This is a genomic window from Shewanella sp. 5S214 (assembly GCF_041439795.1).
GTDB lineage: Bacteria > Pseudomonadota > Gammaproteobacteria > Enterobacterales > Shewanellaceae > Shewanella > Shewanella vesiculosa.
In genome coordinates, this window is sequence record NZ_JBGOOV010000028.1 from 1 (window position 1) to 57671 (window position 57671).

The window sequence follows — 57671 nt, forward strand, 5'->3', positions numbered from 1 at the left end:
TTAATGTGGCTACCGATGTATTGCTGATCAACATTTGTACAGCAAAGATCAACAGACCCTAATCACGATATATAATGGGCGATATGAAGAGTACCGCCACATAACATTACTCAAATTGCGGGTTAATTAATCAGATAGCTTCTATATTGCATAGTCATTGATATTTTTTAAATAACTCGTTTCTAAGTCATAATCTAATTGAGGGTATTTATTCTCATCGGTTCTGAATATTGCAAAGGCTAAATCACAATGAGCATAGGATGGATGTTGAGTCGATGGACTCATTCCTATAATAATCGTCTTATACATTTTGATTAAGCGTTGTTGAGTACCTTCAGAAAATGTCTCTAATTGTGACAGAATTCTAAGTAAATCACCAAAGAGTCTATTTTCTTTAGCAAATAGACAGAGAAAATGTTTTTCTTCATTATTATTGGGATTGGGCTGTAAATTATTGACTATTTCTTCTAAAAGAAAGAGAATTTTAGATTCGATTAATTCACCATAATTTATCAGTTTTTCACTGTATTCAAACACTTTATTGTCAGTGTAGTATCGATCATTAGGGATTGTGTTGAGATAAAAATCTTTTATATAAAGTAAAAGGTAAGTCACAATTTCATCGGTATTTGATACATTAAAATCGATATAATCTTGTCCACATTTATTGGCATTAGGGAAAATACTATTGAATTTTTCAGTTGGGATTGTTTCTTTTGCGTAGGTATAAAATTCTTCTTCAGAAAATTCATGAGAAGCAATAATTGCACAGAATGAATCGGATTGATTAAGTGGGCTAAAATCAACTACCTTTAGAATGTCTATACTAATATTTATAAATAATTTATTAGCAAGCTCCTGTAAATATAGTGCTTTTTCATACTCTAAAGTGCCAGTTTTGTAACTGCGAGCACTACCTTGATCTGTTAACTCATAAAGTTGGATAAAGAGTTCTGCTACTTTTTTTTCTGCCTGATCGTATTGCTCGGAGCGTTCGCATTCGATATCAAAACATGCGGGATTATATAATTCACTGTTGTAGCCATAAGTGGCAGCTTCTTTAAAACCGTTTTCACCTGACATAGAATGTAAGGAGGTAACTGTATTCATGGTCACTACTTGGTAGTAGTGCCCGGGAAATGATTGAATGGCAAAAACATAAACCTGTTTATTCCCCTCTTCTACATGCTGTACAATGGCACTATCACAGTCTTTTTTTAATTCTATTTTATACTTGTCAAAAAATTTTATCACCAAAGATTCATCGTAAAAAGGATCACAGAATTCATTAATGAATTGCTTCGCTTGTTTGGTATAATAAGCAATAAAAGGTTCATGTTTTTGTTTTATATTATCTTTATTTATTTTAGATACGATTTCACAACTTTGTATTAGGTGTTCAACTTCACTATTATTTAATTTAGTGTAGAAGTATCTACCTTTAGTTTCTGGGTAGGCTTGGTGATATTGATCAATTTTTTGGCATAACCCAGCGACTTCTTGAAGTGCTTTTTTTGTAAGTGCTAATTCTATTGGTAGCCGTTGATGTAAAGCTTCCATTTCGAGTAAAACACCAAAATAAGTATCTAGAGTAGTAATTAAAAAGTCACATTCCTCAATTGATTTTGCTTCTAACTCCATAAATATCCTTATAATTTGGGGGAGTGAAATGTTAGTATATACTTATTGAACACTATTTTGTATGGCTTTATTTGGGTCTAATTTTAAAGGTATGTCCCGTCCTGAAATATGTTTACACATATAGGACTGAATATGACAAAAGCTCCCACCACAAGGTATAAACGTACTCAACGCGATTATACATTAGGCTTTAAATTAGCCGTTGTAGACCAGATTGAAAAAGGCGACTTTACCTATAAACAGGCACAACAACATTACGGTATACAAGGTCGAAGTACGGTATTAATTTGGCTGCGAAAATAGGGTAAATTGGATTGGTCTAAACCAATATGTTTACCTAATATGCCAAAATCTAAAGAAACCCCTGCACAAATAATCAAGCGCCTGGAACGCCAACTAGAAGACGAAAGAATGAAAAATATCGTCCTCAATAAAATGGTTGATGTTATGGATAAGGAGTATGGCGCAGGCCTGAGAAAAAAGTATTTATCCGAACCCTCTGGCAAAGTAAACAAGCCAGAGAAATAAACCTAAGCAGTACTTGCCGTGCATTTAATCTCTCAAGGCAGGCGGTATACCAAGCTGTTAAACGTTTTCAAGCCAGAAGGACAGCGCTTGAACCGGTTCTAGCACAAGTGATGTATTGGCGTAACTATATGCCGAGAGTCGGTACACGAAAGTTATATCAGTTGATTAAACCTGAGCTTGTAAAACAAGGTATTAAACTGGGTAGAGATGGTTTGTTTACTTACCTTAAAGAGCAAGGAATGATGGTTGTTCCGAAGAAAAGCTATACTAAAACAACCAATAGCAAGCACTGGATGAAGAAGCATCCTAACTTGCTTGTAGACTATAAGCCAAGTGCACCAGAGCAGGTGTTTGTCAGTGATATTACTTATGTTGAATCCGATGAAGGTGTTCATTATTTGTCGTTGGTAACAGACGCTTATTCGCGAAGAATAATGGGTTACGAGTTAAGCCGAGAAATGAAAGCGACGGATGTGGTTAAGGCGCTGAATATGGCTGTAAAGCAACAGGTTTATCTCACAGAGACAATTCATCACTCAGATAGAGGCTTACAGTATTGCTCGAAGGTTTATCAAGATAAGTTAAAAGAGAGTGGCATGCTCCCCTCTATGACAGATGGTTATGATTGCAATCAAAATGCTTTAGCAGAGCGGATTAATGGGATTTTAAAGCAAGAGTTTTTACTTTATAAATGCCGTAATTTAGAAGGGCTAACACAACTCGTTGCAGAATCAATATTTATATATAATGAGATGAGACCGCACCTGAGTTTAGGGTTTAAAACACCGAACCAAGTGCATAAAAAAGACCAGAAGCAAAAGCAACTGGCCTTTCATTAAAAACGTCAACGTATTTTAGGACGAGACAGGCCTTATTATTTTATCTATCAATAATATTAGGACTAAACAGCCTTTTATTGGCCTGATGAGCGGCATTAATAGTCGAATAAATCTCACTTCAGCATGCTCAATCACATCACGCTTAGCGCTTGTTTTAACAAGCGTATTGCTCAATTGTACTTGTCTATGCCAACTAAAACTCAACCATTAGATTAATCAGGTTACAGTCAAGCTTAAAACTGGGATAATAGCGACAATAAAAGCTGTAACTGATTGATTATTCGACTACGTTATCCGCTTTATGCTTAATTTACTTTCAAATAGGATATACCGATGCGCGCTTTTGTAGTTAGAGCCAGAGCTGCTCCAGTTGATAGTCAGCAGTTTTTGGCGGGTATTGGCGAATCGGCTCATACTGAAATTTTAGCCCACACCTTAATGAACACCATTTTTGTCGCTCAATCCCATCGCGACGATGTCGTGGTATATTTGGTGTTAGAGAGCACCCTTGATTTTTCACGTACCATCTGTTTTCGCTCAAGCGAATTAGGCTATATCGGTGGGTTTCATGAACAAAACCTAACCAATAAAATTGCTAAAGCCTTAAGCGCATCAAAAGGGATGACCAAAGAACAGTTACGTGAAGTAGAGCCTGGAATTACGGTGCGCACAGTGAGTTTTGAAAAGTTAATACAAGAATTAGCTGAAGATTATCAACTGTATATGTTGGAGAAAAAAGGCACCCCAGTACGTGATGTAGAGTTTGCTGCTAATCCATGCTTTTTACTAACAGATCATATTCCTATGCCTAAAAAAAGCTTTAACAGCTTGAAGCGTCTTGGTACCCAACATATCAATTTAGGGCCAAAAATGTTGTTCGCATCTCAGTGTGTGGTGTTAATCCACAATGAATTAGATATGAGATTGTAATCGATATGGCCTGCAGTGATTAATTGAATTGTGGGTCAGTCAATTTTGCCATCATTCTGCTTATGCTTGTAGAGTGGAGTTTGATTTTATCTTTGTCGTCTCATCGCTTCTTGCAAATCATCACAAAAATAGCCACTACCACTCTACAGAGCTAAAAAATTCTCTAACACCTTAACCAATATTGTATTTCTCGCTAAACTGAACAGACAAAGCGGCCTAAACTGTTCAATATTTAGTGGTCTCAACTCACTTAGCTGCGACAATCGATGGACGCGTTCCTGCTACAATCATAGCGGCAAGCTTGATAACGATGCCCTATAAACCGTCGATATAGAGGGGGTTAAACAGTTTGGAGAATAACTTAAGCGGCTGATTTTATAATATAAGTCATTTATAAGCCGATATAAATTAATATAATTTAGGAGGTTACAAATTTGAACCAATTAACAGAGCAGCTTATAGATTGCCCCTATTGTGGTGAAACAATTGAAGTTCTTATTGATTCATCAGATGCAGGACAACAGTATATTGAAGATTGCCAAGTATGTTGCAAACCGATAAATTTCTTGGTTACTGAAAGTGTTAATGGTGAGATTAAGGTGAATGTTTATAGTGAAGATGAAGCATTTTAATCAATGATTAAAATGCTTGGGCTTTTACTGTATAGATTCTTATATTTAAAAAGTTCGCTAAAGATTTGTGTTATCAATTGCCTGGCCCAGACTGTAGAACATATGCAGCTAAAACACACAGTGCCCCCATCCATTGGGGGTCGGTGAAAGTACAGGTTTATCCCCTTTCAAATACATGCGTACCAAATAGTATTTTCTTCGATGTAGTCTCAATTGAACCGAGGAGTCAATCTAGGGTTATTAAACTTCATATTTTTGGCGTTTTTCAGCAATGTAAGCCTGTATTCAATAATAACCCGTATCGGCTAAAGTTTATCTGGCGCTATAGTTACTCTAGTAAGAGTTATCAAATTAGCACTACATCCCTGCTGGCATGATATCAAGCCACTGTTCCTGCTTTAAATCAGCTTTATTGCACACTATTTTAATTTAATGCCGAGCGTATTGATCATTACCGCTCAACCTTTAACCTTGTATTAAAATACCAGCCCAAAGCTGAAACAGCACAGTCCTTTGAGGATTCCATACGCGGCTTTATCACTTTGAGTTATCAGCGCCATAGACCAAGTGGTAGTGCATTAACGCTTTTTATCCGAAAATGAGTTAGCTAATAAACGGTTATCTTTTGCGAGCGGACATCCTGAATACGTATGCAGATCTTTGCTGCAAAATCTAAAAACGTCATATATTGATTGCTGAATAAATAAAATAATAAACAAGGACTTCGTATGACGTACGCTAACTCATCAGACTCAACTGCCTCAACAACTCATATAAGCTTTACTCCCAACATAATTAGTTTTTCATGTGCTCTGGCACTGGCAGCAATGCCTAGCATGGTGCAAGCTAAAACGGTTAATGTGACCTCTCCAGATAAACACATTGCCATCAGTTTGACTGATGACAATGGTCGTCCTGAATACCAAGTTCAATTTAACGGTAAAACCGTAGTTAACCCGAGCAAACTAGGTCTGGTATTCCAGCAATTAGGTGAATTAGGGCTGGATTTCAACATAAAAAATGTAACCAACAACAGCGTTGACCAAACTTGGCAGCAACCTTGGGGTGAACGTGAAAACGTGCGTGATCATTACAATCGCATCGTAGCGACCCTCAGTAATGGCCAGGTAGATTTCGATATTGAATTTAAAGCCTTTAATGACGGGATTGGTTTTCGCTACTTAGTACCAAAACAAGCAGGGCTTGCTAACACGCCAAAGCTGGATATTACTGACGAATTAACCGAGTTTGCGATACCTGACCCGCAGCACACAACCGCATGGTGGATCCCTGGACGTGGTTGGAACCGATACGAATATTTATATCGTACTACCTCGCTTGATAAAATCGATAGAGCTCATACGCCCATGACGTTTCGAACGGCAGATGGCGTGCATTTAAGTATTCATGAAGCAGCCCTAACCGACTATGCTGCCATGGTGTTAAACCAAGGTAGAGATGGTATTTTACGTGCCGATTTAACCCCGTGGTCAGACGGAATACGAGTTAAAACCCAACCGGGATTTTCTACACCTTGGCGAACCATTCAAATTGCTAAAGATGCCCCTGGTTTATTAAATTCTGATTTAATTCTAAACCTTAACGAGCCTAACAAGCTTGGCGATGTGTCTTGGGTGCAACCGGGTAAATACGTCGGAATTTGGTGGGGAATGCATTTAAATGAAAACACCTGGGGAAGCGGCCCTAAGCATGGCGCCACCACCAGCGAAACCAAACGTTATATGGACTTTGCCGCCCAATATGGTTTTGATGGGGTATTGGTTGAAGGTTGGAATGAAGGCTGGGATGGCAGTTGGTTCGATAATGGCGACGTGTTTAGCTTTACTAAAGCCTACCCAGATTTTGATATGGATGCGATTACTGAATACGGTCAAAGTAAACATGTTCGCTTAATTGGTCATCATGAAACTTCTGGCTCGGTAACCAATTACCGTAAGCAAATGAGTGATGCTTATGATTTGTATCAAAAGCATGGCGTGACACAAGTAAAAACTGGTTATGTGGCCGATGGTGGCGATATTAAGCGGGTTGACGAAAACGGCATTGTGCGACACGAATGGCACGACGGCCAATTTATGGTTAATGAATATTTGCACAGTGTGACCGAAGCCGCTAAGCGTGGTATTAGCATCAACACCCATGAACCCATTAAAGATACTGGCCTGCGCCGTACTTATCCAAACTGGATTGCCCGCGAAGGTGCTCGTGGGCAAGAGTTTAATGCATGGGGTAATCCACCCAATACGCCTGAGCATACGGCAATATTACCTTATACTCGTATGCTAGCCGGTCCGATGGACTTCACCCCGGGGATTTTTAATTTAGCCCCTGAGGGTTTAGATGTAGTCAATCGAGTTAAAACCACATTAACAAAGCAATTGGCTTTGTACGTTGTGCTGTATAGCCCGATCCAAATGGCGGCAGATTTACCCCGTAACTATGTACAACGCTTGGATGCATTTCAATTTATTCAAGATGTGCCGACTGACTGGAGTAACAGTATCGCCCTTGCCGGAGACGTTGGCGATTACGTAGCTTTTGCACGCAAACAACGCGGCGCTGAAGATTGGTATTTAGGCGCGTTAACTGATGAACAACCCCGTAAATTAAGCTTAAAGCTGGACTTTTTAACTACAGGTAAACGTTATGAAGCGCAAATATATCGTGACGGTAGCAAAGCTGATTGGTTAACCAACCCTTATGATTATGTGATTGAAACTAAAACCGTCACTGCAAAAGATACTCTCGATTTATCATTAGCAGCCAGCGGCGGTACTGCCATTCGTTTTAAGGCACTGTGATGTGTTAAAACGAATGTTGCATCTGTGTTTGTATCAGGTTACTTGAATGACATGAATACGTATGTATTCAGTTGTACCATTCTCTCGCTCAGGGATACTATAAACCAAGCTATTTCGTCTGTGATTGCAGGATGAAATGGGTTAGGTCGTTTCTGATGTATCTTGGTCCATAGAGAGCATCAGCTTTAAAGTACCTTCATTATCTTTATTAATTGCTGATTTAATAGAAGTCGACAGAGAATAAAGCGTAGGTCTTGGCGAATACCCGTCTTAGGGAGATGCGTATTCGCTATTTTTTTAGCTATTAATAACGGGATCTTCATCCCGATTAGCAACAAACCAACGGGACCCCCTTGGGCTAAAAAGGTAGCCAAAAACCAGTAAGACTAACAACAAATAAGATTAAGATTAGAATTAAAAGAAGTAAGCACAACGACTTACCAAAAAGGATGTCACATGTCTGGCCATAATCATAAAAACGTCACCCAACAACCGCAGCTAAATTTTTGGCAAATTTTCAACATGTGTTTTGGCTTTTTGGGGATCCAATTTGGTTTTGCCCTACAAAATGCCAATGTCAGTCGTATTTTTCAAACCTTAGGCGCGTCTATCGACGACATTCCCATTCTATGGATTGCCGCCCCACTTACAGGCCTAATTGTCCAGCCCATCATTGGCTACTTAAGCGACAACACTTGGAATAGCCTTGGTCGTCGTCGCCCGTATTTTTTAATTGGTGCCGTTCTTACTACCTTGTCACTGTTTATAATGCCGCACTCGCCGACATTATGGATTGCTGCGGGCATGCTGTGGGTCATGGACGCCTCAATCAATATCGCCATGGAGCCCTTTCGCGCTTTTGTTGGTGATAATTTGCCTAAAAGCCAACGTACCCAAGGGTACGCCATGCAAAGTTTCTTTATCGGCATTGGCGCTGTGGTCGCTTCAGCCATGCCATACATGTTAACCAATGTGTTTGATGTGGCTAATACTGCCCCTGCTGGTGAAATTGCCGACTCGGTGCGTTATTCATTTTATTTTGGTGGGGCCATTTTATTTATCGCGGTTGGCTGGACCATTATTTCGACCAAGGAATATTCGCCGGAACAACTGGCAGCGTTTCACCAACATGACACCACAGACAATGAGGCAACCCGCGCGAATACTCGCACCAGCGGTCAATATCAAACTGGCGCTATTATTTGGATAGTCATTGGCGCATTGTTTACTGCTGCCATTATGCTCCAAGACCTTGATAAACAATTGTACATATTAAGTTTAGGTATATTTGTCTTTGGCCCATTACAACTATTTTGTGCGCGTAAATTAGCGAAAACGACAACAAACGCTCCCGTGTCAACCCAACAACGTGAAAGTTTTGGCATGTTATTTAATGTGGTCGATGACTTATTTCATATGCCCAAAGCCATGCGACAGCTTGCTGTGGTGCAGTTTTTCGCCTGGTTCGCCTTATTTGCCATGTGGATTTATACCACTGCTGCCGTAACGTCACATCATTACCATACCTCAGATGTGCTCAGCCAAGCTTATAACGACGGTGCGGATTGGGTCGGTATGTTGTTTGCTTCTTATAATGGCTTTGCCGCCATTGCCGCGATTATTATTCCATTTTTAGCCAAAGCGGTTGGCATTAGATTAACCCACACCATCAATATGTTTTTAGGTGGACTTGGGCTAATTAGCTTTATGTTTATTCAAGATCCCACTCAATTATGGATCCCCATGATTGGTGTTGGTTTTGCTTGGGCATCTATCCTATCAGTTCCTTACGCCATGTTATCAGCCGCACTTCCTCCTCAAAAAATGGGAGTGTATTTAGGCATATTTAACTTTTTCATTGTTATCCCACAGCTACTTGCAGCCAGTATTTTAGGTTTACTACTCAAGACGTTTTTTGATGGCGAACCAATTTATGCACTGATTTTAGGCGGCGTATCTATGATGATTTCGGGTATTGCAGTGTTATTCGTTAAACAAGAAAAATAACTCTCTTACGATTATCTGTCTTTGTCACAGGTAGCGACTCACGTTAATTTTGCTTAAGACTATTTTGGGGAATTCCATGATAAAGCCTTTTCTCACCCATCGCAGCACCATAGCGGCTGCGATAACTGCTAGCTTTCTCGGTTTATCGTTAAGCGCATGCTCTCCTGCTGAGGATCAAAGTGATGCATCAACCGAAACAACCACTGAAGTCGTTAAGCTTGCTCCTGGTGCACCAGGTGTCGAACCCACTTGGGCTTTTTCAGGTAAAACCGGTATAGGTACCTCCTATGAGCCCTATGTAAATGGTCAATACCAGGACCAAGCGACAAATCCTGTCAGTAAGGTGTGGTTTTCGATTGCACAAGGTGTGTTAACCGAAACCATGTTTGGCCTTATTCATAACGCTCAACTTAAAGAACTGCAATTTATTATTACCGGTAATGGCTTTGTTGATACTGAAAAAGACCACACCATTAGCACTATTGAATATTTAGACACAGATGAAACGGGCCGCCCTTTATCTTTGGCTTATAAAATTATCAATAAAGATATTCAAGGTAAATACCAAATCGAAAAGCATATTTTTACCGATCCCGATAGAAATAGCTTAATGATGAAAGTCACTTTTACCGCATTTGAAGCAGGCATAACCCCACATCTTTATGTTAATCCACATATCGATAACAGCGGCGCGAATGACATTGCCAGCGTTGAAGGGCAAACACTCGTTGCCCACACCAGCGATGCTAATTCAACCGTAATGACAATTAAAACCGATGTTGACTTTGTTGCTGCCAGTGCTGGCTTTGTCGGCACATCTGATGGCCTAGTTGATTTGCAAGATAATGGAACATTGGATTGGCACTACCGCACAACCAGTGATACTAATCAAGGCGGTAACGTCGCACTAACTGCGCAATACCCTACCCTGACGAAAGCAAACGACAGCCTAAGCTTTAATTTGGTCATCGGTTTTGGACAAGACAAAGCCAGCAGCTTAGCCACAGCTCAAGCAACATTAAATTCAGGTTACGATGCAGTTAAACAAGCTTATTTAGGTGACGAAACCCATCTTGGTTGGAAAGACTATTTAGCGTCACTTGCGCCATTAAATAATATGAGCGCAAACACTACAGATAACGGCAAACTTCTTTATGCCAGTGCATTAGTGTTAAAAGCACAAGAAGATAAAACCCATGCGGGTGCCCTGATTGCCTCGCTGTCTAACCCTTGGGGCGATACGGTTTCAGCAACGATTGGCAGTACAGGTTATAAAGCCGTATGGCCACGTGATTTTTACCAATGTGCGATGGCGTTTTTAGCCATGGGCGATACCCAAACCCCAAAAGTGGCATTTGAATATTTAAAACAGGTACAGGTTCAGCAACAAACACCTGGCTTTATTGGTACCCCTGGGTGGTTTTTACAAAAAACCCATGTTGATGGTGAAATTGAGTGGGTTGGCGTACAACTGGATCAAACCGCCATGCCTATCATGCTTGGTTGGAAATTATGGCAAGCTGGCATACTAAACGATGCTGAGATCAGCCAGTGGTATCAAGACATGCTCAAACCTGCGGCGGATTTTTTAGTAAACGGTGGCAAGGTAAGACTGGGCTGGAATGACACTGCAATCAACCCGCCAAGCACTCAACAAGAACGTTGGGAAGAACAAACAGGATTTTCACCATCAACAACTGCGGCTATCATTGCCGGTTTAGTTGCCGCCAGTGACATCGCTATGCTGGTAAAAGATGAACAAGCATCTGTGTATACCGATTTAGCACGTAAATTACAACGTCAGCTGGAAAGCACTATGGTGACGACAACAGGCTCGCTTGGTAAACAAACAAACGATACTTCATCTGCCCCTTACTATGTGCGTATTAGCCCAAATGGTGATCCGAACACTACAGATAAACTACTGGATAACAATGGAAAACCAGGGCTAGATCAGCGGATGATTTTAGACGGTGGTTTTTTAGAATTAGTTCGCTATGGCGTAGTCGATGCACAAGATCCAGTAATTAAAAACAGCGTGATGCTGATTGATGATCAAAGTCTTGCAGACAATCTGCGAGTTAAGTATGAATTTAGTGCTAAAGATGGCAGTACAATCCCTGGCTATCGTCGTTATGGTAACGATGGTTATGGTGAAGATACTGTCACGGGCCTTAGTTATGCCGAAAAAGGCAATACCGAAGATCAACGTGGCCGAGTTTGGCCATTCTTTACTGGCGAGCGTGGCCATTATGAATTAGCGCTAGCCAAGGCAAATGGCACATTATCGGCTGACACCAAGCAAGCACTAATTAATACGTATGTTCAAGGCATGGAAACTTTTGCCAACCAAGGGCTTATGTTGCCAGAACAAGCTTGGGATGGTGTTGGTAATGCTACTCGTTATGACTACAAAATGGGTCAAGGTACTAACTCTGCAACACCACTGGCATGGACTCATGCTGAGTACATTAAACTGGTTCGCTCAATGACCGACGAACAAGTATGGGACTTTTACCCAGTAGTTAAGCAGCAATTAGCTCGATAAACACAATTGCCATTTTACAATTAATAAAGCCGTTGTCGTTTACAACGGCTTTATTTTTTGTATAGATTTTGAAATAAAATCTTGTTAATTCAAGGCTATCTTGTTACAAATGCACTAGATTAAAAAACATTAACGTTAAGGAATAACGAATGGATTGGTATTTAAAGGTTTTAAAACAGTATTTCGATTTTAGCGGCCGAGCACGTCGTAAAGAATACTGGATGTTTGCACTGATCAGCATGATCATTAGTATTGTACTGACCTTATTGGATATGGGTGTAGGCTTATACAGTGAACTTTATGGTGCTGGATTATTGAGTTCTATTTATTCACTCGCCATAGTCATTCCAAGCATCGCAGTGAGTGTCCGTCGTCTTCACGATACTGACCATTCTGGTTGGTGGTTACTATTAATGTTTATCCCGCTGTTAGGTGCATTAATTCTCCTCGTCGTGATGTGCTTTAACAGTAAAGATGACAACGAATATGGCCCGAATCCAAAAGCGGAACCAAACCTTGGTGAGAGTGACAACTTAGCCGTGTAATCTCAAGTGATTCACTAACAGAGGTTAGTATCACTGATCAAAAAAGAGCATAGTCATTGACTATGCTCTTTTAGTATTTGCAGCCGGCTTTATCACTATTAAACTAGCTTTTAGCGGGCATTAACTTACTCACACCTTTGATGGCTAATAGTACAACGCCACCAGCAACCACGCCAAATAATGCATTGAGTATACTGGGTGTAAGCAATCCTAGAAAGCCACCCACAACATTGATTTGAGTCACCACGGCTTGTGCATGCTCAATCCATTCAAATACCAAATGAATACCATGGGTTAAGATACCGCCACCGACCATAAACATGGCAATAGTGCCGACAAAAGTGAGAGTTTTCATTAAATAAGGGGCGGCAGACACGAGAGTTAATCCCAATTTATGCCCCACTCCACTTGGCTTACGCCTAGCAAGATATAAACCGAGATCGTCTATTTTGACAATACCAGCCACTAAGCCGTACACCCCAAATGTCATCACAATAGCAATAACCGATAAGGTTAAAAATTGCGCCATTAAGTCCATATGAGCTGCGACGCCTAAGCTAATGGCGATAATTTCAGCAGATAAAACAAAATCGGTACGAATGGCACCTTTAATTTTTTGTTTTTCATAGGCGCCTAAATCATCGATGTCTGCTTGTGCTTTCGCGACGACAGTATCGTCATCGACCAAATGAGTCTGCTTATGGGTCATTGAATGGTAAACCTTTTCAAAGCCTTCGTAGCATAAAAATAAACCGCCACACATCAATAACGGCGTAATAGCCCAAGGAATAAAGGCACTGATCAGCATTGCTAAAGGCACTAAAATGACTTTGTTACGCAAAGAGCCCATAGCCACAGCGAACACCACCGGCAGTTCTCGCTCAGAGGCAACACCTGATACTTGCTGCGCATTTAACGCTAAATCATCCCCTAGAACCCCCGCGGTTTTACGTGCAGCAACTTTACTCATTGCCGCCACATCATCCAAAATGGTGGCAATATCATCTAATAGGGTTAATAGACTGGCTCCTGCCATAAATCGACTTATCCTTTTAACAGCAAAAAATTAATATCAATAGCAATCATCTAAAACCCCATTCGATTACATTTATAACTACTGGGTAATAGGTAAACTAGTTGTCTTCTACATTGGCACCGCAAGAACTACGCACCACTAAATTTGTTTTGATTAACCGCTGACTGACCTCTTGACCCCGGATTAATTTCAATACACTTTCAACAAGAATTTCACCCGCAAACTGAGTATCTTGCTTAATCGTGGTCAACGCCGGATTAGCAAAGCTCGCCACTGGGATATCGTCATATCCGACTACAGCAACTTGCTCAGGAACAGAAACTCCGCGCTTTTTCAGCGCCCGAATGGCACCTATAGCAATAAGATCGCTGGCAGTAAAAATGGCATCAAATACTATACCGCTGTCTAATAACTGGTTGGTGGCATCATAACCAGAACCTTCAGTATTAATCGCATCATGCTGGAGCTGTTTATCAATTGAAATTCCAGCTGCTTTTAAGGCATCAACGTGACCTAAATATCGATCGCGAAACTCAGGGCTGCGACTGGACGAATCACCTAAAAATGCGATGTGTTTACGGCCTAATCCGAGTAAGTGCTCAGTGGCAATGACTCCACCCTGATGGTTATCACAGCCAATCGACAACACAGATTTGTTGTTATGCTCTGCCCCCCAAATAACGAAATGGGTTTCTTTCTCTATCAATTTATCCAGCTTGTGTGCGTAGTCCATATAATCGCCATAGCCTAATAAAATGATGCCATCGGCTTTGTTACTATCCTCGTAATCTGCATGCCAATCACTTGAAAGCTGCTGAAATGAGACCAGTAAATCATAGCCTTGTCGTGCAGTAGCACGCGTAATGGAGCCTAGCATCGATAGAAAAAAAGGGTTAATCATTGAGTCGTCATTGGTAGGATCTTCACAGATCAGTAAAGCTAATGTATGACTGTTTTGTGTCCGTAAATTGCTGGCATTTTTATCAACTTTATAATTAAGCTCTTTGGCAATAGCTTGAATACGCTGACGCGTTTCTAGATTAACCAATGGACTGTTTCTCAACGCACGTGATACGGTCGATTGCGACACGCCTGCGCGGTAAGCTATATCAATAGAAGTCGCTTTAGATGTCATTTCTCTGCATCGCCTTTAGTTAATGGGTGAAGGTTTGAAACTGAAAGTACCCGCATATACCTTTAATAATGATAAAAAAATAGTTAGCATCCACTATTATGAAATTTATAAATATTGTAGTTTATTCGCTTAAAATATTTATTCATAACTCTATCATTTCATAGTAAAGAGCCTACTTAAGCTAGCTGAATACGTAAGTGGGGGTAGTTAACTACATCATTTACTTTAGTTTTAGGCATCTATTATCATATGGTAAGTTATGTTATCAGTAATTACTATGGGTAATTTTTTTAACTTTGAGAAGATGGTATTGTTAATTATTCATTTAAATGGACTTAATAACATGCTTATTCAATTTAATAAATTATGGGTTAACCATCCTTATCCAAGCAACCCTTGTGACAAAACGTTATTTGCTAATCAATGTGCTATCCGAATGGGTGTGTCATTAGAGGCGTCTGGAATCGACATTTCATCTTTTGATAAAATGTACCCTCAACGACGCTGTTATCCTGGTTTAAAACATACACCAAGGCATATCCTTGCAGCACAAGAACTTGCAAATTGGATTGACTCTGCAAACTGTACATTTGTTGGTAACAAACAAGTCCTTAAAAATGATGCTCTATCTGTTTTAAAAGATAAAAAAGGCATTATTTTTATAATGAATGGTTGGGGAAGTACTGATCATATTGATTTATGGGATGGTGAATATTTGAAGGCTGGAGATCCTGACTGGCTTAATTTAGGAGAGCAAATATGGTTTTGGGAAATGTCAGCATGATTCGATCGTTTAGTTTACTCGGATCACTATTGTTAATGTCATGTGCTAACGCTCATGTCAGTTTGAACGATGATTCAGGGCAATGCGTTTTCGATAAAGATACTCAACATATTGCGTTACAACTAAAAACACCATGTTCTCTCGTAAAAATTAATGACGATGGGCGTTATTTTTATCAATACAATAATGTGAAAGTTTATATTGTTGCTGGAGCGCCTGCAGCTTTAGATGAACTCAAAAGATGGCAAGTAAAAGCTACTGATAAGTGCTCATTACAATCACAAGCAGTGTTTATCACTGATGGGAAAATGACAATTTCAACTATAAGAGATAAAGGATTAACGTGTCCAACAATTGGCCTAGATGAAAAGGTCTACCGCCATTTCCTTAATAACAAACAATAATTTTGTTTTAATGATCAGATTCAAACGCTATAAGTTGAATTTTTATAAATATATTCAACAAAGAAATTAACAACAAAAATGGCCTAGATTGATAAAAATAACCAAGATGAATTACTTCTTTGGTTATTTTTATAATAAGCATTACTTATAGGCCAAGTTCACTTAGCAAGTCATCTGCGTCATCAACAACAATGCCTTTTACATTAGGATCAAGTACATATTTTGAGGCTTCTGATTGAGCTTGCTGTTTTTGTCCGTGAGTTTCAATTAATGAATCAAGATCAAACTCTTCGTCCATTTCAAAATCGGCAGAACGAATGAATTCTGTTTTATCCATAGCAAATTCAAGATAAAAAATATGATTATTTTCGGTTTTAAAAGTCACTCGTCTTGCGACAGCGTTATCAAGGTTAGTATCAATTGAAATCGTCAACTCTTTATTAATAACCAACATTTTTGGCTGGCTCTGGCTAATTGACGTTTGTAATTCTTTTGAAATTTTGCCAATAAAGTCGCCCAAAATTTGGTTCATTAATTCGCCCATCACATTACTGACATCATCAGAAGTATGTGAAAAAGCTAATTCAGTTTCTGGCATGCCCATGTTGAGCATATAACGACGATAAATTTCAATTGCTGCGGTGGCAGAAAAGTTGATCACAACTAAACCTGAAAAGCCGCCATCGAAAATAGAAAAACACGCCAAATCAGGTTTCAAGCGAGTACGAGAAATACTTTGAACCATCCCAGCATGGCTAATATGGCTAGCACTTGTACTAGAAAGAACATGAGAAACAGAATGACAAAGCTTTAGTAAAATATCGTCATTCTTTACTGTAGAAGATAAATTCATCGTATTAATACCTTTTCGTTAATTACCCTAATCTTGCGGGTAAATAGAAAAAAAATCAAAATTAAAACAATCAATTAGCATGTTAATTAATCGATCAAACTTATAAGCCAACTAATTAATTGATAATCAATACATTTTTATAAAAACAAACATTATTTTTATCAATAACTAAATTCCACTGTTTGCTCACAAAAATAATAATTTAGGCTTAAGTTTTTTGATAAAATCACTATAATTTCGCCACATTAAATGGATATATGATACTAGGATAGACAATGATTGGATTATTGCGACGCTTAACCATTTTAAAGCGCTTATTTATAATGCTAGCTTTGGCCGCTGTCGGCACAGTCGTTTTTGGCTCTTTTTCAATAAAGGAACAATACAATCATTTAATCGAGGAGCAATTTAAGCAGGTTACTGGCCAAGTGACCTTGTTAAATAGCACACTTGATGCATTCAAGCTCGCAGATCCTAATACCAGTGTCCAAGCAATCACTCAGTTTGCCAGCGACATTAAGGTATCTGAAGATCAAGCTTTTATCATTATCGATAATCAAAATAATATTATTGTTAACCCACTAAACCCTGACTCAATCAATAAGCCAATCAGTAACTTAGGGGCCATTGACGGTGCAAGATCTTACCAGCAACTTATTAGCACAGCTAAACAACAGCAAACTGCTCAGGCACAATTTGAGATAATTAACCAACAAAATCAATCTCAAACCGTATTAGCCGCAGCAAAGTATTATCCGGCAATGAATTGGATCATTATCACTCAAGTTAACGTCAACAGTGTTAATAACAGCATGACGGGAATTATCATTGATTATTTCATTATTATGATGATTATTTCGGTGCCTATTTTTGGGTTCTTTTTATTACTTAATCACTCTATTACCCAGCCACTGAACGTGACAATTGATGCCATGGAGCAAATTGCTAAAGGTGAAGGTGACTTGACACAGCGCTTGTCAACTGAAGGTAATGATGAAGTGGCCAAATTAGCACATGGGTTTAATCAATTTGTGATTAAAATTGCCAATATGGTTGCAACGTTACAACCGCTTGGGAATACCTTAAATAATGAAGCGGTGCATTTGTTAGACACGGTTAACATGTCCAATCAAAGTGCTAACCAAGTTCACAGTGAAACCCAAAGTGTTGCTGCAGCAATTAACCAGATGTTATCCACTAGCCAAGAAATGGCTCGTAACACTCAAGATGCGGCTGACGGTGCAACAAATGTGAAGCATCAAGCCAAACAAAACCAACAATTAATGCAGCAAACCGTTGCACAAACAGAAAGTTTGGTTAATGAATTACACCAAGCAGAAACGGTATCGTTAACCTTGAGCCAATCATCTGCTGAAATTGGCAGTATTCTAGATGTGATTGGCAGTATTGCTGATCAAACTAATCTGCTGGCACTTAATGCTGCCATTGAAGCGGCACGAGCAGGTGAACATGGTCGAGGTTTTGCTGTAGTAGCAGACGAAGTGCGAGCGCTCGCAAATAGAACGCAATCATCAACAAATGAAATTAATCACATTATTAGTGAAATTCAGACTGGTATTCAATCGGTTATTCAGAGTATTACCAGCACACAACAGCAGTCTGCCCAGTTACAATCAAAAGCGATGCAGTCTAGTGATGCCATTAGCGAAATTTTAGCGTTAATTGATAATATCAGCAGCATGACAGCACAACTGGCCAGTGCTACAGAAGAGCAAGCATTAGTCACCGAAGACATTAATGTCAACGTCAGTACTATCTCAGAACTCACCGAACAGTCATTAATGGCAAATGAAACCCACAGCCAGGCAGCCCAATCATTACAGACTATTAGTGTCGACATGAGCCAAACCTTAGGTCAGTTCAAAATCTAGTCCCCTTCACTCTTGCTGCCAGTCGAGTAAATCACTGGCAGCCTCAGAGCACATCTAATTGTCCAGCTTAATGGTGTAATATCGAAACAGCTAAAGACTTTGCGCCGAGCATCACTTTTAGCGCTGATCACTTTAGGGTATATTATGGCCATCAGATTAAATGCCTAAACACTTCAACTCAAATATGACCTAAACTAAATCGTATTTTTAGTCAGTCAATTTGAATGGTTTAGTTAAATGAGTATTTAGTTGTCATTCGTTACTGAGTATTTTATCTATGTATCAAAAAACGGTCACCATTGTTGCTCCTCATGGTATTCATACACGTCCAGCGGCTTTGTTAGTCAAAGAAGCTAAAGCATTTGCTTGTGACGTTATGGTAGAGTGCAATGGCAAACAAGCCAGTGCCAAAAGTTTGTTTAAGTTACAAACATTAGGCCTATACCAAGGTGTGTCTGTCACGGTATTTGCTTCTGGTGAGCATGAACAAGCTGCGGTTGATAAAATTGCCTCACTGCTCGTTACGCTTAGCTAATTAGGACAACTTAATGTCAATCAATGGAATCGTTGTTTCTGCTGGTATCGCTTTTGGTAAAGCACTGACTATCACCAATCAACTGCCGCCACTTGATTTTAAACTGCTTTCTATTGAACAAATTGACGATCAGCAGCAAAAATTAACGCAAGCTATTCATCAGCTTATTGCTCATTTACAACACTGCCAACATCATCTTTGTCCTGAGTGTGATCATTTTCAACTGATTGATAGTGATATTATCCTGCTTGAAGACGAGGAGCTGCAGCAACAACTGCATCAACATATTCACCAATTTAGAGTATGTGCTGCGGTGGCGGTTGATCGTATATTTAATCAACATGCTGCAGAAATGTCAGCATTAGACGACCCATATTTAGCAAATCGTAGCATTGATATTATTTGTTTAGCCAAACGCCTCACCAGTGCGTTACATGGACATTTACAGTGGGACTTATCCGCTCTCACCGAAGACACCATATTACTGGCTGATGATTTAACCCCTGCTGAATTTGCGATATTACCATTAACCCACATTACCGGACTGATCCTCGAATCAGGCGGGCTAACCAGCCATACCGCAATTTTAGCGCGTGCAGCAGGTATTCCTGCATTGCTTAATTACCAATTTTCGCAAACCAAAGATGTCATTGAAGATGGAGCACAACTGGTTTTAGATGGTATGTCAGGCGAGTTACATATTGCACCTTCAACGGAAGTTTTTGAGCAATTAAAACAAAAACAACAACAAGAAGTAGTCCGTCGCCAAGCCTTGATGATTTACAAAGATAGACCCAGTCAAACTCGTGATGGCCATCAAGTCACTTTACTCGCAAATGTGGGTAACTTAAGCGAAATATCTCACATCACCGATGTAGGGGCTCAAGGTATTGGTTTGTTTCGCACCGAATTTTTATTAATGAATGCCAAAGCACTGCCAGATGAGCAACAACAATATAAGCTTTATAGTGATGCCCTTCACAGCTTACAAGGTGAAGTACTGACTATTCGAACCTTTGATATTGGCGCCGATAAAGAAATTCCTTGCTTGCCGCAAACCAATGAAGATAACCCTGCCCTTGGCATTCGGGGTATTCGCTATAGTTTGGCGCACCCAGCAACCTTCATAACTCAAATAAAAGCGATACTGAGGGCTGCAAATCATGGCCAAGTTCGATTAATGTTCCCCATGGTCAGTCAAGTAGAAGAACTTGACGCCGCGTTCTTATTAATTGAACGTGCTAAACAAGAATTAAATCAGCAAGAAAAAGGCTTCGGAACACTGAGCTATGGTATTGTGGTTGAAACTCCTGCTGCTGTATTTAATTTACCCAGCATGTTGCCAATGCTTGATTTTGTCAGTATTGGTACAAATGATTTAACTCAATATACCTTAGCGGCCGATCGCACCAATCCGAATTTAGCCAAACAATACCCTCCATTATCGCCAGCTGTGATCCAGCTGATTTCTATGACAGTAAGTCACTGTAAACAGGCTCAGGTTAAGGTATCTTTATGTGGTGAACTTGGCAGCGACCCACAAGTCTTACCTTTATTAGTCGGACTCGGTCTTGATGAATTGAGTATCAATCCGGCCAATTTATTAGACGTGAAAGTGGCATTAATCGAGGGTAATTACAGTCATTTTGTTCACCATGCACAACACATCACACAGTTAACTCGCATTACTGATATTCGTAAAGCCATTAACGCTTTTGCACAAGATTGCGTTTAATCACACAAATAATGTTGGTAAAGTGAGTATAGCCGTTTACAATTAACCGCATAAAAATATTAATAAAAGGGGCTAGTTCTTATGGGATTTTTAAGCCGCATTCGACGACTTATTTCAGGCCAACCACCGCTAACCGGTGGTATTGCCATTTATGCACCTGTATCGGGTGATATTGTCGCAATCGAAAAAGTACCTGACGTGGTATTTGCTGAAAAAATTGTCGGCGATGGTATTGCTATCGACCCTAAGGGCGAATTTATTGTTGCCCCAATTGATGGCACTATTGGGAAAATTTTTGAGACTAATCATGCGTTTAGTATTGAATCACCACAAGGGCTTGAATTGTTTGTCCATTTTGGTGTTGGCACCGTTGAGCTCAGGGGCAATGGTTTTAAGCGTTTAGCCGAAGAAGGCCAGCAAGTTAAAGCCGGTGAAGCAATCTTATCTTTTGATTTAGCCTATTTACGTGGCAAGGTCGACAGCCTGCTGACCCCAGTGGTACTGGCTAATATGGAAGATGTTAAACAACTCGATAAAGCCCAAGGTAGTGTAGTTGCTGGTAAAGATATTATTTTTACCGTACAAATGTAACATCAAATTGGCTCGTTTTATTTAACAACCTGTTCAATAGTTGCCGTAAATTATCGCGCCACAATAATATGCAACCTTCACCTTAAGCGATCGTAGGTTGCATATTATGAAATCTTTTCAAAACAGCTTCTTCGGCTTGTTCAAGCCGCCCCACAATGCCACAATGTTGCTAATATCCAGTTTGCACTAGGCTGTCTTCAAAGCTCATTTTGAGAGCTAAAGCTTAACGTCACAACCCAATAGACATTAATGGAGTATTCTTTTGACTTTATATGGCATAAAAAATTGCGATACAGTTCGTAAGGCGCGCAAATGGCTTGAAGCCGAAAAGATTGATTACACGTTTCACGATTTTCGTGAAGATGGCCTGAGTGAAACAACCGTTGCACAGTGGGCTAATATTGCCGGTTGGGAAACGCTATTTAATAAGCGCAGCACCAGTTTTCGTGGGTTAACTGACGCTGAAAAAACGGATATTTGCCAAGACAAAGCCATCGCCTTAATGGTGCAATATCCAACGTTGGTAAAGCGCCCTGTGTTAGTTAATGATGATAAAATACTGATTGGCTTTAACGTCGCAGAATACCAAGCGTGGTTTGCATAATGAATAACGATGTAGTTGAATTAGCAAAAGATCTGATTTCACGTCCCTCGGTAACACCACTGGATGAAGGTTGCCAAACCCTGATGGCCAAGCGTCTTGCTGCCATTGGTTTTAATATTGAACCTATGGTCTTTGAAGACACCACTAACATGTGGGCAAGACGAGGAAACAGCGATCCTGTATTTTGCTTTGCCGGCCATACCGATGTCGTCCCCACTGGCGACCTGAACCGCTGGCATACTCCTCCGTTTGAGCCGACCATCATAGATAACTATTTACATGGTCGCGGCGCGGCAGACATGAAAGGCTCGTTAGCGGCAATGATTGTCGCAACTGAACGCTTTATTGCTAAGCATCCCGACCATCATGGTTCTATCGCGTATTTAATTACCAGTGACGAAGAAGGTCCGTTTATCAATGGTACCACCCGCGTGATTGATACCCTTGAAGCTCGTAATGAAAAAATGACTTGGGCGTTAGTTGGCGAACCCTCTTCTACCCATAAGTTAGGTGATGTGGTTAAAAATGGCCGCCGTGGAAGCTTAACCGGTAATTTGACCGTTAATGGTATTCAAGGTCATGTCGCTTACCCTCACCTTGCAGACAACCCAATTCATAAGGCGGTTCCTGCACTAACAGAACTGGCGCAAATGCATTGGGACAGTGGTAATGAATTTTTCCCCCCAACCAGTTTTCAGATTGCTAACATTAATGGGGGTACGGGTGCGTCAAATGTGATCCCAGGCGATTTACAAGTCATGTTTAACTTCCGTTACTCCACAGAAGTCACAGCAGAAGAGCTGATCCAACGAGTGGTGAGTATTCTTGATGCCCATGGCTTAGATTATGATATCAATTGGATTTTTAATGGACTACCGTTTCTAACCGGAGATGGCCCACTGCTTGACGCCACACGCGAAGCCATTCGAGAAGTGACTGGTTATGAAACCGATCCACAAACCTCTGGTGGTACTTCAGATGGACGCTTTATTGCACCAACTGGCGCCCAAGTGCTGGAGCTAGGCCCAGTAAACGCCACTATTCATAAAGTTAACGAGTGTGTCAACGTGGCTGACTTAGAGATATTAGCCAATTGCTATGAGCGTATTTTGGAAAAACTCTTGTGCAAATAAAGCCCCAATCGCCTTTAATCGATATCCCTAGCGAACACGCTAAGCTATACGGTTTAGGCGATCATCATTTGGTCTCTATTGGGCAGTATTTACTAGAGCAGCGAACTGCAACTGCATTTAAACAGCTGCAGGTCGCGGCATCAATAGCTGGATTTGATGTCCAGATATGCTCGGCATATCGGCCGTTTGATCGTCAATTGAACATTTGGAATGCTAAAGCCAATGGTCAACGGCCGTTGCTAGATAACACCTCAACCCCTGTGGTATTCAATAGTCTTTCACCACAACAACTGATTGATACTATTTTGATATGGTCTGCATTACCAGGGGCGTCAAGACACCACTGGGGCACAGACCTCGATGTATATGATGCCAATGGTATTAGCCAACAATCATTACAATTAGTCACCGCAGAATACACAAACGACGGCCCTTGCGCCCCGCTACATCGCTGGCTCAAGTTACACGCAGCCGAATTTGGATTTTACTTTCCATATCAAGCCAATTTAAGCGGTGTCAGTCCTGAACCTTGGCACATGAGTTATTATCCTGTGGCAAATGAATTATTAGTTGAATTTAGCGCGCTGGAATTAGCAAAAGTATTGTCTGCTGCACAAATATCATTAAAATTACCGCTACTTGAACGACTAACTGAGTTAGTTGATCATTATGTTTTCTTTGTTGCGCCTTCTCCGACGTAATGTCTGCGCGCACAGCCCTTTATAAGAGTCTGTTATGTCCACTTTAATGCCCCATAAAATGATTGATAATCAACCTCTGTATTACGTGGATCAAGGCCATGGGCCTGTGGTTATTTTTTGCCATGGTTTACTCGCCTCCAGTGCCATGTGGCAAGGACAAATTGATAAATTATCGTCACAATATCGTTGTATCGCCATCGACTTTTGGGGCCATGGTCAAACAACCACAGTCCCTGACAATACCCAAAATCTACAAGATGTGGCCCAGCAGGTATTAACTTTAATGGATATGCTTGATATTGGATCGGCAGCTATCATAGGTCATGGTAGTGGCGGCGCGATTGCTGCAGAAGTTATTTTACAAGCACCTGCACGTATCCATGGGTTAGTGATGTTGAACAGTTTTGTCGGATTCGAGCCACAAGTTAACTGCATCAAATACCAAGGACTCATGGCAAAAATTGCCAATGAACAAACGATCTCAGCTGAACTTGCACAAACTATTAGCGGGTTATTTTTCAGTAAAGAGATCCAGCAATTGAGTCAACAAGATGCTAACCTTAGTACTGTAGTGGCGCAATTCAATACACAACTAACCACTTATTCAAGCGCACAACTTGCGGTATTACTTAACATGGCCAACATGGCTATCTTTAAACGCGATACCTTAGAATATGTTGAGTTACTGACTTTACCCACATTAATCGCAGTTGGCTTAAGTGGCTATTTGCGTACCGCATTGGAAAGTTATTTAATGCATGATTCTATCGATGGCAGTCAATTATTGCACATTGAACAAGCGGGTCATTTTGCTAACATCGAAAAGCCAGCCATTTTCAATCAGCATCTTATTGATTTTTTGAGTAAAGTTAATTTTAATTAATCACATCAATGGATAGACCAGATCGATAGGCATTGCTGATATACTCGTAACAAAATGACATATAGCCTGTAATGACTTACAGGTTTAAAAACGACCTAATTCGAGCATCAATGAAACTTCTTAAACCATTATTTGATAATAATCGCCGTTGGGCAGAACGGATCAGTAGAGAAGATCCTACCTTTTTTGCTCAACTGGCAAAGCAGCAAAACCCAGAGTACTTGTGGATTGGATGCTCAGATAGCCGTGTGCCATCAAACCAAATTATCGACCTCCTGCCCGGTGAAGTATTTGTTCACCGTAACATTGCTAACATGGTTATTCACACTGATTTAAATTGCTTATCTGTATTGCAATATGCTGTTGATGTGCTGAAAGTAAAGCACATAATGGTTGTTGGTCATTACGGCTGCGGTGGTGTTAGGGCTGCAATGAATAAAGAACGATTAGGTTTAATTGACAATTGGCTTGGTCATTTACGCGACATATACCGTATTCATCAAGACGACCTTGAATCAATGACTGAGCAACAACGTTTTGATCGTCTGTGTGAGCTTAATGTCATCGAACAAGTGTCAAATGTGGTATCGACTAATATCGTTCAAGAAGCCTGGGATCGTGGTCAAGAAGTCGCAATACACGGTTGGATTTATGGGATTGATAACGGATTGCTTACTGATTTAGACGTGACCATTGACCGTACAAATGGCCGTGTTAATGGGCAAAATCTAGCATAACTGTTTAATCTATCTTCATCTGCTGTTTTAATTGGCCTGTTATTTAGCAGGCCTTTGTTTATTGTTATTAAAAATATGCAATAAAAGTCGCGAACCACTACTGAAGAACGTTATAATCAAGCCGTTTATTTAGCGCTACTATGCGCAGAATTTTTAGGAGATGATTTCCATGCCTGGTTTTGAATTATTTGGTCCTGAGGAAAAGCAGGAAGTTGCTGATGTAATGGAGAACGGTTTTACCTTCCGTTATAACTTCGACCATATGCGCAATGATCGCTGGAAAACCCGCGACATGGAGCAACTACTTTGCGAAAAGATGAACGTAAAACACGCTCATTTAGTATCAAGTGGTACTGCTGCATTACAAACTGCAATGGCAGCAGCAGGCGTTGGTGCTGGTGATGAAGTTATTGTGCCTCCATTTACCTTTGTCGCCTCTGTTGAAGCCGTGTTTATGGCCGGTGCTGTGCCTATTTTTGCTGAAATTGACGAAACATTATGTTTATCTCCAGAGGGCATTGAAGCCGTTATCACACCACGAACCAAGGCAATAAACCTTGTTCATATGTGCGGCTCTATGGCGAAAATGGACGAAATCAAAGCCGTGTGTAAGAAGCACAACTTAGTGATTTTAGAAGACGCATGTCAAGCTATCGGCGGCAGTTATAAAGGTCAAGCATTAGGTACAATTGGTGATGTGGGTTGTTACTCTTTTGACTCAGTCAAAACCATCACCTGTGGTGAAGGTGGCGCAATTGTCACTAACAACAGCGATATTTATAACCATTCGCACATGTTTTCTGACCATGGTCATGACCACGTCGGCAGTGATCGTGGTGCAGAATCACATCCTATTATGGGGTTGAATTTCCGTATTTCTGAAATGAATGCAGCCATGGGTTTAGCGCAATTACGTAAGCTTGATAAAATCATTGCCATTCAGCGTAAAAACAAAAAAACCATCAAAGATGCTATGGCTTCTATTGCCGAAATCACTTTCCGTGAAATTCCTGATCCTGAAGGCGATTCTGCTGGCTTCTTAACATTTATGATGCCAACAGAAGCGCGTACCCAAGAAATTAACCAAAAGCTGGCTGCCAACAAAGTTGATGGCTGTTTTTACTGGTATGTTAACAACTGGCATTACCTTAAAAACTGGAAGCACATCCAAGAACTCAAAGCACCGGCGGCGTTACCGATCATGCTAATTGCTGATCGCCCAGATTATACTAAGGTGCTGACACCTAAGTCTGACGCTATCATGAGCCGCACAATTTCTATGCTGATCAAGTTATCTTGGACAGATGAGCAAATTGCTGAGCGTATTGAAAACATCAAACGTGCTTTTGCCTAGTCTAAACACCTCTGAGCCTGTAATGGCTCAGAGCACTTTTTACAGTACTTATCTCAATGGAGACTGTTGTAATGAGTTTTAAAAATTTTAAATGCGTACCAAAAATGATTTTCGGCCGTGGCTCATTCGTGCAACTTGATGTTGTACTAGGTCAAGAACGCAAAGAAGCTAACGATTTTGTGGTCTTTTTAGTTGATGATGTTCACCAAGGTAAGCCACTGGCTGACCGCGTACCAACTAAAGCACACGACTTACTGATTTATGTCAACGTAGATGATGAGCCCACCACCGAACAAGTTGATGGATTAACGGCTCAAGTTAAAGCCTTTAACACGACATTGCCTGTAAGCGTAGTCGGTTTAGGTGGCGGTTCAACCATGGATTTAGCTAAAGCGGTATCGTTAATGCTAACTAACCCAGGCAGTTCTTCAGAATACCAAGGTTGGGATTTAATTAAAAATCCTGCTGTACACCATATTGGTATTCCAACCGTCTCTGGTACGGGTGCTGAAGCATCTCGTACAGCAGTATTGTGCGGTCCGGTGCGTAAACTCGGACTAAACTCTGACTACACTGTATTTGATCAAATCATTATGGACTCTGAACTTATTGTCGGAGTGCCGACTGATCAATGGTTCTATACTGGTATGGATTGCTTTATCCATTGTGTTGAATCATTACAGGGGACTTATTTAAATGAGTTCGCTAAAGCATTCGCTGAAAAATCGATGGATTTATGCCGTCAGGTGTTCTTAGACGACCACGCAGAAAAAGATGACAAGCTAATGATGGCATCTTATATGGGCGGTATGAGCATTGCTTATAGTCAAGTGGGGGCATGTCATGCGGTGTCTTACGGCTTAGGTTATGTGCTGGGCTATCATCACGGCATTGGTAACTGTTTAGCTTTTAATGTGTTAGAAGAATTCTACCCAGAAGGCGTAACTGAATTCCGTAAAATGATGAAAATTCATAACATCACTTTACCTAAAAACATCTGTAAAGACTTACCGGATGAGACTATCGCTAAGATGGTTGCTGTGACCAAGAGCATGGGCCCACTTTGGGACAACGTGTATGGTAAAGGCTGGGAAGAAAAAGTTACCGACGAAATGCTGACTAAGTTGTTCCGTCGTATATAATACACGATAGATTCAATCATAAAGGGCTCTTATGAGCCCTTTTATTTATTGTCTACACCATAATCACTACACAAATAGGTCATATTAATGAACGTTACTCTATTAATCCCGGCACGTTATGGTTCAAGCCGTTTCCCGGGCAAGCCGCTGGCCCCGATTAATGGTAAACCCATGATCCAACATGTTTACGAACGTGCTTCTTTAGCCAAAGGAGTCGATAATATTTATGTTGCCACTGATGATGACCGCATTAAACACGCGGTAGAATCTTTTGGCGGTAAAGTTGTTATGACTAGCCCTGAAGCAGCTTCTGGGACCGATCGTATTAATGATGCTATTGAGCAACTGGGTCTTAGCGATGACGATTTAGTGATTAATTTACAAGGTGATCAGCCACTGATTGATCCTATCTCAATTGAGCAAATCATTAGCCTATTTGAACGTCATCCTGGTGAGTTTGAAATGGCGACGTTAGGATTTGAAATTGTCGATAAAAGAGAACTAGATGACCCAATGCACGTTAAAATGGTCTTTGATAATGACTATAATGCATTGTATTTCTCACGGGCTCGGATTCCTTTTGGCCGTGATACCAACGACTACCCTGTCTATAAACACTTAGGTGTTTATGCTTACACAAAACGTTTTGTGAATGCCTTTGCTAAGTTACCTTTAGGTAGACTTGAAGATCTGGAAAAATTAGAGCAGCTTCGCGCTCTTGAATACGGCCATAAAATTAAAATTGCTATCAGCGCATTTGACTCACCAGAAGTTGATACCCCTGAAGATATTCGCAAATGCGAATTGCGCTTAGCTGTCGACTAACTAACATGTGTTAATCTAGTCTGAGTACTAAAGCAATAAGGCGATAAATACTAAGGTTAAACAGGAGTTTTCCATGAGTTTAGAAGGTTATGAAGTATGGCTAATTATTATTTTAGTCATCGGGATTATCGCGAGTAATATTGCAGTATTAAAATATTCAGCCAAATTTAAGATGCCTCAGTTTGGAGCACAAAAAGACAGCGCCGATAAAACTGCACCTAAAGACAGCTCACAACAAGCAACTGATAAACTTAATCAACAACCTTCTAGCGAAGACGATATAGACAGTAAAGATAAGCCCCTATAGTGCGAATACAATAACGTCATCTAAGCGCGGTTTTCCTGCACCGCATACTGCTATTTTCATCGTTCATCAGCACAGCGTACTTAGTCCATAAAAAAAGCTAACACCATAACGGGTTAGCTTTTTTTCTCACTAAATTGAGGATCTTCAGGGATTATTCACTGTCGAACGAGACTCGTTGTTGCTGTTGGTTATTGGGCCAGGCATTGATGACCGCTTTAACTAATGATGCCAGCGGTATTGCGAAGAACACGCCCCATACCCCCCATAAGCCACCGAAGACTAATACAGCCGCAATGATCATTACCGGATGTAAATCAACGGCATCAGAGAACAATAACGGTACCAAAACATTACCGTCCAACGCCTGAATAATGCCATAACCTAACATTAAATAACCAAATTCAGCACTAAAGCCCCATTGGAAAAATGCCACTAACGCAATCGGTAAGGTCACCAATGTTGCCCCGACATAAGGGATCAACACAGATAATCCGGTCAACACGCCAAGTAACGCAGAATAACTTAGCCCCATAATCGCAAAGAAAATATAACTGGCTACGCCAACAATAACAATTTCAATTACTTTGCCACGAATATAGTTAAAAATTTGCTGATCCATTTCAAACCACACTTTTCGCGCTAAACCGCGGTTAGTGGGAAAAAATCGTTTACTACCATTTATCAAATAATCTTTATCTTTCAAAAAGAAAAATACCAACAATGGTACTAAAATGGCGTACACCATTAACACCAGTAATGACGCTGAATAACCAAGAATTTGTTTACCTAAATCAATAATATGCTGCGTATCGAGCATCTTTTTGATTTCTTCCATCATTGAATCAAGCTGCGGAGCACTGATAAATTGAGGGTAATCGGCACTAAATTCTCTAACCAGCAACATACCCTTATCGATCATAGAAGGTAAATCAGTTACCAATGACACCCCTTGGCGCCATATACTGGGCACTAAACCAAACATCAAAATAATCATTAAGCCTAAAAACACCACCAAGACGATTGACGCCGCCATCGTTCTGCTTATACCCAATCGCGACATTTGTGCTACTGGCCATTCAAGTAAAAAGGCTAGTACCAAAGCAACGAGCAATGGCGCAAGCAGACCAGAACCAAAGTATAATGCCAAACCAATTCCCACAATAATAAACACTAAGGTGATGGCTTGCGGGTCACTAAAACGGGTTTTGCACCAATCAGTTAAAAATTCCAGCATTGAAGAACCTTATATATATACAATTTCAATTTGTTTTGGTGATGATAAATGATAAACAGTGCGGTTGATCAGCAATGATTTCAATATCAAAACCCATTTTTTTTATCAACAAGGGAACATCTCGGCGTGAACCGGGGTCTGATAACAGTACATGTAATTTTTCATCTACATCCATGTGCCTCAGTAAAAGTTTTACTTTTACCAAAGGATAGGGACAAACATAAGGTGTTAAATCAATTAAAATCATTATCAACTTGCTTTAAACAATCTAGGGCTATTATCCTAGCTTGAACAATAAACCACAAGCAATGTAACTTAAGCAAACTTGTTGGTTAAGCTTAAATTTTCAATTCAATCATCATTAAAGGTTTCGCTTGAGCAAATTATCATTATCGACCTTTTCAAAAACACTGGCCGCGAGCGCAATTAGCGTACTATTTGCCGCCAGTATTGGCCACAGTTTTGCAAATAATGATCTTCCAGATCTGGGTACGGCTGCAGTTAATACCTTTAGTTTAGAAAAAGAAACCGTTTACGGTGACGCATACATGCGGGTTATTCGTTCTTCTGCCCCCGTATTAAGTGATCCGGTGCTAAGTCAGTATTTATCAGAACTGGGCAATAAGCTGGTTGCTAATGCTACAGGAGTCAAAACACCGTTTTATTTCTTTTTACTGCGCAATGATGAAATTAACGCATTTGCATTTTTCGGTGGTCATGTTGGCGTTCATACTGGCTTATTTTTAAATGCTGACAACGAAAGTGAATTGGCATCAGTACTTGCACACGAAATTACTCACGTAACTCAACGTCATCTTGCGCGCTCACTTGAAGCACAAGAGAAAAGTTCTACGGCTACGATTGTGGGTATGTTAGGCGCTATTTTATTAACCATAGCAGCCCCTCAAGCAGGTATGGCTGCACTAGCGACAACCCAAGCACTGTCAACACAAGCAAAAATTAACTATACCCGCTCAAATGAGCAAGAGGCCGACCGTATTGGCATGCAAACTCTTGTTGATGCAGGGTTTGATCCCAATGCTGCCGCCACATTTTTCGGTCAGCTGGCTATTCGTTATCGTTTTACCACCACCCCACCACAAATGTTACTGACGCATCCATTACCAGAGTCTCGAATTACAGAAGCCCGTAACCGTGCGGCTCAATACGCTAAACGATATGTACCTAACAGCCTTAACTTTCAATTAGCCAAAGCGCGTATCCAAGTGCGTTTTTCAAGTTTAAGTGACGATGCGGCATTATCTTTATTTGAACAACAACTCAAAAAGAATGAATATACTTTTAAAGAAGCGGCTCTCTACGGCAAAGCACTAGCACTTTTCCGTTTACAGAAATTTGATCAAGCTGAGGCCATCATTGATGACTTGCTTAAACAAGATGACAATAATTTGTTTTATATCGATACAAAAACAGATTTATTAGATCAGAAAAAAGACTATTCAAATGCCATCGCATTATTAGAAGCGCAGCGGAAAATAAAACCAACTTCACAGGTGATCAATACTAACTTAGCCAATATTTATGTGCAGGCTGATCAGCCCCAAAAAGCCATTCCGCTTTTAGAGGAACTGATATTTTTCGATAAGCAGAATATGCTGCCTTATCAAATTATGGCTGATGCGTACCGCAAGTTAGATAACAAAGCCCTCGAGTATTACAGTAATGCTGAATTTATGGCCTTATCAGCTAACTACAAGGGAGCGATTGACCAACTCAACTATGCTTATCGCTATTCAGATGGTAAAACCTTACAACTGGCAAGAATTGAAGCAAGAATAAGACAATTTAGACAAGCTGATAGGGAAATGGAGGCGTTAAAGTAGCCGCAATAACTTAACCTTTCAAGCCATTCTTTGATAGAATGATGGCAAACAATAAATGAATTTATTGTTTGCCATTTTTTAATGACGGACTCTAAACATGACAACCGCAAAAACAATTATTTACCATAACCCGCGCTGCTCAAAAAGCCGTGAAACCTTAGCATTACTGCAGGCTAATAACGCCGATATCACAGTCGTTGAATATTTAAAGACGCCGCCATCCGCCACGGAAATACAGACCATATTACAGCTTCTGGGTTTAACGGCGCGCCAGCTAATGCGAACCAAAGAAGATGAATATAAAAGCCAATACTTAGCAGATGCATCCTTATCAGAAGCGCACCTTATTGCTGCTATGGTAGCAACACCTAAGTTAATTGAACGCCCAATTGTGCTAGCCAACAACAAAGCTGCTATTGGCCGTCCTCCTGAAAATGTTTTGTCTATTCTGTAACGAGTACCATAATGACTTCCCAAACCTTGTTTCAACTAAGCCGAATCGGTTACCTTGCGTTACTCCTACTGCTTAGCGGTTGGTTTATTCAACAAGGCATCAATGGCACCTATTCGCTAGGGTTCAGCTTAATATGGATTGTACCTTTATTATTTCCGCTAAAAGGTATTTTAACTGGTAATCCTTATACTTATGCATGGGCCAGCTTTATTCTGTGTGTGTATTTATTGCATGGCTTAACCCTGGCTTACATCACTACCGATGCGTTTGTGTTTGCGGTGATTGAATCAGTACTGATTGGCATTCTATTAATCACTTTTCCATTTTATGCCCGCAAGCGAGGTAGAGAGCTAGGATTAGGGCTAAAGAAAAAGTCTGAGCAACAATAAACCACCTTTATTTTTGTTGTTTATCTAAGCGCTTTCGGGCGCTTTTTTGTTGATTGCATTTAAACAAGACAGCATGCGACATTTATTCGTTAACAAGATGTTGCATAGTGTGTTTTTTAATAACAACAAAATAATCATGGAGTTGTTTAATGACGTTATCGCGAAAATTAGGGCCCTACAGCCTTTTAGCCTGTGCGATGTTAGTTAGCGCATGCGGAGGAGACTCAAACAATAACGATCAAGGTACGCCTACCTCATCCGCTTTCGAAATTTGCAGTGAAAATATCACTTACTCTATTGCCGACACAAACTCTCAACTGACTTTTATTGTTGAACACCATTATGCCAAAGACAAACCCGGTAGCATTATTGCCAATCTCAATCAACAAGACAGTATTGGTAAAACATTTTTGTGGCAGCAGATTTCAGGACCAAGCCTTGAACTAACAGCAGTCAATAGCCAAGTTTTAGCATTCACACCGACAAGTAACCAAGATTACGCTTTTAAGGTGACGGTCTCTGGCGATAACATCAGTATTGAAGAAACGGTATCCATTACTGCCGATTCAGCTGACAATATTTTACGTATTAACAGCGATCATCAAATGGTCAATAGAACTGATGCGAGTTTACGTATACAGAATATTAACGGCCAAGTACCTGAAAATATTAGCTGGTGCATGTATCCTAGTGATAATAATAAAGCCTTTACTAACGTGGATTTAAGTGACATTACTAGGCCACTGTTTGTTGCGCCAAACGTCGATACCGATCAACTCTTCAGTCTTAAAGCCACGGCCTCATTTGATGGCCAAACGATCAGTGATGACGTCAATTTACTCGTAACCAAAGAAAAAGCGGCCCCAGCGGACGCCTACTTCAGTTACCCCGTTGCACGAACGCACGCTTACAAGCCTGACTCACCTTATGCTAACCAACTGGCCTCTTGTGTTTACTCGAATCAATTCGTTGAGCCATGCAATATTATTAATGTGCTGCCCTTCATTAGCCAAGATACTAATCCAGACCCGATTGATGCTATTATGGACAGAGTACTCGTTTCACACGACTGGATGGCAGCAAACTTTGAAGCCTATTTACGGGCACAAACTCACAATGATTTTGTAGAATTGCTGCAATCAGTGACTGCTATCGTCATCAGTTACGATATTAGACCGGCCTTTTATACTGGTTATATAGGAGCAATATATTTAGACCCTGAATACCTGTGGCTAACTTCTGCTCAGCGAGATACGATTAATGAAACGCCTGATTATCGTAGCAACTTTGGTGAAGAGCTTAATTATCTCTCGCCATATCGTTATGTCAAAAACAACGATTATGCTGGTCAATATATAGAAATAGGCAATCGTACTAACCGTACCATGGAGAATATGTCTTCTAATCTAGCCAGGCTCTTATATCACGAACTTGCTCATGCAAATGATTATTACCCACAAAGCATACATGCCAATATTCAAGGTCCAACCTTAAAAGAAGAATATCAACGTCGTTATGAGGCTAATGCGATGACCTCTGATCAACTCAACATCCGCTACCCATTAACCAGTACTGAGATGTATGGTCTTGCAAACGTTAATTACGCTGGCGAGTCAGCAAATAATACCCAAAAAGCTTATACACCAAGTGACGTCGCACAATTTTTTGCCAACGATCTTGCCAACGATGACTATGCTTATTCATCAACACGAGAAGATGCAGCGATGCTATTTGAAGAAGTGATGATGAGCCATCGATATGGTATTTTGCGTGATATCGCGATTACTGACAAACCAGAAGTTGCCACAAGTTCAACCATTGTGGTTGAATGGGGTCAGCGCGGCCGTATCGGCCAACCTGAGTTATATGATCGTGCCAGCTATGTTGTGAGCCAAATGTTACCTGCAATAGGGGTAACACAAGTGATGGATGGTTTGCCTGCACCTGTGGCGTTAGTTAACGGTCTGAGTTGGGCACAAAATTTAGTGCTAACAACTGATCCATCAAAATCATCACAGAAAGTCTCATCACAAGCTGAACAAAGTGCTGTTGACTCACGACCATTACAATTTAGTGGCAATGATCATCTGCAGCAATAAGTCATTAACTCACTAAAAAAAAACGCCAAATGAATTCATTTGGCGTTTTTATTATCTAATAGGATAGACTGACAACGATAATTTTTTATAAGGAATTATAGTCTAAGCATCTCTTTTATAAATGGAATAGTCAGTTTTCGCTGATGTACCATAGAGGCTTTATCGAGTTTATCGAGCACATCAAACAAGGTGCGTAAATCACGAGCCATACGAGTGAGTAAAAAACGCCCTACTTCATCAGATAACTGCAAGCCACGCATTGCCGCACGGCGTTGTAATGCAAGCAGTTTTTCATCATCAGCCATAGGTTGCAGTTGATATATGAGTCCCCACTGCATTCGAGAAACCAAATCGGGCAGTAAAAAACCCGTTTCTGAAGGTGAAGCTTTACCGCTCACAATCAAACGACAATCTTGTTGCTCTGCAATACGATTATACAAATGAAAAATGGCTTCTTCCCATACAGGGTGACCCGCTATCGCTTCAACATCGTCAATACAAATCAAGTCAAGCGATTCTAGGCCCTCAAACAAGGCCGGAGAAATACTTGCGTGAATGCCAAGTGGGATATACAAAGTACGGCGGTCTAAGTCGTTAGCATGTGCGCAAGCAGCATGCATTAAATGTGTTCTGCCTGACTTTTCGGGACCATAAAGATATAAAGAAGAAGCCAAGGATCCCTCAGCACTGGCTTGAAGTTTTTGGATCAACTCGTCATTACCCGAAGCGGGGTAATAACTCTGAAAAGTTTCATCGTCAGGTAAATAAACGGGTAAAGATAATTGTCTTGGTGAGTTTTGTGTCACTCAGATAGGTCTCAAAATCATAAACGAACTAACATCATTATACCTAAGTGAGTCCATTATGCGAATATAGGCAATAAGCCTCAACATAAAGATGCCTCAGATACAGCATTTCACGCTATACGATAAAACAGTATAGCGCACCGATTGATCATACTTATTGACCCAACCATTGATAAATCAGCTTAGGTTTAGTGTTGTCAGTAGTTGACTCATAAAATGAATCGACACTGCCCACAGTATCTAATTGTGATAAGCGACTATCAATATTAAGCAACCGCTGTAAATCATCTAAATTACTAAACAAGTCAATAGTATAGGTGGCAGAGTCGCCCTTAAACTGGCTTAATGTTATCGACTTAACGGCACTAAGCTGACGAAGGTAACGTTCAACATTCACCACTTGAGTCATATTGTTTAATCCGGTAAATCTGACTTGTGTTGTAAGGTCACCGCCTGTAGAAGCAATAGCATATTGACTAATATAATAATCCGCCAGAATACTCATCATACTTTTGGTTGCTTGTTGATAATCGGTGGCATCACCTTGTTGAGAAATTAAAGCCACCAACACACCATTAGTTCTGTTTTTATCGAATAACTTAATGCTGTAATGTAGGTTGCTACCTTGGGTATCAATATTGGCAACAGCAAAGTAATCAGCTTGGTAACGGGTTGATGCTTTGGCTAATACATCGGTAAACATACCACGCACATCAGTAATGCTCACTTGCATAACATCATCTAAATCCATAATAGGCAACAATAATGGAATGCCTTTATTATTAGACTCTTGGGCTAAATCAGTACGTATATCTGTGGCCGAATCATCAGCTAAAATAGTTTGCTGATTATTTTCATCAACGGATATCCACAACAAGGTTAATGGCCGCTGGCTCCCCCAAACAGGTAAACCGGCTTCGCGTAATGTTGAAATCACCCGCTGATGGTCAAAACTGGCTTTGAGCATCAACTCACCATTTGACTCATAATAACCATACTGAGTCAAAATGACCTCAGGAGCATTAATTTGAGCTTTAACTAGGGGGTGAAGCACCACACTAGGTAAACCAGAATTTTTCAAGAAAACAGCAGCTAATGCCTCTTTTAGCGCATTATCTTTAACATCATTTGCACGTGAACTCACCGCAATATCGGCTTCATCTAACTTGCCGACTTCAGCAGCATACACATTCGCAATAGAGGTTAATGCAATTATCGGTAACACAATGAGATTAATTAGTTTTTTCAGCATCAGATAACATAAACGCAGCAAATATAAGTAAACAAATTATATCATAATAAAATTCTATCGAGTAATGGATAACGAAAACTCTTTTTTACTACTGCCAAATTGACCCTATATTGTAGCCATATCAAATAACATTAATCGCTACAGCGTCCTCAAAGTTGTTATGCATATGATGGCTTTTATGTGACAATTCGCGCCGTTTGAGCACACGCTAACTTTCTAAATACTGATGGAGAACAATATGAAACGCGTGTTAATTCCGCTACAGGGCGCACAAATGTTATTTGTCGCTTTTGGTGCGCTTGTACTAATGCCGTTATTGACGGGTTTAGATACCAGTGTCGCCTTATTTACAGCCGGTTTCGGTACCCTTCTGTTTCAATTAGTCACTAAACGCCAAGTTCCTGTATTTCTCGCTTCTTCCTTTGCCTTTATCGCCCCCATTTTATATGGCGTGCAAACATGGGGGATTCCAGCCACCATGGGTGGTTTAATGGCTGCTGGCGCAGTTTACATGCTACTTGGGCTAACGGTAAAACTGCGCGGCACAGGATTTATTCATACCCTGTTACCCCCAGTGGTTGTCGGCCCAGTAATTATGATCATCGGTTTAGGCTTAGCGCCAGTCGCTGTCAATATGGCATTAGGTAAAAGTGGTGATGGTAGCTTAGTCATCGTTGAGCCCAATATTGCCCTAATAATTTCTCTTTCAGCCTTAACGACTACCATAATCGTGGCGATTTTTGCTAAAGGATTAGTTCGTTTAATGCCTATTCTGGCCGGTATTTTAGTCGGCTATGGCACTAGCTTAGCCTTTGGTGTTGTTGATTTTACGCCCGTAAGTGAAGCCGCTTGGTTAGCTATGCCAAACTTTGTTGCCCCAGAGTTTAACTGGCAAGCTATTTTATTTATGATCCCAGTGGCCATTGCGCCTGCCGTTGAACACATTGGTGATATTTTGGCTATTTCAAATGTGACAGGTAAAGATTATTTTAAAAAGCCTGGCTTACATCGCACCCTGACTGGTGACGGTATTGCCACGATTGCTGCAGCAGCATTGGGTGGTCCACCTAACACCACATACAGTGAAGTAACTGGCGCGGTGACACTCACTAAAAGTTTTGACCCTCGCATTATGACGTGGACAGCGATTACCGCAATTACCTTAGCTTTTGTTGGCAAACTGGGCGCCATGATGCAAACAATTCCCGTTCCCGTCATGGGTGGCATAATGTGCCTACTCTTTGGCTCAATTGCCGCAGTGGGATTAAACACCCTAATTCGTCATCAAGTCGATTTGTCTGAACCCCGTAATCTCAGTATTGTTGGGGTAACGTTAGTGTTCGGCATTGGTGGCATGGCATTTGGCATTGGCTCATTTAGTTTAACCGGTATCAGCTTATGCGGGATTGTGGCTATTTTGATGAACTTGATTTTACCAGCGATAAAAAAACCACCAACTGAGGCATAACCTCTTTAACATAGAAGCTGCTTAATCAGTAAGGCGCTATAAAAAAGCCCCAATCGCAAATTGCGATTGGGGCTTTTTAATCAGTGCATTAAACACTCAATCAATACTCATTACTCTGCAGCGTCTTCGGTGCGAAATTTATCAGCAGTCGCTTTAATGATTGGCTGAAGTTCACCTTTTTGGAACATTTCAGTGATGATGTCACAACCACCAATCAACTCGCCTTCAACCCATAGCTGTGGGAATGTTGGCCAGTTAGCAAATTTGGGTAGTTCAGCACGAATATCTGGGTGCTGTAAAATATCTACGAAGGCAAATTGTTCACCACAATTGATCATCACTTGAGCAACTTGAGATGAAAATCCACAGCTTGGTAGCTTAGGTGAACCTTTCATGTACACAATAATTGGGTTTTCGCTAATTTGCTGTTTAATCTTTTCTACAGTTTCCATTGGATTTCCTAAGTACGACGAATGAACACATAACGACTATTGTACGACACCTAGACAAAGAACAAAATGCCACAGTTTGTAGGGTTTATCTAAAATCCATTAAATAGCTACAGCAATCCAGATAATTCCCAAACAATGATTCACATCACAAAAATAATCAGTACAATAGAAGTAGAGCAATGTTACCTGATTGGTAAACAAAACGATAACCTGAATCCATGGAGAGATACTAATGGCTTTCGAACTACCAGCTTTACCTTATGCAAAGAACGCACTTGAACCACACATTTCTCAAGAAACCATTGAGTTCCATTATGGTAAGCATCACAACACTTACGTGGTAAAACTAAACGGTTTAGTTGAAGGAACTGAATTTGCTAACAAGACGCTAGAAGAAGTTGTTAAAACTTCAACTGGTGGTATGTTCAACAACGCCGCTCAAGTTTGGAACCACACTTTTTACTGGAACTGTTTAGCGCCTAACGCTGGCGGCGAAGCAACTGGCGATATCGCTGCTGCTATCAATGCATCTTTTGGTTCTTTTGAAGAATTCAAAGCTAAATTTACCGATTCTGCAGTCAACAACTTCGGTAGTGCTTGGACTTGGTTAGTTAAAAAAGCTGACGGTTCATTAGCCATTGTTAACACCAGTAATGCTGCTACACCGTTAACAGATGAATCAGTGACTATTTTATTAACTGTAGACGTATGGGAACATGCTTACTACGTTGATTACCGTAACGCACGTCCAGAGTATTTAGCGCACTTCTGGCAACTTGTTAACTGGGAATTTGTTAACAAGAACTTTGCTGCTTAATCTTCATTAGCTGCAAAAAACTAAAGGAGCCTTTTGGCTCCTTTTTTTAAATCTTTTCTTGCCACAAAGCATGACTCACATCACACTTCTATTTTTGCAACTATTGCAAATGCTACTGTTTGTCTTTGTTTTTATTTAATTTATTTTCCATTAAAACTTCGCCAAGTCATTTACCCTGTCCTACACTTTACTCGTAAAGCCTAATATTGCGCTAATTGGTCCAGTAATATAGTTAAACCATTGCGTTAACCACAGAGGCGTTTTACGTAATACAACTGCATGTTTTGAGGGGGTTATTATGGGTATTTTTGAGCATTATCAACAACGATATCAACAAAAACGCGACGAAGAATATACCTTGGAGCAATTTCTTGATATTTGTAAACAAGACAAAAGTGCCTATGTATCTGCTGCCGAACGCTTATTAATGGCCATTGGTGAACCGCAGATTATCGACACAGCAAAAAATCCTGTCTTAAGCCGTATTTTTTCTAATCGTGTTATTGCAAGCTATCCAGCATTCAAAGACTTTTATGGTATGGAGGACGCGATTGAACAGATTGTGGCTTATTTAAAGCATTCTGCTCAAGGCTTAGAAGAATCAAAACAAATTTTGTATCTTCTCGGTCCTGTTGGTGGCGGTAAATCGTCCATTGCCGAAAAACTCAAGGTACTTATGCAGCATGTGCCTATTTACATACTAAGTGCTGATGGGGTTCGTAGTCCGGTTAACGACCATCCTTTTTGCTTGTTTGATCCCGAAGAAGACAGTCAGTTACTGAACAATGAATACCAGATCCCCAGTCGTTATATCAAAACAATCATGTCTCCATGGGCAGTAAAACGTTTACACCAATACGGTGGCGATATTTCAAAGTTCAAAGTAGTAAAAGTGTATCCATCGGTGCTAGACCAAATCGGCATTGCTAAAACAGAACCCGGTGATGAAAACAACCAAGATATTTCAGCTTTAGTCGGTAAAGTCGATATTCGTCAATTAGAGCATTTCTCACAAGATGATGCTGATGCCTATGCCTACTCAGGTGCATTATGCAGAGCAAACCAAGGCTTAATGGAATTTGTCGAAATGTTTAAGGCACCAATTAAGGTGTTACATCCATTATTGACTGCAACCCAGGAAGGTAATTACAACAGTACTGAGGGCTTATCAGCATTACCGTACAACGGCATTATTTTAGCCCATTCGAATGAATCAGAATGGTCAACGTTTAGAAATAATAAAAACAATGAAGCATTTTTAGATCGCGTCTATATCGTCAAAGTGCCCTACTGCTTGAGGGTTTCTGAAGAAATGGCGATATACCAAAAACTATTAGCCAATTCAGAATTATCAAACGCATCTTGTGCCCCTGGCACCTTAGAAACATTGGCACAATTTAGTGTGCTCTCTCGCTTAAAAGCACCGGATAACTCATCTATTTATTCCAAGATGCGTGTATACAATGGTGAAAGCTTAAAAGATACCGACCCAAAAGCAAAGTCCTACCAAGAATATCGTGACTACGCTGGCGTAGATGAAGGAATGCAAGGACTATCCACCCGCTTTGCCTTTAAAATTCTATCCAGAGTGTTTAACTTTGACAGTGCAGAAATAGCCGCAAATCCAGTGCACTTATTTTATGTACTCGAAAAACAAATTGAGCAAGAACAATTTCCGAATGAAATAAGTGAAAAATATTTAGAGTTCCTTAAAGGTTATTTAATCCCTAAGTATGTTGAATTTATTGGCAAGGAAATACAAACCGCTTACCTTGAGTCCTATTCAGAATACGGCCAAAATATTTTTGACCGCTATGTTACTTATGCCGATTTTTGGATTCAAGATCAAGAATATCGAGATCCCGAAACCGGACAGCTGTTCGATCGTGGGGCACTCAATGCAGAGCTGGAAAAAATAGAAAAACCTGCTGGAATTAGTAATCCAAAAGACTTCCGTAATGAGATTGTTAACTTTGTTCTGCGAGCTCGCGCCAACAATGAAGGCAATAATCCGTTGTGGACCAGTTATGAAAAATTACGCGTTGTGATAGAGAAAAAAATGTTTTCTAACACTGAGGATTTACTGCCTGTGATTTCATTTAACGGCAAAACATCCAATGACGATCAGCGTAAGCATGACGATTTTGTTAATCGTATGATGGAAAAAGGCTACACCAAAAAACAAGTCAGATTATTGTCAGAATGGTATTTACGAGTGCGCAAATCATCGTAAAACGCCAGGTTGGCAGAGTCAGCCCTTGTTGACTTTGCCATGAATTAGACTTGGGAGAGGCGTATGGCAAATTTTATTGATAGACGACTCAATGCAAAAGGAAAAAGCACCGTCAATCGGCAGCGTTTTATTGAGCGCTATAAAAAACAAATCAAAAAAGCTGTCGGAGAAGCAGTCACTCGTCGCAGTGTTACTGATATTGATAAAGGTGAACAGATTAGCATTCCAACTCGAGACCTTAGTGAACCAGTTTTCAGACAAGGTCAAGGTGGCAAAAGGGATCGAGTACACCCTGGGAATGATCAATTTAATCGCGGTGACCAAGTTCAACGACCTAAATCTGGCCAAGGCGGTTCTGGGCAAGGTGATGCATCAAATAGCGGTGACGGTGATGATGATTTTGTATTTACTATCTCAAAAGACGAATATCTAGAGTTACTGTTCGACGATCTCGAACTGCCTAATTTACAAAAAAATCAGCTAAATAAATTAGTTGAATATCAAACCTATCGTGCGGGATTTACCAATGATGGCGTGCCCGCTAACATTAATATTGTCAGATCGTTGCGTTCATCTTTGGCGAGACGAATTGCCATGAGCGGTGGCAAAAATAAAGCGCTACAGGCATTGGAAGCCGAACTTGTCATGCTGGAGGACACGCCAGGTGCTCAAGCAGAAAGAATTTTAGCCATAAAGGAACAGATATTATTACTCAAGCAGCAAATCGCAAAAGTACCTTTTATCGATACTTTTGATTTGCGCTTTAACAACTATGCCAAACGTGAAATCCCTTCTAGCCAAGCGGTAATGTTTTGTCTGATGGATGTATCTGGATCAATGGATCAAGAAACCAAAGATATGGCTAAGCGTTTCTATATATTACTTTACCTCTTCCTAACGCGCAGTTATCAAAATCTGGAGGTGGTGTATATTCGTCATCATACACAGGCTAAAGAAGTCGACGAACATGAGTTTTTTTACTCACAAGAAACTGGCGGGACTATCGTATCAAGTGCATTAAAGCTAATGCATGAAATACAGCAAGCACGCTACCCAGAAAATGAATGGAATATTTATGCCGCTCAAGCCTCTGACGGTGATAATTGGGCCGATGACTCGCCTGCCTGCTATGAGATTTTAGCAAAACATATTTTGCCAAAGGTTCGCTATTTTAGTTACATAGAAATAACCCATCGCGCTCATCAGACGTTATGGCACCAATATGAGAAACTGCAACAGCAATTTGACAACATTGCAGTACAGAATATTACCCACGTAGAAGACATATACCCAGTATTTCGTGAACTCTTTAAAAAACAAGCTATGTAGGGGGTGATCATGGTGAATATAAAACGTAGCCCATTAGATGATGGACCCGAGTGGACATTTGACTTACTGCAACAATATCAACATGAAATTGAAAATGCAGCGACATTTTTTAAACTTGAAACTTACCCAAATCAAATTGAAATTATTACTGCTGAACAAATGATGGATGCCTATGCTGGCATTGGTATGCCCATTGGTTATACCCACTGGTCATTTGGCAAGCGATTTATCCAAACAGAGCAAGGCTATAAGCGTGGCCAGATGGGATTGGCATACGAAATTGTGATTAATTCAAACCCATGTATTGCCTATTTAATGGAAGAAAATACCATTACCATGCAAGCATTAGTCATGGCGCACGCTTGTTATGGTCATAATAGTTTTTTTAAAAATAACTATTTATTCGATACTTGGACCGATGCAAGCTCGATTATCGATTATTTAGTCTTTGCTAAAAATTATATCCGCGAATGTGAGTTACGTTATGGGGTTGAACAAGTTGAGTTAATTCTCGACTCCTGTCATGCATTGATGAATTACGGTGTTGACCGCTATAAACGTCCAGCAGAAGTGTCACTGAAGCAAGAGCAAGAAAAACAGCAGCAACGCGAAGATTATTTACAGAGCCAAGTCAATGACTTGTGGCGAACTCTGCCAACATCACCACAAAAAGAAACGCCAGAAACAAGTACTATTTTCCCAAGTGAGCCCCAAGAAAACATTCTATATTTTATTGAAAAAAATGCCCCATTACTGGCTTCATGGCAACGTGAATTAGTCCGAATTGTTCGTAAAATGGCGCAATATTTTTATCCACAAAAACAAACTCAAGTGATGAATGAAGGTTGGGCGACATTTTGGCATTACACCATACTCAATCATTTATACGATAATGGTAAAGTCACTGACCGTTTTATGATGGAGTTTTTGCAAAATCATACTGCTGTGGTTGCGCAACCTGCCTACAATAGCCCTTACTATAATGGCATAAACCCTTATGCCTTAGGTTTTGCAATGTTTGTCGATATAAAACGAATTTGCCAAACACCAACCGATGAAGATAAAAAGTGGTTTCCCGACATTGCCGGCAGCGATTGGCTTGAAACGGTTCACTTTGCGATGAAGCACTTTAAAGATGAGAGTTTTATTAGCCAATATTTATCACCAAAAGTGATCCGTGATTTTAAATTATTTGCTATTTTAGACGATGAAAAACGCAGCCAACTTTCCATTTCGGCCATTCATGATGAGCAAGGTTATCAAGATATCCGCAACACTCTGTCACAACAATATAATTTATCCAATATAGAACCCAATATTCAGGTGCAACAAGTGCAAGTGAATGGCGATCGTTCTATCACCTTACGCTACATCCCCTATGACAGCATCCCACTTGCAGATAACCATCAAGAGATGTTGAAGCATCTACATCGGCTATGGGGTTTCAATGTCAGCTTAGAGCAAGTAGACGATGTAGGTATTGTGAGGATATTATCAAGCTGTCCTGAAGCGACGGTATAAAAAAAGCCAATCGACTTGATTGGCTTTTCAAATTGAAATTCAATATCCGAGGTAAATAAATCGGTATTCTCATTTAACGATAAATGCTCAACTCATCACGGTAAATTAAGTATTATCATGGCCCATTTCAGCAGGCAGGTCATCACGCAGCTTTTGCCACATTTTGCCACTTTCAATACCATTGGCTCGCATCAATGCTGGTACATCAATATAATTTTTAGCTTGGGCGAGTTTTTCCAGCTTAAGATAAAAGCTTAGGGTTAATTCACGGGCTTCTTGGCTGGAAAAATAATAACGACCCACACGATTATAAAGGCCTTTAAAGCCATTTAAAATCAATACATATAATGGGTTACCCGATGCAAATGCTAATGTGTGATGCAACTTATAATCAAATGCAGCATAGGCTTCAGCGTTATTTTCTAAACTGTGAATGTCGGCCAAGACTTCAACCACTTTTTCAGGATTGTGGCGAATGGATGCACGAAAGTAAATGTTGCTTACGTTACCACGAGCAGCCATGAGTTGATCGACGAGTAATGGAAAACCATCAGGGTTCAAATCAGCAATGGTTTCTAAAATATTTAAACTAGAGGTTTCCCAAAAGTTGTTCACTTGGGTAGGTTTACCATGCTGAATTTTCAACCAACCATCTCGTGCAAGACGCTGCAGAACTTCTCTTAACGTCGTACGAGTGACACCGATAAGTTCTGAGAGCTCACGTTCCGCAGGTAAAATTGATCCGGGTGGAAATTTATTTTCCCAAATGGAACGAACAATATATTTCTCGGCAAAACTCGCTGGCCCTTTGGCATTGATGATCATCAGCCTTCATATCCTATTGCTAAACAATGGCGAAACTATTGCACTGATCATACCAGAGCGGTGGAAAATAAAAACCATTGTTTATTCAGGACGCTCATTACGACTATTTTTTAACCTACTATGAGCCATTACAACTTCAATAATCAGATACTATTCACATTAAATTACTAAAATCATAAACCTATAGCAATTTTATCGATAAAATAACACAAGTTTAGTATATACTCATGTAGCTAGCTTGTTGATGTAATGTAGTATTTTTGGGAGCAAATAACGACATTACAATTCAATTTTGTTTGAGCTACACTAGCAGCGAAAATACAAGAGCCATATCGAGTTTGCCGCATAATTATGTAGGCTAACACATTGTTTGCTATATCAAGACACTATAATTTCACAACAATAAATAGACGGTAATGTTCAATTTGCCTCGATAGGTTATTTGGCGCAAATTAATGAAAAGTTGATATCCATCAAGTTTTTAATATGAAGTTGCTTCTATTCTCCCAGTTCTGTTGAAAATAATAATGTGTTGCTAGCATCAAAAATGGTACCAATACTGTAACAATCACAATATCGGAGAGGCTGCTATGCAGGCAACCAAAAGTCAGGCGCTGTTTGTTAACTTTTTAGGTAATTCACCTAAATGGTACAAATACGCAATTTTGGCATTTTTAGTCATCAACCCCCTGCTCTTTTTCTATGTAAATCCTTTTGTCGCTGGATGGGTGCTAGTGGTGGAATTTATTTTCACTTTAGCTATGGCATTAAAATGTTATCCACTGCAACCGGGTGGTCTTTTAGCCATTCAAGCCGTCATCATAGGAATGACTTCGCCCTCACAAGTGCTACATGAAATAGAAGCTAATTTAGAAGTATTGCTCTTGTTGGTATTTATGGTCGCTGGTATTTACTTTATGAAACAGCTATTGCTGTTTGTATTTACCAAAATGATCACTAAAGTACGCTCAAAAATTATCGTTTCTTTGATGTTTTGTACTGCATCAGCTTTTTTATCAGCCTTCTTAGATGCCTTAACCGTAATTGCGGTGATCATTGCTGTTGCCGTCGGTTTTTACTCTATCTACCACAAAGTCGCATCGGGTAAGAGTTTTAGTGATAGTAACGGTCACGACCATACGTCTGAGTCTAGCGGACAATTAAATGATGAAGAATTAGAATCGTTTCGGGCATTTTTACGTAATTTATTAATGCACTCAGGTATCGGTACTGCACTGGGTGGCGTATGTACTATGGTGGGTGAACCGCAAAACTTAATCATTGCGGCGCAGGCCCATTGGCAATTTGGTGAGTTTTTCTTACGTATGGCACCTGTGACTATGCCGGTATTGATTGCCGGTATATTAACATGTTTTCTTGTCGAGAAATTCAAAGTATTTGGTTATGGAGCCCAATTACCTGATGCGGTACATAGGATCTTATCTGATTACGCTGCTCATGAAGACTCACACAGAACCAACCAAGATAAAATGAAACTCGTCGTTCAGGCTCTTATTGGTGTGTGGTTAATTGCTGGTTTAGCACTTCATTTAGCTTCTGTTGGCTTGATTGGGTTATCTGTCATCATCTTAGCTACAGCATTTAATGGCATTACAGACGAACATTCATTAGGTAAAGCATTCGAAGAAGCGTTGCCTTTCACTGCGTTACTTGCTGTATTTTTTGCCATCGTAGGTGTCATCATTGATCAAGATTTATTCGCTCCAGTGATCCAATGGGCATTGAGTTATGAAGGCAACATGCAGTTAGTTATTTTCTACATTGCTAACGGCTTACTGTCTATGGTGAGTGATAACGTGTTTGTGGGTACAGTCTACATTAATGAAGTAAAATCTGCGTTAATGAGTGGCCAAATTACTCGAGACCAATTTGACTTACTAGCTGTAGCAATTAATACCGGTACTAACCTACCTTCGGTTGCGACACCAAACGGTCAAGCGGCATTCTTATTCTTGTTAACATCTGCTATTGCGCCACTTATTCGCTTGTCTTATGGCCGCATGGTGTGGATGGCACTACCCTATACTATCGTGCTATCGATTGTGGGGGTAATGGCGATTGAGACAGGTTTCTTAACCGACATGACTAACACATTATATGAGAGCCAATTAATTATTCACCACTCAGCTAAAGACTTAAGTGGCGCGGCAATGGGACATTAATTACATCAGCTTAATGGACTTAGCTGATAAATTATTTTAAAGTCACTATAGTTTGTTTAAACACCCTCATTTGAGGGTGTTTTTTTATCTCTTCGCACACTTAGGAATCCGACATTGTCACCATTACAACAGTTTAGTCATAGCCGTCTTTCTTGGGGTTTATTGTTATTATCCGCCATAGGACTAGAGTTGGCGGCACTCTTTTTTCAATATGGAATGGATCTCGCTCCGTGTGTGATGTGTATTTACATTCGTGTAGCAGTATTGGGTCTTATATTGACTGGGCTTGTGGGTATACTACAACCCAAAGTGTGGTTTTTACGCTTGGTCGCAATCGTTAGCTGGGGAGTATCAGCTGTTTGGGGATTTAAATTAGCCTATGAGCTACACCAGATGCAAGTTAATCCATCACCATTTGAGACGTGTTCCTTTTATCCTGAGTTCCCAAGCTTTATGCCATTAGACACTTGGTTACCTTCCGTCTTTTCGCCGACAGGCATGTGTAGCGACTCGCCTTGGTCATGGTTGTCTGTCAGTATGGCGCAGTGGATGATGGTTGGATTTGCTGTTTACGGTTTGATTTGGTTAATCGTCTTGTTACCGGCACTTAAACCGACTAATAAGAGTCAGTAATTAATGCCTTAGAGTCATTCCATTGCACTAGATTAAGTATTGTTGATTAAAAATCAGCTCGAATAACAGGCCAAATAAAGGGCTGAATAAGCGATGAATGCTTAATATTGAGGCGGACGCGCCTGATAAAATAGCGATTTGAATAATACATGCGAATTAAACTTTAGCAAGTTTATCAATAGAAGTAGACTCGCACTATTTTTATACGCTAACCGCACATGCTAGCTAGTGAACAAATTGAGTCGAGTGTCTTATCTATTCAACTCTTTTATGCAGCGACAACTTGCTTAGCTTTACGCAGTGGATGTAAACGATTATGCATCACTTTTATGATATCAAATTGTGCTAATGATTTATTTTCAGATAGCTGACAGTATTGTGACAAAATCATCACAGTTGCTGCTTGTAAGCCATTTGCAATAACTAACGCCAATACTTTAGAGTAGCCGCAGTTGAGCTGAAACAACTTACCCACATCACAATAAACACACTCATCACTGACGTCAAAAAACCAAGATTTAGGCATTTGTGATTGTAATAAAAAATGCGCGGCAGTTGCGTTCAGTGCAGTTTGTACAATACCTGCATCAGAGATATGCAACACTTTAGGAAGGGTTTCGAGCATTTTAATGTAAAATTTGGCGTGTTCAAGGTTAAATTCAGCTGCCTTAAGAGCATCTGGAATTAACAATTTTGTCTTATATGGCGTTAAGAACTCCATCTCAGAACCCAACGAAATACTTAATTGCTTCAAGCTTTCATTGTATTCCCAATGCCAGTCCTTATTTGGCATTAATAACATGACTATTTACACCTAAATATTGAACACGCTTATATATTAGATGATTTTTCACTCAATATCAAAATTTAATTATAAATTATAACATAAATTTCAGAGTGTTAGCGCGATCGAACGATCAAAATTTCGATCGCGGCATGATTTTTGATCAATGCAAAGCTGTTTTAGGCGCTATTTTGAACAATATGCCTTTGCGATCTGATCAACTAATTTAGGTCCTTGATAAATAAAACCTGAGTATATCTGCACCATAGTTGAGCCTGCATCAAACTTAGCTATCGCATCTGCGGCACTATTGATCCCACCAACACCAATGATCGGGATCTTACCTTGCAAACAGATCGCTAATTGTTTGATCACTTGAGTCGATAAATCAGTCAAAGGCTTACCGCTCAAACCGCCCATTTCTTCGGCATGTTTTAAACCAGTTACAGTATCTCGGCTTAATGTTGTATTAGTCGCAATCACACCATCAAACTGATTACTCAGTAACGAATCCGCAATCGCTTTAATCTCGTCTGAGCTTAAATCAGGCGCAATCTTGAGCGCAACCGGGACATATTTGCCATGTTTAGCGGTTAATTCTGTTTGTTTAGCTTTAATTGAACTGAGTAAGTCGTCAAGTAACTCACCGTATTGCATTGAACGTAAACCTGGGGTGTTTGGTGAAGAGATATTCACCGCAATATAACTGGCGTATGGGTACACTTTATCCATGCAGATCAAGTAGTCATCCTTACCCTGCTCTACTGGAGTATCTTTGTTTTTACCTATATTCACACCAACCATAATGTCAGACTTTTTGGCCATTAAATTACGAACCAGATTATCCACACCTTTATTGTTAAAACCCATCCGATTAATAATCCCTTTAGCAGGTTTTAATCGAAACAATCTTGGTTGATCGTTACCCGGTTGCGGACGTGGTGTTACGGTTCCGACTTCAACATGGCCAAACCCCATCGCATGAAAAGCATCAATTGACTCGCCGTCTTTATCTAATCCCGCAGCTAAGCCAACAGGATTAGGAAACGTCAGGCCCATACAGGTTACAGGAGCGGATTTAACCTGTTGACGATAGAAACAGTTTAATGGGTTATTTCCGGTAATTTTCAAGCTACCAATCGCTAGATTATGAGCTAACTCAGGGTCCATCTGAAACATTACTTTCTGTGCAAGTTTGTAAAACATGTTTTCTCCTAGACCTAAAAAAAGCCCCGGCAATCGCCAGGGCTTATTCACATTATAAAAACTACTTCTGACCTACGCAATGTAAAATCAGTAAGTTCAGTTCCCGTAAGGCGACTGAGAACTTCGCAAATTCATGGGTTTGAGAAACCTTGAAATCCGCTAGCATGTGATACCATCTTTCGAGTAAAGGCTTATTTTGTTCAATCCACTGATTAATCACACTATCTGCATCACAAGTCTCGGTACAAGTACGTAATACAGCAGAACTTAATGCACGTTGCTGCCAATCAAGTTCTTCTCTGAATGCTGCACGGGCAAGTGCTTGCCAATGGTTAGCAACAGGTTGAGCACTGATTTGTTCTAAGAACCAATGTAACTCAACTTTTGCACCGAGTTTAAAGTAAGTTTCAGATACCAGTTCAACTGACTTGTTCTCGATTTGAGCAATTTGTGCAATGTCTAACGCTGAGAATAATGTACTCATTTTAGCCACAACTTGTGCAACAGCTTGAGGAACATTTTCGGTGGTTAGCGCAGCAATCTCAGCAGAAATTACTTTCACTTCAGCATCTATCATGTATTGGTCAACATTGGCTTTAAGCTGTTCAAATACTGGCTTAAAGAACGCAATAGTTTGGTCAATATCATGAGCACGATTACGATGGCGGATAAACCAACGACACGCGCGACGCATACTGCGACGTAATTGATGCAACATTTCACCCTGCACCACTGCAGGGATGACGCCACTTAAATCAGTAATTGAAGTGGTTAAGTCATCAAGGCCAAAGATTTCTCGGGCCATAGTGTAACAAATGGCGGCTTCAGCAACTGTTGCACCGGTCTCATCTTGCATACGTTGTACAAAATTAAAGCCCATATCATTAACTAATTCATTGGCCAATGATGTAGCAATAATTTCACCGCGAAGAGGATGAGTGGTCATTTTATTAGCATATTTTGCTTGAAGCTTTTTAGGGAAATAAGCCACTAGCAATTTACTTAAAAATGCATCTTCAGTGATTTCAGGGGTCACTAATTGCTCTTTCAATACCATTTTAGCGTACGCAACTAATACCGATATTTCAGGGCGAGTTAACGCGCGTCCATTGGCTAAACGTTCAGCTAAATCGTCATCAGTAGGTAAAAACTCAAGCGCGCGATCAAGCTTGCCGTCTTTTTCAAGATATTGAATAAAACGAATTTGCTCTTTCAACTGCGACACGCCATCGACTTGAGTCACAGAGATAGTACGAGTCTGATCTTTACAGTCTTGAATGACAATCTCGCTAACTTGATCTGTCATGTCTTCAAGTAGACGATTACGTTGTTTAACCGTTAACTCGCCTTCTGCTACCAAGGTATTCAAGAAAATTTTGATGTTAACTTCGTTGTCTGAGCAATCAACACCACCAACGTTATCAACAAAGTCGGTGTTCATACGGCCACCATTAGCGCAGTATTCAATACGGCCTAATTGGGTACAACCTAAGTTACCGCCTTCACCAATAATTTTGGCGCGAATTTCTTTACCGTTAACGCGTAAAGTGTCATTAGCACGATCGCCAACTTCAGCATGAGATTCTTTGCTCGACTTAACATAAGTCCCGATACCACCATTCCAAATCAAGTCTACTGGCATTTTCAGTAGTTCTTTCATCAGTTCGGTTGGGTTCATGGTGTCTTTATCAGTCGCTAACATCTGCTTAATTTCTGGGGTCAATTTAATTGACTTGGCAGAGCGTAAGAAGATCCCGCCGCCTTTAGAAATCAGTTTGGCGTTATAATCTTCCCAACTTGAGCGTGGCAAGACAAACAAACGCTGACGTTCAGCATAGCTTTCGGCAATTTTTGGCGTTGGGTCGATAAATATATGCATATGGTTAAATGCAGCAACCAATTGAGTTTGCTCAGATAACAACATACCGTTACCAAATACATCACCCGCCATATCACCAATCGCCACACAGCTAAATGGAGTGGTTTGGCAATCTACACCAATTTCACGGAAATGGCGTTTGACCGATTCCCAAGCTCCACGTGCGGTAATCCCCATTTTCTTGTGGTCATAACCATTACTACCACCAGAGGCAAACGCATCGCCTAACCAGAAGTTGTATTCGATCGCAATCGCGTTAGCGATATCTGAGAAAGTCGCGGTGCCTTTGTCGGCTGCAACCACTAAATAAGGATCGTCTTCATCATGACGGACAACATCTGCAGGCGGAACAACTTCACCGTTAATTATGTTGTCAGAAATGTCTAATAATGCGCGAATAAAGATACGGTAACACTCTTGTCCTTCGGTGAATAAAGCCTCACGGCCACCCTCTGTTGGCAGTTGCTTACACACAAATCCACCTTTTGCGCCTACAGGCACAATCACGGTGTTTTTAACTTGTTGTGCTTTTACTAAGCCTAACACTTCAGTACGGAAATCTTCGCGACGATCTGACCAGCGTAAACCACCACGAGCCACTTTACCGCCACGTAGATGGACACCTTCAACACGAGGTGAATACACAAAGATCTCAAACTTAGGCATCGGCTTAGGCATTTCTGGAATTAAGCTCGGTGCAAATTTAAATGAGATATAATCCTTTGATTTGCCGCCAATCGCAGTTTGATAGAAGTTAGTACGCAACGTGGCATTAATTAAATCTAAATAACGTCGAATAATTCGGTCATCATCTAAACTTGAAACGTCATCAAGCTGAATATTCACTTGCTCGAGGAATTTACTCAAGGTGCGTGTCTTTAGCTTAGGATTGAACTTACGAATGAACATCTTAACCAATAAATCCGCAAGTTTTGGATAGCGGCTAAAGGTTTCTTCAATGTAAGACTGACTGAATGTAGCGTCAATTTGGCGCATGTACTTAGCATATGCACGTAAAATAGACACTTCACGGCCACTTAAGCCCGTTGAAAGTACCATGCGGTTGAAGCCATCGTCTTCTAACTTCTTTTGCCACACTTGTAACAAGGCTGTTTGGAAACGATCTTGACTATCAGCAAGGTTTTCTGTCGCTGCGCCTTGCACTGTCATTAAGAAGTCTAAGATCCAGAACGTAGCACCATCATTAGTTTTCACTTCATATGGGCGTTCGTTGATCACACGTAAACCAAAGTTTTCTAGCATTGGTAATACGTCAGACAAGTGAATTGGCTCGTCTTTATGGAACAATTTTAAACGCACTTTATTGTCGTTTAATGCTGTTTCTTGTGGTTGATAAAATAACATGCCTAACTTATGTTCATCATCCAATGCTTCTAGATGCTGCATATCAACTACAGCTGAGCTTGGAAGAACATCATCTTTATAGCTAGGTGGGAAAGCATTTAAATAACGTTTTGTCAGTCCTGTACCAGCTTGTTCACCGACAGTATTATTTAACGCTGTGTGCAATTTATCATCCCACGAGCGAGCGGCTTCGATAAGATTTTTTTCAATAGCGGCCACATCAACATCCATATTGTTATTATCAACTTTGATAATATAATGAGTTCGAGCCAGAGTAGACTCAGAAAAATACGTTGTGAACTCAACATCTTCATTGCTCTTGAAATGTTGCGCTAGAATGCGTTGAGTATCTTGGCGTAACTTAGTGTTATAACGGTCTTTAGACACATACACTAAACACGACAAGAAGCGGCCATAGCCATCTTTACGAACAAACAACTTTAACTTATCGCGATCTTGCATTTCCAATATGCCATAAGCGATATTAGACAGCTCATGGTCTTTAGCTTGGATTAGCTCATCACGAGGTAAGTTTTCAAGGATGTTCATTAACGCTTTATAGTCATGAGAGCGCGGCGCTAGACCTGAGTTATCAAGAATGCGCTGAACTTTTTCTCCCAACAATGGGATCTCGCGTGGACTACGGTTATAAAGATTAGAAGCATATAAACCGATGAAGCGATCTTCACCAATTACGTTGCCTTTTTTGTCGAAGCGTTTAACGCCAATATAATCTACGTAAGCTGGACGATGCACACGGCTTTTGGCAGAGCTTTTGGTCAGAACAAGTAAGCTTTCATCTAATGCCTCTTTGCGGGCAGAATCAGATAAACTTGAAAGTAACAAACCGCGCTCACTGTGTGAGGTTTTTGAACGGTTCATTAGTCCTAAGCTAGATTCAATATTAGGGACAAGCTCAACATCACCTTCAACGCGTTTTAAATCATAATAGCGATAACCGAGCAAAGTGAAATGGTGGTTGTTCAAGTAGTTTAAAAAATCAACAGACTCTTGAAGTTCCGCTTTTTCACCAGGAAATGGCCGTGAAGGTAATTGTTTAATGGTATCGGTTAATGTGTCTGACATTAATTGCCAATCATTGACCGACGCTGATACATCCGCTAAGACAGATTGAATCTCTTTCTCAATCGCCTTGATGTCGGCATCACTATTTTGCTTGTCAATTTCGACTAAGAAAACCGCAACATTATTGCTGCCTTCTGTAGCTTCATTAACAAATGACACATCAGTGACATTGTTGTTAGCAGCACGCACGACCGCTAATGGCGTATGCAACATCACATGAGCGGTAATGCCCATTCGATTTAACGCCATTGAGAGCGAGTCAACCAAAAAAGGCATATCAAGTTGAATAATCTCAATAATGCTGTGAGTTGACTGCCAGCCATGTTTTGCTTGGCTAGGATTAAACACTCGGATGTGAGTTTCGTCCTGCGCGGTTTTATTCAGCGCATTCCAAAGGCTCAATACGGCACCATATAAATCACTGTCATTACGAGCATTGAGATCGTCTTTTGACATATGGGCGTAGAGGCAATTAGCAAATTGCTCAACTTGTTTGGCTTGAGAATGAGGGATTTTTGTGTGAATTAAATTGACTACATTTTCCAGTAGTACTGAAGGCATTGCATCTTTCAAGGCCATGTTGCAGATTCCTTAAGCGTCTATGGCAGCGCTCTTATCATTATATGGATGCTTCGGCTTGTTGATTCTGTAGGTCCGAGTCATTTTGTGTGTATCACGTAAATAACTGTTTTTAGTTTAACAAAAGAAACTCATAATTGAGATCTGATGCAAAGTTTATTACTAAATTGCTGCTATATCGAGGAAAATTTTAGTGGTACATCCTCTATAAATCCACTCGACAGCATAGATTGGTACTTAAAATGACATTTAAGTCGTTTGCATAGAGTAACTATGCAAAACAAAAAAGGGAGCTAAGCTCCCTTTTTAATTTAATTGCATGTTTTAGTTACTTTTTTCTCCAAAACATAGCTGAAAGTGCGGGAAGAATAATAATTGCCCCCAGCATATTCACTAAAAACATGAAAGTCAGCAAAATTCCCATATCCATTTGGAATTTCAGGTCGGAGAAGAACCAAGTACTCACCCCAATCGCTAAAGTTAGCCCGGTAAATATCACCGCACTGCCACGCTCAACCAATGCTTCGAAATACGCTTGTTGCACAGGCATGCCATTACTGAGCTTGTTGGACATGGTCGATAAGATATAAATCCCGTAATCAACACCAATACCCACCCCTAAGGCGATAACAGGTAAGGTACTGACTGCTAGACCAATATCGAGCAAAGTCATTAAGGCTTGTGCTAACGTCGATACCACATAAAGTGGGATAATCACTGCTATCGTTGCCTTGAGTGACTTAAAGCTAATTAAACATAAGACAAACACTGCACCGTAAACGTACAACATCATTGGCAGCTGAGCTTCACTTACAGCTTCATTGGTTGCAGCCATAACGCCAACCGGACCCGAAGCTAGCTTAAATTGTAACGTGTCGGAGTTAAGCTCAGCAGCAACAGCTTTAACTTTATCAACAACCACCTCAATGGTTTCTGCTTTATGGTCTTTTAAGAACAAGTAAACCGGCATAACAGAGCAGTTGCTATTTAATAAACCCGATGTGGTTGGAACTTGACCCACGGCTTGAACTAGACTGGCTGTGGTGCGCGGTAAAATCTCCCACTTAGGGTTACCTTCGTTAAAACCGGCATTCACTTTTTTGGCAATCGATGCCAAACTCGCGGTTGACTCAACCCCAGGTGTATTAGCCATCATCCACTCAAACTGATCTATCTGCGATAACACAGAATGATATGTACAAGCTTCAGGAGTGGCTTCTACAATCACAGACATAACGTCGGTTGTTATAGAGAAATGTTTGGTAATGAAGAAAGTATCTTGGTTATAGCGAGAGTCTTGATGTAGCGCTGGCGCCCCACCCTGTAAATCACCAATTTGCATTTTTGACGCTTGCTGAAAACCAACGGCATAAAGTATTGCTGTTGAAATCAATACCACTACAGCATATTTCGGAGTGGCAAACTTAGACAGCCAACGCCAAATATTTTCTATTTGTTGACGTTTCTGTGGGTTATCTTGCTTAGTCGGTAATTCGAAATACGAAATCACTAAAGGAAGCAAAATAAGATTAGTGAGAATAATCACTGCAACACCTAATGATGCAGAAATTGCCAGCTCTCGAATAATACCAATATCAATCGAAAGTAAGGTTAAAAAACCCACTGTATCAGATAATAACGCAACGCCACCCGGCACTAACAAGCTGCGAAAAGCCGATGCAGATGCCGCTTTCGTCGTCTGGCCATCTAGCACGCGACGACGCACAGCATTGATCATCTGTACCCCATGACTGACACCAATGGCAAATACCAAAAATGGCACCAAAATCGACATTGGGTCTAAGCCAAATCCGATAACCGTCAATAAGCCTAATTGCCAAAATACCGCAACCAAACTACACATCAATGGTAAAATAGTCAGCACTATCGATTTGGAAAAGAGATACACCATCACTGCAGTAATGACTATGGCGATTAAGAAAAACAAAAGTACGCCTTTGGCGCCTTCTGCTACATCACCAGCCATTTTAGCAAAGCCAATGATATGAATTTTAATCTTATCGGTTTCAAACTTACCGCGAAGCTCTTGCTCAAGTTGATTGGCAAATGCAATTGTATCAATGGCTTCA

At 40.4% G+C, this 57671-nt stretch carries 46 protein-coding genes and 1 pseudogene (1 of these 47 running past the window's edge); 33 read left to right on the forward strand and 14 right to left on the reverse strand.

Features of this window, described 5'->3' with window-relative positions:
* Positions 1-141 precede the first annotated feature (141 nt).
* The gene (locus ACED29_RS16760; protein WP_371698146.1) at positions 142-1641 is read right to left on the reverse strand and encodes a hypothetical protein; all 1500 of its coding nucleotides are present in this window, start codon (positions 1639-1641) and stop codon (positions 142-144) included.
* A gap of 132 nt (positions 1642-1773) precedes the next feature.
* Between ACED29_RS16760 and ACED29_RS16765 the strand changes: the two are divergent.
* The 7 genes and pseudogenes from ACED29_RS16765 to ACED29_RS16795 all read left to right on the forward strand — a co-directional run bounded on the left by ACED29_RS16765 (position 1774) and on the right by ACED29_RS16795 (position 12492).
* Positions 1774-3008: pseudogene (locus ACED29_RS16765) on the forward strand (IS3 family transposase).
* Positions 3009-3341: 333 nt separating this feature from the next.
* Positions 3342-3938 carry a tRNA (pseudouridine(54)-N(1))-methyltransferase TrmY gene (gene trmY, locus ACED29_RS16770; protein WP_371698147.1) on the forward strand — a complete coding sequence of 199 codons (597 nt, stop codon included), beginning with the start codon at positions 3342-3344 and terminating at the stop codon, positions 3936-3938.
* A 434-nt stretch (positions 3939-4372) separates the two neighbouring features.
* A complete protein-coding gene (locus ACED29_RS16775) occupies positions 4373-4570 on the forward strand; it encodes a CPXCG motif-containing cysteine-rich protein (protein ID WP_371698148.1) in 198 nt (65 codons plus the stop codon).
* 827 nt (positions 4571-5397) lie between these two features.
* The gene (locus ACED29_RS16780; protein ID WP_371698170.1) at positions 5398-7392 is read left to right on the forward strand and encodes a glycoside hydrolase family 97 protein; all 1995 of its coding nucleotides are present in this window, start codon (positions 5398-5400) and stop codon (positions 7390-7392) included.
* A 456-nt stretch (positions 7393-7848) separates the two neighbouring features.
* Entirely contained in the window at positions 7849-9399 is a 1551-nt protein-coding gene (locus ACED29_RS16785; RefSeq protein ID WP_371698149.1) for an MFS transporter, read from the forward strand.
* A 76-nt stretch (positions 9400-9475) separates the two neighbouring features.
* Positions 9476-11947: a glucan 1,4-alpha-glucosidase gene (locus ACED29_RS16790; RefSeq protein ID WP_371698150.1), complete on the forward strand. Its 2472-nt coding sequence runs from the start codon at positions 9476-9478 to the stop codon at positions 11945-11947.
* A 149-nt stretch (positions 11948-12096) separates the two neighbouring features.
* Positions 12097-12492: a DUF805 domain-containing protein gene (locus tag ACED29_RS16795; RefSeq protein WP_182697177.1), complete on the forward strand. Its 396-nt coding sequence runs from the start codon at positions 12097-12099 to the stop codon at positions 12490-12492.
* Positions 12493-12595: 103 nt separating this feature from the next.
* Here ACED29_RS16795 and ACED29_RS16800 read toward each other — a convergent pair whose 3' ends face one another.
* Together ACED29_RS16800 and ACED29_RS16805 are read right to left on the reverse strand one after the other, a co-directional pair.
* Positions 12596-13528, reverse strand: a complete 933-nt coding sequence (locus ACED29_RS16800; RefSeq protein ID WP_124015934.1) for a DUF808 domain-containing protein — start codon at positions 13526-13528, stop codon at positions 12596-12598.
* A gap of 97 nt (positions 13529-13625) precedes the next feature.
* Complete coding sequence (locus ACED29_RS16805; protein ID WP_371698151.1) at positions 13626-14663, reverse strand: LacI family DNA-binding transcriptional regulator; 1038 nt, start codon at positions 14661-14663, stop codon at positions 13626-13628.
* A 259-nt stretch (positions 14664-14922) separates the two neighbouring features.
* On the opposite strand from ACED29_RS16805, the gene ACED29_RS16810 reads away from it, so the two are divergent.
* Both ACED29_RS16810 and ACED29_RS16815 read left to right on the forward strand, forming a co-directional pair.
* Positions 14923-15447 (forward strand): T6SS effector amidase Tae4 family protein, encoded by a 525-nt coding sequence (locus ACED29_RS16810; protein WP_371698152.1) that lies wholly within the window; start codon positions 14923-14925, stop codon positions 15445-15447.
* Positions 15423-15851, forward strand: a complete 429-nt coding sequence (locus ACED29_RS16815) for a hypothetical protein (RefSeq protein WP_371698153.1) — start codon at positions 15423-15425, stop codon at positions 15849-15851. Before ACED29_RS16810 ends, ACED29_RS16815 begins: the two co-directional genes overlap by 25 nt.
* A 145-nt stretch (positions 15852-15996) precedes the next feature.
* Here the strand turns inward: ACED29_RS16815 and ACED29_RS16820 are convergent, their stop codons facing one another.
* On the reverse strand, positions 15997-16704 hold the full coding sequence (locus ACED29_RS16820) for a DUF3334 family protein (protein WP_124015932.1): 708 nt from the start codon (positions 16702-16704) through the stop codon (positions 15997-15999).
* 275 nt (positions 16705-16979) lie between these two features.
* On the opposite strand from ACED29_RS16820, the gene ACED29_RS16825 reads away from it, so the two are divergent.
* The 13 genes from ACED29_RS16825 (at position 16980) to ACED29_RS16885 (ending at position 29143) form a co-directional block, all read left to right on the forward strand.
* Positions 16980-18596: a methyl-accepting chemotaxis protein gene (locus tag ACED29_RS16825; RefSeq protein ID WP_371698154.1), complete on the forward strand. Its 1617-nt coding sequence runs from the start codon at positions 16980-16982 to the stop codon at positions 18594-18596.
* Between the two features lie 277 nt (positions 18597-18873).
* The gene (locus ACED29_RS16830) at positions 18874-19131 is read left to right on the forward strand and encodes an HPr family phosphocarrier protein (protein WP_124015930.1); all 258 of its coding nucleotides are present in this window, start codon (positions 18874-18876) and stop codon (positions 19129-19131) included.
* A 13-nt stretch (positions 19132-19144) separates the two neighbouring features.
* A complete protein-coding gene (gene ptsP, locus ACED29_RS16835) occupies positions 19145-20866 on the forward strand; it encodes a phosphoenolpyruvate--protein phosphotransferase (RefSeq protein ID WP_371698155.1) in 1722 nt (573 codons plus the stop codon).
* A gap of 81 nt (positions 20867-20947) precedes the next feature.
* Positions 20948-21457 (forward strand): PTS glucose transporter subunit IIA, encoded by a 510-nt coding sequence (gene crr, locus ACED29_RS16840; RefSeq protein ID WP_124015928.1) that lies wholly within the window; start codon positions 20948-20950, stop codon positions 21455-21457.
* 262 nt (positions 21458-21719) lie between these two features.
* A complete protein-coding gene (locus ACED29_RS16845) occupies positions 21720-22061 on the forward strand; it encodes an ArsC family reductase (protein ID WP_182697174.1) in 342 nt (113 codons plus the stop codon).
* Entirely contained in the window at positions 22061-23194 is a 1134-nt protein-coding gene (dapE, locus tag ACED29_RS16850; RefSeq protein WP_124015926.1) for a succinyl-diaminopimelate desuccinylase, read from the forward strand. Before ACED29_RS16845 ends, dapE begins: the two co-directional genes overlap by 1 nt.
* Positions 23185-23895: a M15 family metallopeptidase gene (locus ACED29_RS16855; RefSeq protein WP_371698156.1), complete on the forward strand. Its 711-nt coding sequence runs from the start codon at positions 23185-23187 to the stop codon at positions 23893-23895. The genes dapE and ACED29_RS16855 overlap by 10 nt, the downstream gene beginning before the upstream one ends.
* A gap of 34 nt (positions 23896-23929) precedes the next feature.
* The gene (locus ACED29_RS16860) at positions 23930-24778 is read left to right on the forward strand and encodes an alpha/beta fold hydrolase (protein WP_182722790.1); all 849 of its coding nucleotides are present in this window, start codon (positions 23930-23932) and stop codon (positions 24776-24778) included.
* Positions 24779-24888: 110 nt separating this feature from the next.
* On the forward strand, positions 24889-25515 hold the full coding sequence (can, locus tag ACED29_RS16865; protein ID WP_124015924.1) for a carbonate dehydratase: 627 nt from the start codon (positions 24889-24891) through the stop codon (positions 25513-25515).
* Between the two features lie 169 nt (positions 25516-25684).
* A complete protein-coding gene (gene kdnA, locus ACED29_RS16870; protein WP_124015923.1) occupies positions 25685-26869 on the forward strand; it encodes an 8-amino-3,8-dideoxy-alpha-D-manno-octulosonate transaminase KdnA in 1185 nt (394 codons plus the stop codon).
* Positions 26870-26940: 71 nt separating this feature from the next.
* A complete protein-coding gene (kdnB, locus tag ACED29_RS16875) occupies positions 26941-28011 on the forward strand; it encodes a 3-deoxy-alpha-D-manno-octulosonate 8-oxidase KdnB (RefSeq protein ID WP_371698157.1) in 1071 nt (356 codons plus the stop codon).
* 87 nt (positions 28012-28098) lie between these two features.
* Positions 28099-28836, forward strand: a complete 738-nt coding sequence (gene kdsB, locus ACED29_RS16880) for an 8-amino-3,8-dideoxy-manno-octulosonate cytidylyltransferase KdsB (RefSeq protein WP_124015921.1) — start codon at positions 28099-28101, stop codon at positions 28834-28836.
* Positions 28837-28909: 73 nt separating this feature from the next.
* Complete coding sequence (locus ACED29_RS16885; protein WP_182697169.1) at positions 28910-29143, forward strand: DUF2897 family protein; 234 nt, start codon at positions 28910-28912, stop codon at positions 29141-29143.
* Positions 29144-29294: 151 nt separating this feature from the next.
* Here the strand turns inward: ACED29_RS16885 and ACED29_RS16890 are convergent, their stop codons facing one another.
* Both ACED29_RS16890 and ACED29_RS16895 read right to left on the reverse strand, forming a co-directional pair.
* Positions 29295-30377: an AI-2E family transporter gene (locus tag ACED29_RS16890; protein WP_124015919.1), complete on the reverse strand. Its 1083-nt coding sequence runs from the start codon at positions 30375-30377 to the stop codon at positions 29295-29297.
* Positions 30378-30402: 25 nt separating this feature from the next.
* Positions 30403-30624, reverse strand: a complete 222-nt coding sequence (locus ACED29_RS16895; protein WP_124015918.1) for a sulfurtransferase TusA family protein — start codon at positions 30622-30624, stop codon at positions 30403-30405.
* Between the two features lie 163 nt (positions 30625-30787).
* Between ACED29_RS16895 and ACED29_RS16900 the strand changes: the two genes are divergently transcribed.
* From ACED29_RS16900 to ACED29_RS16915, 4 genes are all read left to right on the forward strand, one after another.
* Complete coding sequence (locus ACED29_RS16900) at positions 30788-32221, forward strand: M48 family metalloprotease (protein WP_371698171.1); 1434 nt, start codon at positions 30788-30790, stop codon at positions 32219-32221.
* A gap of 97 nt (positions 32222-32318) precedes the next feature.
* Positions 32319-32675, forward strand: coding sequence for an arsenate reductase (glutaredoxin) (gene arsC, locus ACED29_RS16905; RefSeq protein ID WP_182742647.1), 357 nt, complete (start codon positions 32319-32321; stop codon positions 32673-32675).
* A gap of 11 nt (positions 32676-32686) precedes the next feature.
* Positions 32687-33064, forward strand: coding sequence for a DUF2069 domain-containing protein (locus ACED29_RS16910; RefSeq protein ID WP_124015915.1), 378 nt, complete (start codon positions 32687-32689; stop codon positions 33062-33064).
* Between the two features lie 149 nt (positions 33065-33213).
* Positions 33214-35163 carry a hypothetical protein gene (locus ACED29_RS16915; protein ID WP_371698158.1) on the forward strand — a complete coding sequence of 650 codons (1950 nt, stop codon included), beginning with the start codon at positions 33214-33216 and terminating at the stop codon, positions 35161-35163.
* A 95-nt stretch (positions 35164-35258) separates the two neighbouring features.
* Here ACED29_RS16915 and hda read toward each other — a convergent pair whose 3' ends face one another.
* Positions 35259-35969, reverse strand: a complete 711-nt coding sequence (hda, locus tag ACED29_RS16920; protein ID WP_124015913.1) for a DnaA inactivator Hda — start codon at positions 35967-35969, stop codon at positions 35259-35261.
* Between the two features lie 154 nt (positions 35970-36123).
* A complete protein-coding gene (locus ACED29_RS16925; RefSeq protein ID WP_371698159.1) occupies positions 36124-37221 on the reverse strand; it encodes a DUF2066 domain-containing protein in 1098 nt (365 codons plus the stop codon).
* 238 nt (positions 37222-37459) lie between these two features.
* Between ACED29_RS16925 and ACED29_RS16930 the strand changes: the two genes are divergently transcribed.
* Positions 37460-38689: a uracil-xanthine permease family protein gene (locus tag ACED29_RS16930; protein WP_124015911.1), complete on the forward strand. Its 1230-nt coding sequence runs from the start codon at positions 37460-37462 to the stop codon at positions 38687-38689.
* Positions 38690-38799: 110 nt separating this feature from the next.
* On the opposite strand, the gene grxD is transcribed toward ACED29_RS16930, so the two are convergent.
* Entirely contained in the window at positions 38800-39141 is a 342-nt protein-coding gene (gene grxD / locus ACED29_RS16935; RefSeq protein ID WP_011637214.1) for a Grx4 family monothiol glutaredoxin, read from the reverse strand.
* A 232-nt stretch (positions 39142-39373) separates the two neighbouring features.
* On the opposite strand from grxD, the gene sodB reads away from it, so the two are divergent.
* The 4 genes from sodB (at position 39374) to ACED29_RS16955 (ending at position 45041) form a co-directional block, all read left to right on the forward strand.
* Positions 39374-39958, forward strand: coding sequence for a superoxide dismutase [Fe] (gene sodB, locus ACED29_RS16940; protein WP_124015910.1), 585 nt, complete (start codon positions 39374-39376; stop codon positions 39956-39958).
* Between the two features lie 298 nt (positions 39959-40256).
* Positions 40257-42191: a PrkA family serine protein kinase gene (locus tag ACED29_RS16945; RefSeq protein ID WP_371698160.1), complete on the forward strand. Its 1935-nt coding sequence runs from the start codon at positions 40257-40259 to the stop codon at positions 42189-42191.
* 63 nt (positions 42192-42254) lie between these two features.
* Positions 42255-43520 carry a YeaH/YhbH family protein gene (locus ACED29_RS16950; RefSeq protein ID WP_371698161.1) on the forward strand — a complete coding sequence of 422 codons (1266 nt, stop codon included), beginning with the start codon at positions 42255-42257 and terminating at the stop codon, positions 43518-43520.
* A 9-nt stretch (positions 43521-43529) separates the two neighbouring features.
* The gene (locus ACED29_RS16955) at positions 43530-45041 is read left to right on the forward strand and encodes a SpoVR family protein (RefSeq protein ID WP_371698162.1); all 1512 of its coding nucleotides are present in this window, start codon (positions 43530-43532) and stop codon (positions 45039-45041) included.
* 105 nt (positions 45042-45146) lie between these two features.
* On the opposite strand, the gene fadR is transcribed toward ACED29_RS16955, so the two are convergent.
* Positions 45147-45866, reverse strand: coding sequence for a fatty acid metabolism transcriptional regulator FadR (fadR, locus tag ACED29_RS16960; protein WP_124015906.1), 720 nt, complete (start codon positions 45864-45866; stop codon positions 45147-45149).
* Positions 45867-46456: 590 nt separating this feature from the next.
* On the opposite strand from fadR, the gene nhaB reads away from it, so the two are divergent.
* On the forward strand, positions 46457-48049 hold the full coding sequence (gene nhaB, locus ACED29_RS16965) for a sodium/proton antiporter NhaB (protein WP_182756660.1): 1593 nt from the start codon (positions 46457-46459) through the stop codon (positions 48047-48049).
* 114 nt (positions 48050-48163) lie between these two features.
* On the forward strand, positions 48164-48682 hold the full coding sequence (dsbB, locus tag ACED29_RS16970) for a disulfide bond formation protein DsbB (protein ID WP_371698163.1): 519 nt from the start codon (positions 48164-48166) through the stop codon (positions 48680-48682).
* Positions 48683-48950: 268 nt separating this feature from the next.
* Here the strand turns inward: dsbB and ACED29_RS16975 are convergent, their stop codons facing one another.
* From ACED29_RS16975 to ACED29_RS16990, 4 genes are all read right to left on the reverse strand, one after another.
* Positions 48951-49484, reverse strand: coding sequence for a cell division protein ZapC (locus tag ACED29_RS16975; RefSeq protein ID WP_124015903.1), 534 nt, complete (start codon positions 49482-49484; stop codon positions 48951-48953).
* A gap of 168 nt (positions 49485-49652) precedes the next feature.
* Complete coding sequence (pyrD, locus tag ACED29_RS16980) at positions 49653-50672, reverse strand: quinone-dependent dihydroorotate dehydrogenase (protein WP_124015902.1); 1020 nt, start codon at positions 50670-50672, stop codon at positions 49653-49655.
* Positions 50673-50733: 61 nt separating this feature from the next.
* The gene (locus ACED29_RS16985) at positions 50734-55581 is read right to left on the reverse strand and encodes an NAD-glutamate dehydrogenase (protein ID WP_371698164.1); all 4848 of its coding nucleotides are present in this window, start codon (positions 55579-55581) and stop codon (positions 50734-50736) included.
* Between the two features lie 328 nt (positions 55582-55909).
* On the reverse strand, positions 55910-57671 hold the 3' portion of the coding sequence (locus tag ACED29_RS16990) for an RND family transporter (protein WP_371698165.1). 545 nt of this gene lie beyond the right edge of the window; the window shows 1762 of its 2307 coding nt (coding positions 546-2307); its start codon lies beyond the right edge, outside the window — the gene reads right to left on this strand; its stop codon occupies positions 55910-55912.

Coding starts and splice junctions, on each gene's coding strand:
- ACED29_RS16760 (WP_371698146.1), bottom strand. CDS start 1,641: ATGGAGTTAGAAGCAAAATCAATTGAGGAATGTGACTTTTTAATTACT.
- trmY (WP_371698147.1), top strand. CDS start 3,342: ATGCGCGCTTTTGTAGTTAGAGCCAGAGCTGCTCCAGTTGATAGTCAG.
- ACED29_RS16780 (WP_371698170.1), top strand. CDS start 5,398: ATGCCTAGCATGGTGCAAGCTAAAACGGTTAATGTGACCTCTCCAGAT.
- ACED29_RS16785 (WP_371698149.1), top strand. CDS start 7,849: ATGTCTGGCCATAATCATAAAAACGTCACCCAACAACCGCAGCTAAAT.
- ACED29_RS16790 (WP_371698150.1), top strand. CDS start 9,476: ATGATAAAGCCTTTTCTCACCCATCGCAGCACCATAGCGGCTGCGATA.
- ACED29_RS16795 (WP_182697177.1), top strand. CDS start 12,097: ATGGATTGGTATTTAAAGGTTTTAAAACAGTATTTCGATTTTAGCGGC.
- ACED29_RS16800 (WP_124015934.1), bottom strand. CDS start 13,528: ATGGCAGGAGCCAGTCTATTAACCCTATTAGATGATATTGCCACCATT.
- ACED29_RS16805 (WP_371698151.1), bottom strand. CDS start 14,663: ATGACATCTAAAGCGACTTCTATTGATATAGCTTACCGCGCAGGCGTG.
- ACED29_RS16810 (WP_371698152.1), top strand. CDS start 14,923: ATGTTATCAGTAATTACTATGGGTAATTTTTTTAACTTTGAGAAGATG.
- ACED29_RS16815 (WP_371698153.1), top strand. CDS start 15,423: ATGGTTTTGGGAAATGTCAGCATGATTCGATCGTTTAGTTTACTCGGA.
- ACED29_RS16820 (WP_124015932.1), bottom strand. CDS start 16,704: ATGAATTTATCTTCTACAGTAAAGAATGACGATATTTTACTAAAGCTT.
- ACED29_RS16825 (WP_371698154.1), top strand. CDS start 16,980: ATGATTGGATTATTGCGACGCTTAACCATTTTAAAGCGCTTATTTATA.
- ACED29_RS16830 (WP_124015930.1), top strand. CDS start 18,874: ATGTATCAAAAAACGGTCACCATTGTTGCTCCTCATGGTATTCATACA.
- ptsP (WP_371698155.1), top strand. CDS start 19,145: ATGTCAATCAATGGAATCGTTGTTTCTGCTGGTATCGCTTTTGGTAAA.
- crr (WP_124015928.1), top strand. CDS start 20,948: ATGGGATTTTTAAGCCGCATTCGACGACTTATTTCAGGCCAACCACCG.
- dapE (WP_124015926.1), top strand. CDS start 22,061: ATGAATAACGATGTAGTTGAATTAGCAAAAGATCTGATTTCACGTCCC.
- ACED29_RS16860 (WP_182722790.1), top strand. CDS start 23,930: ATGTCCACTTTAATGCCCCATAAAATGATTGATAATCAACCTCTGTAT.
- can (WP_124015924.1), top strand. CDS start 24,889: ATGAAACTTCTTAAACCATTATTTGATAATAATCGCCGTTGGGCAGAA.
- kdnA (WP_124015923.1), top strand. CDS start 25,685: ATGCCTGGTTTTGAATTATTTGGTCCTGAGGAAAAGCAGGAAGTTGCT.
- kdnB (WP_371698157.1), top strand. CDS start 26,941: ATGAGTTTTAAAAATTTTAAATGCGTACCAAAAATGATTTTCGGCCGT.
- kdsB (WP_124015921.1), top strand. CDS start 28,099: ATGAACGTTACTCTATTAATCCCGGCACGTTATGGTTCAAGCCGTTTC.
- ACED29_RS16885 (WP_182697169.1), top strand. CDS start 28,910: ATGAGTTTAGAAGGTTATGAAGTATGGCTAATTATTATTTTAGTCATC.
- ACED29_RS16890 (WP_124015919.1), bottom strand. CDS start 30,377: ATGCTGGAATTTTTAACTGATTGGTGCAAAACCCGTTTTAGTGACCCG.
- ACED29_RS16895 (WP_124015918.1), bottom strand. CDS start 30,624: ATGATTTTAATTGATTTAACACCTTATGTTTGTCCCTATCCTTTGGTA.
- arsC (WP_182742647.1), top strand. CDS start 32,319: ATGACAACCGCAAAAACAATTATTTACCATAACCCGCGCTGCTCAAAA.
- ACED29_RS16910 (WP_124015915.1), top strand. CDS start 32,687: ATGACTTCCCAAACCTTGTTTCAACTAAGCCGAATCGGTTACCTTGCG.
- ACED29_RS16915 (WP_371698158.1), top strand. CDS start 33,214: ATGACGTTATCGCGAAAATTAGGGCCCTACAGCCTTTTAGCCTGTGCG.
- ACED29_RS16925 (WP_371698159.1), bottom strand. CDS start 37,221: ATGCTGAAAAAACTAATTAATCTCATTGTGTTACCGATAATTGCATTA.
- ACED29_RS16930 (WP_124015911.1), top strand. CDS start 37,460: ATGAAACGCGTGTTAATTCCGCTACAGGGCGCACAAATGTTATTTGTC.
- grxD (WP_011637214.1), bottom strand. CDS start 39,141: ATGGAAACTGTAGAAAAGATTAAACAGCAAATTAGCGAAAACCCAATT.
- sodB (WP_124015910.1), top strand. CDS start 39,374: ATGGCTTTCGAACTACCAGCTTTACCTTATGCAAAGAACGCACTTGAA.
- ACED29_RS16945 (WP_371698160.1), top strand. CDS start 40,257: ATGGGTATTTTTGAGCATTATCAACAACGATATCAACAAAAACGCGAC.
- ACED29_RS16950 (WP_371698161.1), top strand. CDS start 42,255: ATGGCAAATTTTATTGATAGACGACTCAATGCAAAAGGAAAAAGCACC.
- ACED29_RS16955 (WP_371698162.1), top strand. CDS start 43,530: ATGGTGAATATAAAACGTAGCCCATTAGATGATGGACCCGAGTGGACA.
- fadR (WP_124015906.1), bottom strand. CDS start 45,866: ATGATCATCAATGCCAAAGGGCCAGCGAGTTTTGCCGAGAAATATATT.
- nhaB (WP_182756660.1), top strand. CDS start 46,457: ATGCAGGCAACCAAAAGTCAGGCGCTGTTTGTTAACTTTTTAGGTAAT.
- ACED29_RS16975 (WP_124015903.1), bottom strand. CDS start 49,484: ATGTTATTAATGCCAAATAAGGACTGGCATTGGGAATACAATGAAAGC.
- pyrD (WP_124015902.1), bottom strand. CDS start 50,672: ATGTTTTACAAACTTGCACAGAAAGTAATGTTTCAGATGGACCCTGAG.
- ACED29_RS16985 (WP_371698164.1), bottom strand. CDS start 55,581: ATGGCCTTGAAAGATGCAATGCCTTCAGTACTACTGGAAAATGTAGTC.